Origin of the sequence: Nocardioides zeicaulis (assembly GCF_042432345.1) — a bacterium.
Lineage (GTDB): Bacteria > Actinomycetota > Actinomycetes > Propionibacteriales > Nocardioidaceae > Nocardioides > Nocardioides zeicaulis.
In genome coordinates, this window is sequence record NZ_JBHLXH010000005.1 from 10,604 (window position 1) to 54,748 (window position 44,145).

At 73.6% G+C, this 44,145-nt stretch carries 44 protein-coding genes and 1 tRNA gene; 31 read left to right on the forward strand and 14 right to left on the reverse strand.

Annotation, left to right across the window (positions count from 1 at the left end; all coding sequences use genetic code 11):
- Positions 1-2,376 (reverse strand): aminopeptidase N (gene pepN, locus ACFFJG_RS20395; protein WP_378520638.1); only part of this gene is annotated, 2,376 nt, incomplete at its 3' end.
- A 125-nt stretch (positions 2,377-2,501) separates the two neighbouring features.
- Here pepN and ACFFJG_RS20400 point away from each other — a divergent pair.
- The 4 genes from ACFFJG_RS20400 (at position 2,502) to ACFFJG_RS20415 (ending at position 8,431) form a co-directional block, all read left to right on the forward strand.
- Positions 2,502-3,134: an NUDIX domain-containing protein gene (locus ACFFJG_RS20400; RefSeq protein ID WP_378520639.1), complete on the forward strand. Its 633-nt coding sequence runs from the start codon at positions 2,502-2,504 to the stop codon at positions 3,132-3,134.
- Between the two features lie 78 nt (positions 3,135-3,212).
- Positions 3,213-4,328, forward strand: a complete 1,116-nt coding sequence (gene ald, locus ACFFJG_RS20405) for an alanine dehydrogenase (RefSeq protein ID WP_378520640.1) — start codon at positions 3,213-3,215, stop codon at positions 4,326-4,328.
- Between the two features lie 18 nt (positions 4,329-4,346).
- Positions 4,347-5,279, forward strand: a complete 933-nt coding sequence (xerD, locus tag ACFFJG_RS20410; RefSeq protein WP_378520641.1) for a site-specific tyrosine recombinase XerD — start codon at positions 4,347-4,349, stop codon at positions 5,277-5,279.
- Between the two features lie 26 nt (positions 5,280-5,305).
- Positions 5,306-8,431, forward strand: coding sequence for an ATP-binding protein (locus ACFFJG_RS20415; protein ID WP_378520642.1), 3,126 nt, complete (start codon positions 5,306-5,308; stop codon positions 8,429-8,431).
- On the opposite strand, the gene ACFFJG_RS20420 is transcribed toward ACFFJG_RS20415, so the two are convergent.
- Positions 8,415-9,266 (reverse strand): ABC transporter permease, encoded by an 852-nt coding sequence (locus ACFFJG_RS20420; RefSeq protein WP_378520643.1) that lies wholly within the window; start codon positions 9,264-9,266, stop codon positions 8,415-8,417. The genes ACFFJG_RS20415 and ACFFJG_RS20420 overlap by 17 nt on opposite strands.
- A complete protein-coding gene (locus ACFFJG_RS20425; RefSeq protein ID WP_378520644.1) occupies positions 9,263-10,321 on the reverse strand; it encodes an ATP-binding cassette domain-containing protein in 1,059 nt (352 codons plus the stop codon). Before ACFFJG_RS20425 ends, ACFFJG_RS20420 begins: the two co-directional genes overlap by 4 nt.
- Positions 10,322-10,403: 82 nt before the next feature.
- Here ACFFJG_RS20425 and ACFFJG_RS20430 point away from each other — a divergent pair, with 82 nt between their 5' ends.
- The 13 genes from ACFFJG_RS20430 (at position 10,404) to der (ending at position 22,818) form a co-directional block, all read left to right on the forward strand.
- Positions 10,404-13,007 carry a DEAD/DEAH box helicase gene (locus tag ACFFJG_RS20430; protein ID WP_378520645.1) on the forward strand — a complete coding sequence of 868 codons (2,604 nt, stop codon included), beginning with the start codon at positions 10,404-10,406 and terminating at the stop codon, positions 13,005-13,007.
- A gap of 279 nt (positions 13,008-13,286) precedes the next feature.
- Positions 13,287-14,183, forward strand: coding sequence for a ParA family protein (locus ACFFJG_RS20435; RefSeq protein WP_446686244.1), 897 nt, complete (start codon positions 13,287-13,289; stop codon positions 14,181-14,183).
- Entirely contained in the window at positions 14,168-14,536 is a 369-nt protein-coding gene (locus ACFFJG_RS20440) for a hypothetical protein (protein WP_378520646.1), read from the forward strand. The genes ACFFJG_RS20435 and ACFFJG_RS20440 overlap by 16 nt, the downstream gene beginning before the upstream one ends.
- Positions 14,533-15,423, forward strand: coding sequence for a segregation and condensation protein A (locus ACFFJG_RS20445; protein ID WP_378520647.1), 891 nt, complete (start codon positions 14,533-14,535; stop codon positions 15,421-15,423). Before ACFFJG_RS20440 ends, ACFFJG_RS20445 begins: the two co-directional genes overlap by 4 nt.
- Entirely contained in the window at positions 15,420-16,148 is a 729-nt protein-coding gene (scpB, locus tag ACFFJG_RS20450) for an SMC-Scp complex subunit ScpB (RefSeq protein WP_378520648.1), read from the forward strand. The genes ACFFJG_RS20445 and scpB overlap by 4 nt, the downstream gene beginning before the upstream one ends.
- A complete protein-coding gene (locus ACFFJG_RS20455) occupies positions 16,145-16,948 on the forward strand; it encodes a pseudouridine synthase (RefSeq protein ID WP_378520649.1) in 804 nt (267 codons plus the stop codon). The genes scpB and ACFFJG_RS20455 overlap by 4 nt, the downstream gene beginning before the upstream one ends.
- Positions 16,949-17,215: 267 nt before the next feature.
- Positions 17,216-18,034: a helix-turn-helix domain-containing protein gene (locus ACFFJG_RS20460; RefSeq protein WP_378520650.1), complete on the forward strand. Its 819-nt coding sequence runs from the start codon at positions 17,216-17,218 to the stop codon at positions 18,032-18,034.
- A gap of 27 nt (positions 18,035-18,061) precedes the next feature.
- Positions 18,062-18,454 (forward strand): VOC family protein, encoded by a 393-nt coding sequence (locus ACFFJG_RS20465; RefSeq protein ID WP_378520651.1) that lies wholly within the window; start codon positions 18,062-18,064, stop codon positions 18,452-18,454.
- 57 nt (positions 18,455-18,511) lie between these two features.
- Complete coding sequence (gene aroH, locus ACFFJG_RS20470) at positions 18,512-18,889, forward strand: chorismate mutase (RefSeq protein ID WP_378520652.1); 378 nt, start codon at positions 18,512-18,514, stop codon at positions 18,887-18,889.
- 31 nt (positions 18,890-18,920) lie between these two features.
- Positions 18,921-19,982 carry a prephenate dehydrogenase gene (locus tag ACFFJG_RS20475; RefSeq protein ID WP_378520653.1) on the forward strand — a complete coding sequence of 354 codons (1,062 nt, stop codon included), beginning with the start codon at positions 18,921-18,923 and terminating at the stop codon, positions 19,980-19,982.
- An 11-nt stretch (positions 19,983-19,993) separates the two neighbouring features.
- A complete protein-coding gene (gene cmk, locus ACFFJG_RS20480; protein WP_378520654.1) occupies positions 19,994-20,689 on the forward strand; it encodes a (d)CMP kinase in 696 nt (231 codons plus the stop codon).
- On the forward strand, positions 20,686-21,432 hold the full coding sequence (locus ACFFJG_RS20485; RefSeq protein ID WP_378520655.1) for a lysophospholipid acyltransferase family protein: 747 nt from the start codon (positions 20,686-20,688) through the stop codon (positions 21,430-21,432). The genes cmk and ACFFJG_RS20485 overlap by 4 nt, the downstream gene beginning before the upstream one ends.
- Positions 21,433-21,438: 6 nt before the next feature.
- Positions 21,439-22,818, forward strand: coding sequence for a ribosome biogenesis GTPase Der (gene der / locus ACFFJG_RS20490; protein WP_378520656.1), 1,380 nt, complete (start codon positions 21,439-21,441; stop codon positions 22,816-22,818).
- A 15-nt stretch (positions 22,819-22,833) separates the two neighbouring features.
- Here der and ACFFJG_RS20495 read toward each other — a convergent pair whose 3' ends face one another.
- Positions 22,834-23,505 carry a M23 family metallopeptidase gene (locus ACFFJG_RS20495; RefSeq protein WP_378520657.1) on the reverse strand — a complete coding sequence of 224 codons (672 nt, stop codon included), beginning with the start codon at positions 23,503-23,505 and terminating at the stop codon, positions 22,834-22,836.
- Between the two features lie 187 nt (positions 23,506-23,692).
- Between ACFFJG_RS20495 and ACFFJG_RS20500 the strand changes: the two genes are divergently transcribed.
- Positions 23,693-23,766 (forward strand) — tRNA-Pro (locus tag ACFFJG_RS20500).
- 89 nt (positions 23,767-23,855) lie between these two features.
- Complete coding sequence (locus ACFFJG_RS20505; RefSeq protein WP_378520658.1) at positions 23,856-24,368, forward strand: hypothetical protein; 513 nt, start codon at positions 23,856-23,858, stop codon at positions 24,366-24,368.
- A 57-nt stretch (positions 24,369-24,425) separates the two neighbouring features.
- Here ACFFJG_RS20505 and ACFFJG_RS20510 read toward each other — a convergent pair whose 3' ends face one another.
- The 7 genes from ACFFJG_RS20510 to ACFFJG_RS20540 all read right to left on the reverse strand — a co-directional run bounded on the left by ACFFJG_RS20510 (position 24,426) and on the right by ACFFJG_RS20540 (position 31,440).
- Positions 24,426-26,618: a glycoside hydrolase family 15 protein gene (locus tag ACFFJG_RS20510; protein WP_378520659.1), complete on the reverse strand. Its 2,193-nt coding sequence runs from the start codon at positions 26,616-26,618 to the stop codon at positions 24,426-24,428.
- Between the two features lie 98 nt (positions 26,619-26,716).
- The gene (locus tag ACFFJG_RS20515; protein WP_378520660.1) at positions 26,717-27,835 is read right to left on the reverse strand and encodes an amidohydrolase family protein; all 1,119 of its coding nucleotides are present in this window, start codon (positions 27,833-27,835) and stop codon (positions 26,717-26,719) included.
- A 4-nt stretch (positions 27,836-27,839) separates the two neighbouring features.
- Positions 27,840-28,934 carry a carboxylate-amine ligase gene (locus ACFFJG_RS20520; RefSeq protein ID WP_378520661.1) on the reverse strand — a complete coding sequence of 365 codons (1,095 nt, stop codon included), beginning with the start codon at positions 28,932-28,934 and terminating at the stop codon, positions 27,840-27,842.
- 53 nt (positions 28,935-28,987) lie between these two features.
- Complete coding sequence (locus ACFFJG_RS20525; protein WP_378520662.1) at positions 28,988-29,470, reverse strand: DUF421 domain-containing protein; 483 nt, start codon at positions 29,468-29,470, stop codon at positions 28,988-28,990.
- Positions 29,471-29,482: 12 nt separating this feature from the next.
- Positions 29,483-30,004 carry a hypothetical protein gene (locus ACFFJG_RS20530; protein WP_378520663.1) on the reverse strand — a complete coding sequence of 174 codons (522 nt, stop codon included), beginning with the start codon at positions 30,002-30,004 and terminating at the stop codon, positions 29,483-29,485.
- Positions 30,005-30,061: 57 nt separating this feature from the next.
- Positions 30,062-30,397, reverse strand: a complete 336-nt coding sequence (locus ACFFJG_RS20535) for a hypothetical protein (RefSeq protein WP_378520664.1) — start codon at positions 30,395-30,397, stop codon at positions 30,062-30,064.
- Between the two features lie 92 nt (positions 30,398-30,489).
- Positions 30,490-31,440 carry an ATP-grasp fold amidoligase family protein gene (locus ACFFJG_RS20540; RefSeq protein ID WP_378520665.1) on the reverse strand — a complete coding sequence of 317 codons (951 nt, stop codon included), beginning with the start codon at positions 31,438-31,440 and terminating at the stop codon, positions 30,490-30,492.
- A gap of 226 nt (positions 31,441-31,666) precedes the next feature.
- On the opposite strand from ACFFJG_RS20540, the gene ACFFJG_RS20545 reads away from it, so the two are divergent.
- Positions 31,667-32,080 carry a response regulator gene (locus ACFFJG_RS20545; protein WP_378520666.1) on the forward strand — a complete coding sequence of 138 codons (414 nt, stop codon included), beginning with the start codon at positions 31,667-31,669 and terminating at the stop codon, positions 32,078-32,080.
- Positions 32,081-32,134: 54 nt separating this feature from the next.
- Here the strand turns inward: ACFFJG_RS20545 and ACFFJG_RS20550 are convergent, their stop codons facing one another.
- Genes ACFFJG_RS20550 through ACFFJG_RS20560 form a run of 3 tightly spaced genes read right to left on the reverse strand, consistent with a single transcriptional unit; the run spans position 32,135 to position 35,726 of the window.
- Positions 32,135-33,082, reverse strand: coding sequence for a threonine/serine dehydratase (locus ACFFJG_RS20550; protein WP_378520667.1), 948 nt, complete (start codon positions 33,080-33,082; stop codon positions 32,135-32,137).
- A 26-nt stretch (positions 33,083-33,108) separates the two neighbouring features.
- Entirely contained in the window at positions 33,109-34,182 is a 1,074-nt protein-coding gene (locus ACFFJG_RS20555; RefSeq protein WP_378520668.1) for an ArsB/NhaD family transporter, read from the reverse strand.
- 5 nt (positions 34,183-34,187) lie between these two features.
- Positions 34,188-35,726 (reverse strand): sulfatase family protein, encoded by a 1,539-nt coding sequence (locus ACFFJG_RS20560; protein ID WP_378520669.1) that lies wholly within the window; start codon positions 35,724-35,726, stop codon positions 34,188-34,190.
- Between the two features lie 252 nt (positions 35,727-35,978).
- Between ACFFJG_RS20560 and ACFFJG_RS20565 the strand changes: the two genes are divergently transcribed.
- From ACFFJG_RS20565 to ACFFJG_RS20615, 11 genes are all read left to right on the forward strand, one after another.
- Entirely contained in the window at positions 35,979-37,334 is a 1,356-nt protein-coding gene (locus ACFFJG_RS20565) for a hemolysin family protein (RefSeq protein WP_378520670.1), read from the forward strand.
- Complete coding sequence (locus ACFFJG_RS20570) at positions 37,331-38,398, forward strand: hemolysin family protein (protein ID WP_378520671.1); 1,068 nt, start codon at positions 37,331-37,333, stop codon at positions 38,396-38,398. The genes ACFFJG_RS20565 and ACFFJG_RS20570 overlap by 4 nt, the downstream gene beginning before the upstream one ends.
- A 3-nt stretch (positions 38,399-38,401) precedes the next feature.
- Positions 38,402-39,019, forward strand: a complete 618-nt coding sequence (gene clsA, locus ACFFJG_RS20575; protein ID WP_378520687.1) for a cardiolipin synthase ClsA — start codon at positions 38,402-38,404, stop codon at positions 39,017-39,019.
- Positions 39,012-39,908 (forward strand): DUF881 domain-containing protein, encoded by an 897-nt coding sequence (locus ACFFJG_RS20580; protein ID WP_378520672.1) that lies wholly within the window; start codon positions 39,012-39,014, stop codon positions 39,906-39,908. Before clsA ends, ACFFJG_RS20580 begins: the two co-directional genes overlap by 8 nt.
- Positions 39,905-40,237, forward strand: a complete 333-nt coding sequence (locus ACFFJG_RS20585; protein ID WP_121142896.1) for a small basic family protein — start codon at positions 39,905-39,907, stop codon at positions 40,235-40,237. Before ACFFJG_RS20580 ends, ACFFJG_RS20585 begins: the two co-directional genes overlap by 4 nt.
- Positions 40,230-40,964 (forward strand): DUF881 domain-containing protein, encoded by a 735-nt coding sequence (locus ACFFJG_RS20590; protein WP_378520673.1) that lies wholly within the window; start codon positions 40,230-40,232, stop codon positions 40,962-40,964. Before ACFFJG_RS20585 ends, ACFFJG_RS20590 begins: the two co-directional genes overlap by 8 nt.
- Positions 40,965-41,018: 54 nt before the next feature.
- The gene (gene gcvH / locus ACFFJG_RS20595; RefSeq protein ID WP_378520674.1) at positions 41,019-41,405 is read left to right on the forward strand and encodes a glycine cleavage system protein GcvH; all 387 of its coding nucleotides are present in this window, start codon (positions 41,019-41,021) and stop codon (positions 41,403-41,405) included.
- 99 nt (positions 41,406-41,504) lie between these two features.
- Complete coding sequence (locus tag ACFFJG_RS20600; RefSeq protein ID WP_378520675.1) at positions 41,505-42,017, forward strand: zinc-ribbon and FHA domain-containing protein; 513 nt, start codon at positions 41,505-41,507, stop codon at positions 42,015-42,017.
- A 3-nt stretch (positions 42,018-42,020) separates the two neighbouring features.
- Complete coding sequence (gene ftsR / locus ACFFJG_RS20605; RefSeq protein ID WP_378520676.1) at positions 42,021-42,761, forward strand: transcriptional regulator FtsR; 741 nt, start codon at positions 42,021-42,023, stop codon at positions 42,759-42,761.
- Positions 42,762-42,826: 65 nt separating this feature from the next.
- On the forward strand, positions 42,827-43,294 hold the full coding sequence (locus ACFFJG_RS20610) for a bifunctional nuclease family protein (RefSeq protein ID WP_378520677.1): 468 nt from the start codon (positions 42,827-42,829) through the stop codon (positions 43,292-43,294).
- 200 nt (positions 43,295-43,494) lie between these two features.
- On the forward strand, positions 43,495-44,106 hold the full coding sequence (locus tag ACFFJG_RS20615) for a MerR family transcriptional regulator (RefSeq protein ID WP_378520678.1): 612 nt from the start codon (positions 43,495-43,497) through the stop codon (positions 44,104-44,106).
- Positions 44,107-44,145 lie beyond the last annotated feature (39 nt).

The following is a 44,145-nucleotide window of genomic DNA, read 5'->3' on the forward strand; positions in this document are numbered from 1 at the left end:
CATCAGGCGGGAGTCCTCGGCGGCGGCCTCGGCGGCCGCCAGGAACGTCTCGTCACCGGCGCCGAGCGGGAACATCGCGCGGATCGTGAGGCCCTGGTTGAGCAGGCCGCCCTTGAGCGTGTGCAGCTCCTCGAGGTACCGGTGGGTGAAGGGCGCGAGCAGCTCGGCCTGGCCGGGACGCCAGAACGTCGCGCCGAGCACGAGCGTCTCGCGGCTGGCCGGCACGGCGTAGTCGACGAAGAACGCGCGCCACACCTCCTCCTTCGCCTCGAGCGTCGGGTGCGCGGCCAGGACCGCGAGCCGGCGCATCCCGGCGTCGGGGTCGGGGTCGGCCTCGAGCAGCCGCGCGACACGGTCCTCGTCGAGGTCGCCGAGCTCGGAGCGCCGTACGGCGCAGCGCCACGCCAGGTCGAGGTCGGTCGCCTCCTCGACGGCGCGGTCGAGGACCGCCCAGTGCTCGTCGGTGGACGCCGACGCGGCGAGCGTGCGCAGCGCCGCCTGGCGGGCGTCGGGCACGTCGACGAGGCCCAGGACGGCGTCGGCGAGACGGTGCAGCAGCTCGGGCGACTCGTTGCCCGGGGCCCAGCGGTCCGCGACCAGCAACGCCTGGGCGAGGAAGGGCTCGACGAGCGCCGGGCTGGTCTCCACCGGCAGGGCCCGGGTGAGGGCACCGACCACGTCGCGGGGTGCGACGTCGCCGAGGAGCAGCAGCTGACCGGCCGTCGCGGCGACGAGCGAGCGGTCCAGGGGGTCCTCGAGGCGGTCGATGCGCTCGAGCATGAGGCGCAGCGAGCCGGCGTCGGGCTTCACGGCGGCGAAGGTGAGGTCGCCGGCGTTGAGCAGGCGCAGGTCACCCGCCGGAAGGTCTACGGGGGTGCGGGTCCCGTCGATCTCGACGGACGTCCGGCCGACGGGCGCCAGGCCGTCGCCGGAGGCGTCGAACACCGCCACGTCGAGGCGGTGGGGTCGCGGGTCCTGGTCGTCGGTCGTCTCCACGACCAGGGCGTCGCCGTCGAGCGAGATGACGTCGGTGCCGGCCTCGTCGAGCCAGGCCTTCGTCCAGGCGGACAGGTCGCGCCCGGCGGCGCGGGAGTAGCAGTCCATCAGGTCGTCGAGGCGGGTGTTGGTGAAGGCGTAGCGGGCGAAGTAGTCGCGCAGGCCCTCCACGAACGCCTCCTCGCCGATGTAGGCGACGAGCTGGTGGAGCACGCTCTGGCCCTTGACGTAGGTGATCGCGTCGAAGTTCGACATCGCGGCCGAGACGTCGGGCACCTCCCCGCGGATCGGGTGGCGCGCGGGGCTCATGTCCATCTCGTAGGCGGTGCGCTTGCCGGCAGCGAGGAAGGTGGCCCACTGGTCGGTGAACTCGCTGGCGCCCGCCATGCCCCAGTTCGCCGCCCACGACGCGAACGCCTCGTTGAGCCACAGGTCGTCCCACCACTGCATCGTGACCAGGTCGCCGAACCACATGTGGGCCATCTCGTGGAAGATGAACTCCGCCCGGACGCCGCGCTGGGCGTGGGTCGGGGGAGTGCGGAAGAGCTGGCCGTCGCCGTAGGTGACGCACCCCCAGTTCTCCATCGCCCCGCCGAGGTTGGGCACGAAGACCTGGTCGTAGCGCTCCTGCGGGAACGGGCAGGCGAAGCGCTCGCCGAAGAACGCGAGGCCCTGGCGGGTGAGGGTGACCAGCTCGTCGAGGTCGCGCTCGAGGACCGGTGCCAGCGACTGGCGGCAGTAGAAGCCGAGGTCGTGGCCGTCGTGCTGGCGGCGCACCTCGTGGAAGGGGCCGGCATTGACGACGACGACGTAGGTCGACAGCCGCGGGGTGTCCGGGTAGGTCCACACCCGCGCGTCACCGTCCTCGGCGTCCACGACCGACTCCGGGGCGCCGTTGGAGGTCACCAGCCACGAGGACGGGGCAGTGACGACGAACCGGTGCGGTGCCTTGAGGTCGGGCTGGTCGAAGCACGCCCAGACCCGGCGGGCCTCGTCGGGCTCGAGGCTGGTCCAGACGTAGACGAGCTTGTCGGTCGGGTCGACCGTGCGGAGGATGCCCTCGCCGGAGCCGGTGTTGGTGGTGCTGGCCTCGACCACCAGGACGTTGTCGGCGGCGAGGGCCGGGAGCGGGAGCCGACCGTCGGCGCAGGTGGACACGTCGAGGTCCTGGCCGTTGAGGGTGGCCCGCGCGACGTCCATGGCCACGTCGACGAAGGTGGTCGCGCCGGGCTCGGAGCAGGTGAAGGTGATGGTGCTGGTCGAGGCGAAGAGCTCGCCCTCCAGCAGGCCGGTCATGTCGACCGTGATGTCGTAGCGCTGCACGTCCAGCAGGGCGGATCGGGCGGCGGCTTCGTCCTTGGTCAGGCTCGAGAGGCTCATGCACGTGCTCGCTTCGCTCCGTGCGCGCATGAGGCGCGTGTCGCACTGCACCGGATGATTCGCTCGCTGCGCTCGCTCATGAGGGTGACGCTACTCACCGAGCAGGCCGCGCTAGCGTGCGGGGCATGGCTGACCCCACGACCGAACCGACCGCAGACGTCCCGCCGGAGCAGCTCGCCGACCGGCCGATGTCCTGGCCCGTGGTGTCCTCGCGCGACCTGCACCGCGACGACTGGGTGGTGGCGCTGCGCGAGGACGTGATCACCCGGCCCGGGCACGACGAGCACTTCAGCCGGATCACCCTGGAGCACCCCGGTGCGGTGGTCGTCCTGGCCGTCGACGACGACGAGCGGGTGATGTGCCTGCGGCAGTACCGCCACACCAACCTCCACGAGTTCGTCGAGCTCCCCGCCGGCCTGCGCGACGCCGGCGACGAGCCGCCCGTCGAGACGGCCAGGCGCGAGCTGCGCGAGGAGGTCGAGCTCGAGGCCACCCGCTGGCGACGGCTGCTCAGCACGTTCGCCAGTGCGGGGGTGAGCCAGGAGGTGCACGAGATCTTCCTCGCCCGCGGCCTGAGCCACGCGCCGCGGGGGGACTTCGCGATGGAGCACGAGGAGGCGGAGATGGAGCACTTCTGGGTGCCGTTCGACGACCTGCTCGAGGCGGCGCTCGCGGGGCGGGTGCGACAGGGTCCGCTGGTGCAGGCCGTGCTCGCCTACGAGGTCCTCCGGCAGCGCGGCACCCTCGACGACGACTGAGGCCCGCCGGGAGTAGTCTCGCTCCCGCTGTGAGGCGAGCCACACCCGTGGCCCCTCTTTCATCACGAGGAGCAAGGCATGAAGGTCGGCGTACCCAAGGAAGTCAAGAACCGCGAGTACCGCGTGGCCCTGACCCCCATCGGCGTGCACGAGCTGGTCCAGCACGGCCACGAGGTCGTCATCGAGAAGACCGCGGGCGAGGGCTCGCAGATCCCCGACGAGGAGTACGTCGCCGCGGGCGCCACGATGCTGGAGGCGGCCGACGACGTGTGGGGCACCGCCGACATGGTCCTCAAGGTCAAGGAGCCGGTCGCCGAGGAGTACGCGCGGATGCGCGAGGGCCAGACCCTGTTCACCTACCTGCACCTCGCCGCCGACAAGCCCCTCACCGAGGAGCTGATGAACCGCAAGGTCACCGGCATCGCCTACGAGACCGTCCAGCTGCCCTCAGGCGCGCTGCCGCTGCTCTACCCGATGTCCGAGGTCGCGGGCTGCCTGGCCCCGCAGGTCGGTGCGTACTCGCTGATGAAGGCCAACGGCGGTCGCGGCGTGCTGATGGGCGGCGTCGGCGGCGTCGCCAACGCCAAGGTCGTCATCATCGGTGCCGGCGTCTCGGGCCAGAACGCCGCCAACATCGCGCTCGGCATGGGCGCCGACGTCACGCTGCTCGACACCGACCTCGACAAGCTGCGGATGTCGTTCTGGCGCTACAACAACCGCGTCCACGGCCTCGCGTCCTCCAAGCTCGCCATCGAGCAGCAGGTGATGGAGGCCGACATGGTCATCGGCGCGGTCCTCATCCCCGGTGCCGCGGCGCCCAAGCTGGTCACCAACGACCTGGTCTCGCGGATGAAGCCCGGCTCGGTGCTCGTGGACATCGCCATCGACCAGGGCGGCTGCTTCGAGGACTCGCACGCCACGACCCACGACGACCCCACCTACGAGGTGCACGGCTCGGTGTTCTACTGCGTGGCCAACATGCCGGGCGCCGTGCCGAACACCTCGACCTACGCACTGACCAACGCCACGCTGCCCTACGCCGTCGCGCTGGCGGACAAGGGCTGGCAGCAGGCGCTGCGCGACGACCGCAGCCTGGCGCTGGGCCTCAACACCCACGACGGGCAGCTGACCAACGCGCCCGTCGGCGCGGCGGTCGGCATCGAGTCGGTGGGCCTGGACAGCGTCCTGGCATGACGCAGGGATGAACCCGGGGTGAGCACGGGGGCGACGCTGGGGCGCGCCGTCAGGACCTACCTCGACCACCTCACGGTGGAGCGGGGCCTGGCGGCCAACACCCTGAGCTCCTACCGTCGCGACCTCGACCGCTACCAGGAGTTCCTGGGCCAGCAGGGCGTGGACGACCTGGACGCCGTCACCGAGTCGACGGTGACGGCGTTCCTGGTGAGCCTGCGCGAGGGCAACCAGACGCACCCGCCGCTGAGCGTGACCTCGGCCGCACGGACGGTGGTCGCGGTGCGCGGGTTCCACCGTTTCGCGGTCTCCGACGGCCTCGCGGCGGCCGACCCGGCCGCCGCGGTCAAGCCGCCGTCGCCGGCCAAGCGGCTGCCCAAGGCGCTGCCGCTCTCGGACGTCGAGGCGATCCTCGAGGCGGCCGGGGCGCCCGACACCGTCCTGGCGCTGCGCGACCGGGCGCTGCTGGAGGTCCTCTACGGCACCGGCGCGCGCATCTCCGAGGCCGTGGGGCTCGACGTCGACGACCTCGACACGGTCGACGCGACCGTGCTGCTGCGCGGCAAGGGCGGCAAGGAGCGGCTGGTGCCGGTCGGCGCGTACGCGCGGGAGGCGGTCGGCGCCTACCTGGCCCGGGCGCGCCCCGAGCTGGTGGGCACCGGGCGCGGCGGACCGGCGATGTTCCTCAACTCCCGCGGCGGGCGCCTGTCCCGGCAGAGTGCGTGGGCGGTCCTGGTCAAGGCGGCCGAGCGCGCGGGCGTGACCGCGTCGGTGTCGCCCCACACGCTGCGGCACTCGTTCGCCACCCACCTGCTCGACGGCGGCGCGGACGTCCGCGTGGTCCAGGAGCTCCTCGGCCACGCGTCGGTGACCACCACGCAGGTCTACACCCTCGTGACGGTCGACAACCTGCGCGAGGTCTTCGCCACCGCGCACCCCCGGGCGCGCGAGTGACGGGCTCGCGAGCGACGGCCGCGCCGGTGCGGCTGCGCCTCCTCGACGGCGTGGTGTGGGAGGGCGTCGCGCTGCCCGGTGCGCGCGTCGGGGCGCTGGTCGCCGCGCTCGTGCTCGAGCCGCGTGGGCTGTCGGTCGCGCAGCTGGTCGCGCAGGTCTGGGAGGACGACCCGCCGGCCGCGCCCGGCAAGGCGCTCCAGGTGCTGGTGTCACGTCTCAGGTCGGCGACCGACGCCGGTGTCGTGCGCTCCACCGAGTCCGGCTACGGCCTGGGCCTCCCGCCGGAGGAGGTCGACGTGCTGGCCCTGGGACTGCAGGTCGCCGACGCACGCGAGGCGCTGCGGGCGGGCGACGCGCTGCGCGCCGCGGAGCTCGCCGAGGCGGCGCGCTCCTGGCCCGAGCCCGTCGACGACGACGTCTCCGGACCGCTGGGGCGGCTGCGCGAGCTGGCGGCGAGCACCCTCGAGGCGGCCGACGACCTCCTCGGCCGGGCGTTGGGCCACCAGGGTCGGCACGCGGAGGCACTGCCCCTGCTGGAGGCAGCCGCCGACCGGTGGACCGACGACACGGGTGTGCTCGTCGACCTGCTCCGCTCGACCGCGGCCGTGGCCGGGCCGGCGGTCGCGCTGGCACGCTACGAGTCCTACCGCGAGGACCTCGCCGCCCGCCTCGGGGTCGACCCGGCCCCGGAGCTCCAGCGGGTGCACCGCGAGCTGCTGTCCGCGGACCGGCCCGTGCGCACCGGCCTCGACCACGCCGTGGGTGACCTGCTGGGGCGGGAGGCCGACCTCGCCCGGATCCGCGCCGGTCTCGCCTCGGGCCGGCTGACGACGCTGGTCGGTCCGGGCGGCATCGGCAAGACCAGCGCCGCGCAGCTGGTCGCGCGGGAGTCGGCCACGGCTCGGGTCCACGTGGTCGAGCTGGTCGGCGTCGGCGCCGGCGACGACGTGGTGGCCGCGGTGGGCGCCGCCCTGGGGGTGCGCGGCTCGGTCGCCTCGCGCCTGACGCTCACGCCCGCGCAGCAGGCCGACGTCCGCGGACGGCTGGTCCAGGAGCTCGACCAGGCACCCACGCTCCTCGTGCTCGACAACTGCGAGCACGTCCTGGAGCCGGTCGCCTCGCTCGTGGCGTTCCTGCTGGCCTCCACCCGCGACCTCGTCGTGCTGGCGACCAGCCGCGCGCCGCTGCGCCTGGCGGCGGAACGGGTGGTGCCGTTGTCCCAGCTCGCGACTGACGACGCGGCGGAGCTGTTCGTGCGCCGGGCCCGGGCGGTGCGGCCCGGCGCCGTGCTCGACCCGGCGACGGTGCGCGCGGTGGTCGAGCGGCTCGACGGGCTGCCGCTGGCCGTCGAGCTCGCGGCGGCCCGGCTGCGCACCATGGGCCTGGCCGAGGTGGCCGGTGCCCTCGACGACCGGTTGACCGCCCTGCGCAGCCGCGAGCGCGGCACGCCCGACCGCCACCGCACCCTGGAGGCCGTCATCGCCTGGTCGTGGGACCTGCTCACCGCACCCGAGCAGCGGGCCCTGGCCTGGCTGTCGGTCTTCCAGGACGGCTTCGACCGGGCCAGCGCCACGGCGCTGCTCGGGCCGGGTGCGCCCGACCTCGTGGACGCACTGGTCGAGCAGTCGCTGCTCGTCCTCGTCGAGGACGACGGCGTGGTCCGGCTGCGGGCTCTGGAGACGATCCGGGAGTACGCGGCGGCGCGACTGGTCGAGCGGGGCGAGGCCGACCTCGCGGCGCAGGCCCAGCGGGAGTGGGCCTGCGCGCTGGCCGAGCGGTGCCGCGACCTGGTGGTGGCCGAGGACCAGGCGGCGCTGGTCGATGCGTTGGTGCGGGAGCAGAACAACCTCACCGACGTCCTGCGCCACGGGCTGGCGGCCGCCGACCGCGGGCTCGTCGCCCGCCTCGTCGGCCTCCTGGGCAGCCTCTGGACGGTCACCGGCGACCAGCCGCGTGTCTTCGCCGTCTGTGACGCCGCCGCGGACGTGCTGGCGGGGTGGGAGGTGCCCGAGCCCCTGTGGCGCGACGCGCAGGAGGCCGCCGGCGTGCTGATGGTCCACCTCAGCTGGATGCCCGGGGTCGACCTGGGTGGCCTGCGGGACTTGCTGGTCCAGGGAGGCCCGCCGACCGGCACCTGGGGCCTCATCGCGCACACCGTGCACGTCGACGAGGCTCCGGCGCCTGCCCGGCTGGCACAGGTGGCGGCGGGGCAGTCGCGCCCGGCGGTGGCCGGCGCCCTGCTGCTGTGGGCCGCGATCGTGGCCGAGAACGACGGCGACGTCGAGGTCGCGCGGCGGCACGCCGAGTCGGCCCTCGCGCACCCGCTGCCGCCCTACCTCCAGGCATCGGTGCACGCCGAGCTCAGCCAGCTCGCGATGGCGGTCGGCGACCACCACCGGGCCGCGCGGCACGCGGAGGTGGCCTGGCCGCTCCTCGAGCGGTTGCACTCGGTCACCGACGCGTACAGCCTCCAGGTCGCCACCGCGATCTCCCCGCTGCTCGACGGCCGGGTGGACGAGGCCGAGGCGATCCTCGACCGGGTCGGTCCGCCGGGTGGCGAGGCGGCACAGACCGGGGCGCGGATGACGTGGCACATCGCCCGCGCCGAGGTCGCGCTGGCCCGCGGCCAGGTCGCCGAGGCGCTCGGCGCGTACGACGCCGTGGTCGACATGGTCAGCGAGCCGGAGTCCGGCCCGGTCGCCTCGCCGTGGGTGGCCCTGGCCGCGTCGGCCGCGCTCGTCGCGCGTGCGCGCCACGGCAGCGACGACCTCGACACCCGCGCGGACGAGCTGCGCGACCTGGTGGTCGGTCCGGACGGCCGGAGGCAGCCGGGTGCGCTGTGGTTCACCGACCTGCCGCTCAACGGCCTGCTGCTCGCGGCCCTGGGCGCCTGGGTGCTCCGGTTCGGGGCAGCCGACCAGCACGAGGACGGGGTGCGGCTGCTCGCGCTGGCACACCGGTGGGCCTACAACCGCAGCATCCCCGTCATGGCGTGGGAGCCCCTGGCCGCGATGGCGGACGCCGCCGCGCCCGAGCTGGTCGGCCGGCTCGTCGCGGAGCTGGCCGACCGCCCGGGCCCGGGCCTGGTGCCGGAGGCGGCGGCGGTCGTCGACCGGCTGGCCGCCGCGTGGGGGCTCACATCCGGCGGTTGAACGCCCGCACCGACAGCGGGGCGAAGACCGCGATGACCGCTGCGCACCCCACCAGCGCCCAGCCGACATCGGCCGTGACGGCGCCGTCGTTGGCGAGGTCGCGGATCGCGGTGATGACCAGCGACACCGGGTTGACGTCGGCGAAGGCACGCAGCGGGGCCGGCATCGTCTGCGTCGGGACGAACGCGTTGGACAGGAACGTCAGCGGGAACATCACCAGCAGCGAGATGCCCTGCACGCCCTGGGCGTTGCGGCCCAGGATGCCGAACAGCGTGAAGATCCACGCGAGCGACCAGCCCGCGAGCATCGCCAGCAGGATCGCGCCGGCGACGCCGAGCACGCCGCCGCCGGGTCGGTAGCCGATCGCGATGCCCACCGCGAAGGTCAGCGTCGAGGCGATGAAGTAGCGCAGCAGGTCGGCCACCATCGGTCCGGCGAGCGGGGCGATGCGGGAGATCGGCAGCACCTTGAAGCGGTCGAAGACGCCGGTGTCCATGTCGGTGCGCAGCTGCACCCCGGTCGCCACGCACGCCGTGAGCACGGTCTGGCCGATCAGGCCGGGGATGATGAGCGGCAGGTAGGACCCGACGTCGCCGGAGATGGCGCCGCCGAAGATGTAGGCGAACATCGCGGTGAAGATGAGCGGCTGGATGGTCACGTCGAACATGACCTCCAGGCTCCGGCGCATCTTCATCGTGGCGCGCCAGGCGAGCGTCATGGTCTGGCTCAGCGTGTCGGCGAGGCTGACGCGATCGGCGCCCTCGGGCACCTGCGCGAGCCCGACCGGGTCGGTCGCGGGGGCCGTCGCGGGGTCGGTGGTGGGGACGGTGCTCATCGGGCTGCCTCCATCTGCAGGTCGTCGGTGCCGGCGTCGCTGCCCGCGTCGGTGCCGTCGGCGGGTGGTGTGTGGCTCGTGCCGTGACCGGTGAGGGCGAGGAAGACCTCGTCGAGGGAGGGCTTCTGCACGGTCACGGACTCGATGCCGACCCGGCGGTCGCGGAGCGCGACCAGCACGTCGACGGCCTGGTCGGTGCGGGTGAGGGGCACGTTGACCCGACGGGCCTCGGGGGAGGGGACGGCGTCCTCCCCGAGGAGGCGGCGCACCTCCTCGGCGACGACCGCGAGGTCGGCCTGGTCGGCGAGCTGGAGCTGGAGGGTGGACTGGCCGACCGACGACTTGAGCTCGTCGGCGGTGCCCTCGGCGACCTTGCGACCCTGGTCGATGACCGCGATCCGGTCGGCGAGCTGGTCGGCCTCGTCGAGGTACTGCGTGGTGAGCAGCACGGTGCACCCCGACCGCACGAGGTCGCGGATCGTGTCCCACATCTGACCGCGGGTGCGGGGGTCGAGGCCTGTGGTGGGCTCGTCGAGGAAGATCAGCGGTGGACGGGTGAGCAGGCTGGCTGCCAGGTCCAGGCGTCGCCGCATGCCGCCGCTGAACGCGGAGATCGGCTTGCTGGCGGCGTCGGTGAGGTCGAACTGCTCGAGCAGCTCGGCGCCGCGGCGGCGCGCCTCGGTGCGGGGCATGCCCTGCAGGCGGGCGAAGAGCCAGAGGTTCTCGGTGGCGGTGAGGTTCTCGTCGACCGAGGCGTACTGGCCCGTGACGCCGAGGAGGCGTCGTACGACGTGGGGCTCGGCGGCGACGTCGTGGCCGAAGATGCTCGCGCTGCCCCCGTCGATGCGCAGGAGGGTCGCGAGCATCCGGAGCATGGTGGTCTTGCCGGCGCCGTTGGGTCCCAGGACGCCGAAGACCTCGCCGCGACGGACCTCGAGGTCGATGCCGTCGACGGCGCGCTGGTCGCCGAACTGCTTGACGAGGCCCCGGGCGAGCACGGCGGGCTCGCCGGTCGGACCGCCGGGACCGGCGTGGGTGGGGTGGGTGGTGGTCATGCCGTCCATCGTGGTGCGGCCCGGTTTCACCGCGGTTGCACGGCGGCTTCGCGACCCGGGCGCCGGGTGGTTGGATCGACGCATGCCCGACCGCTCCCGCCTCGACACGCTCGTGCCGACGGGCGCCGACCCGGACGCCGTCTACGAGGCCTTCACCGGGTGGGCCGAGGCCCGCGGGTTGCCGCTCTACCCCCACCAGGACGAGGCGGTCATCGAGCTGCTCGCCGGCAACCACGTCGTCCTCGCGACGCCGACGGGCTCCGGCAAGTCGATGGTCGCCATCGGCGCGCACGCCGCCGCACTGGCCCGCGACGAGGTGAGCTTCTACACCGCACCGATCAAGGCGCTGGTGAGCGAGAAGTTCTTCGCGCTGATCGAGGTCTTCGGCGCCGACAACGTCGGCATGCTCACCGGCGACGCGGCCGTCAACCCCGACGCCCCGATCATCTGCTGCACCGCGGAGGTGCTGGCCAACATCGCGCTGCGCGAGGGCCGCGCCGCCGACGTGGGCCTCGTGGTGATGGACGAGTTCCACTTCTACGGCGAGGGCGACCGCGGGTGGGCCTGGCAGGTGCCGCTGCTGGAGCTCGTCGACGCGCAGTTCCTGCTGATGTCGGCGACCCTGGGCGACGTGTCGTTCCTCGTCGAGGACCTCCGGCGCCGCACCGGTCGCGACACCGCGGTCGTCGACGACGCCGAGCGGCCGGTGCCGCTGTCGTTCCGCTGGTCGATGGAGCCCCTCGACGACACCCTCGAGGAGCTCGTCTCCACCGGGCAGGACCCGGTCTACGTCGTCCACTTCACCCAGGCCGCCGCGGTCGAGCACGCCACCACGCTGCTCAAGCACCCGCCGAAGAAGGTGGACAAGGACGCCATCGCCGAGCGCATCGGCGCCTTCCGGTTCGGCGCCGGCTTCGGGAAGACCCTGTCGCGGCTCGTGCGCAACGGCATCGGCGTGCACCACGCCGGCATGCTCCCGAAGTACCGCCGTCTCGTGGAGACGCTGGCGCAGTCCGGCCTGCTCCGGGTCATCTGCGGCACCGACACCCTCGGCGTCGGGATCAACGTCCCGATCCGCACGGTGCTGTTCACCGGGCTGGCGAAGTTCGACGGCAACCGGCAGCGGGTGCTGCGCACCCGCGAGTTCCAGCAGATCGCCGGACGCGCCGGCCGGGCCGGCTACGACACGGCCGGCTACGTCGTGGTGCAGGCCCCCGAGCACGTCATCGAGAACGAGCAGGCCAAGGCCAAGGCGGCCGCCCGGGTGGCGGCCGGGAAGAAGAAGTCCAAGGCGCAGCTGAGGAAGCCGCCAGAGGGCACGGTCGTGTGGACCGAGCAGACCTTCGACAAGCTGGTGGCCGGCGTGCCCGAGCGGCTGACCAGCCGGATGAAGGTCGACAACGCCATGCTGGTCAACGTCCTGTCCCGCGAGGAGGACGCGTTCGGGGTGCTGCGGCGCCTCACCACCGACAACCACGAGGACGCCCGCGGGCGGGTGCGGCTCGCCCGCCGCGCGCTGCGGCTCGGCCGCTCCCTGGTGCGCACGGGCATCGTGGCCCGGCTCGACGAGCCCGACCAGCACGGGCGCCGCTACGTGATGACCGAGGCGCTGCCCGACGACTTCGCGCTCAACCAGCTGCTCGCGCACTTCGCGCTCGCCGCCTTCGACGTCCTCGACCCCGAGTCCGAGACCTACGGCCTCGACGTCGTGTCGGTGGTCGAGGCGGTGCTGGAGGCGCCCCGGCAGATCCTGATGGCGCAGCAGCACGCCGCGCGGGGCGAGGCCATCGGCGAGATGAAGGCCGACGGGCTCGACTACGACGAGCGGATGGCGCTGCTGGAGGAGGTCACCTGGCCGCAGCCGCTGCGCGAGCTCCTCGAGGCGCTCTACGAGACCTACCGGCAGACCCACCCGTGGCTCCCCGACGACGCGCTCGGCCCGAAGTCGGTCGTGCGGCAGATGTGGGAGGAGGGGATGGGATTCACCGACTTCGTCTCCCGCTACCAGCTCGCCCGCTCCGAGGGCCTGGTCCTGCGCTACCTCACCGACGCGTACCGCACCCTGCGGCAGACCGTCCCCGAGGCGCACCGCTCGCCGGAGGTCGAGGACGTCGTGGAGTGGCTGGGGGAGACCGTGCGGCAGACCGACTCCTCGCTGCTCGACGAGTGGGAGGCGCTGGCGGACCCCGACCACGCCTCGAGCGCGGTGGCGCACCACGAGCCGCCGCCCCCGCCGCGCCCGCTCTCACGCCAGGAGCGCCCGTTCCGGGTGATGGTGCGCAACGCGATGTGGGCCCGGGTCGACGCGATCTCTCGCGACGACCTCGACACGCTCGTACGCCTCGAGCGTGCGGCAGCCGATCGCACCGACCCGCCGCGCCAGGTCGTGGTGGGCCGGCCGGTGTGGGACGCCGCGCTCGAGGACTACTACGCCGAGCACGACCGCGTGCTGACCGACGGCGACGCCCGCGGCCCGGACCTGCTCGTCGTGGGGGAGGAGCGCACCGGTGAGCCCGTCGGCGCCGAAGACGGCACGACCGCGCGCCTGCGCGACGTGCGCCAGACGCTGCACGACCCCGAGGGCGACCACGACTGGGTGGTCGAGGCGGTCGTGGACTGCGACGCCACCGACGAGTCCGGCGAGCTGGTCCTGGCGACGGTGGCGGTGCGTCGGCTGGGTGGCTGACCCGACACCCGTCCGCCCGACCGGCCCGGTGTCGACCGCGCGCCGCGGTGGCCCTAGAGTCGCGCACGGCGTTCTAGGGTGTCGACGTGTCGACAAACTCCCGGGCGCCCGGCGTGGTCCAATCGGAGCAGTCGATGCGGAGGAGTGGACATGAGCGGTGCGGGATTCCCGGGTCCGGGGAACGTCGGGAGCAGCGCGGCCGAGGTGCCGCCCCTGGTCCGTCCGCCGCAGCCCACGACCTCCGCCCCACCAGGTCCTTCCCCCCGAGACGAGCACACCGTGACGCAGCCCCTCCCGTTCGAGCGCCCCCTCCGCGAGGAGACCGCCGCCGACGTGCCCCTCGGTCCCACCGGCCGGCCGATGCCGGTCTTCCCGGACCCGGCGCCGGTGCGCGAGCACGGCGGTGCCCGGGTGGTCTCGATGTGCAACCAGAAGGGCGGCGTCGGCAAGACCACGACGACCATCAACCTCGGCGCCTCGCTGGCCGAGCTCGGCCGCCGCGTCCTGCTCGTCGACTTCGACCCGCAGGGCTCGCTGTCGGTGGGGCTGGGGCTCAACCCCCACGAGATGGACCTCACCATCTACAACCTGCTGATGGACCGCGAGGTCACCCTCGACGAGGTCGTCGTGCCCTCAGGCATCGAGGGCATGGACCTGCTGCCCTCCAACATCGACCTGTCGGCCGCCGAGGTGCAGCTCGTGCACGAGGTGGCGCGGGAGCAGACCCTCCAGCGGGTGCTCGCCCCCGCCCTGGCGCACTACGACGTCATCCTCATCGACTGCCAGCCCTCGCTCGGCCTGCTGACCGTCAACGCGCTCACCGCCTCCGACGGCGTCATCGTGCCGCTCGAGTGCGAGTACTTCGCCCTGCGCGGCGTGGCCCTGCTCAAGACCACCATCGACAAGGTCCGCGAGCGCCTCAACCCCAAGCTGGAGATCGACGGCGTGCTCGGCACCATGTTCGACGGCCGCACGCTCCACAGCCGCGAGGTGATGGAGCGGCTCGTCTCGGCCTGGGGCGACAAGGTCTTCCACACCGTGATCCGGCGCACGGTGAAGTTCTCCGACGCCACGGTCGCCGGCGAGCCGATCACCTCCTACGCCTCGTCCTCCACCGGTGCCGACGCCTACCGCCAGCTCGCCAAGGAGGTGGTCACCCGATGGCCCGCCGAGTGAGCATGCCGGCCGCGGACGACCTGTTCCGGCCCACCTCGCCGCCGTCGACGGACGCCCCCGAGCCCGAGCAGGGACCCCGACGGGTCCGCGCGGTCGCCGAGCAGGCGGTCGAGGAGGCCGAGCCCGCTCCCCGCAGGCCCAGCGGTCGGGTCCGCCACGACGAGAAGATGACCGTCTACGTCACCGCCGACGAGCTGCTCGACATCGAGCACGCCCGCCTGGTGCTGCGCCGCGAGCACGGCCTCGCGGTCGACCGTGGCCGGCTGGTGCGCGAGGCGGTGGCGCTCGTGCTCGCCGACCTCGAGGCCCAGGGTGCCGACAGCGCCCTGGTCCGGCGACTGCTGGACGAGTGAGCGCCGCGGCCGACCTGTCCCCGGAGTCGCCCGCGTTCGCGGTCCGGCTGGACAACTTCGAGGGGCCGTTCGACCTGCTCCTCGGCCTGATCGCCAAGCACAAGCTCGACATCACCGAGGTCGCGCTGTCGCAGGTCACCGACGAGTTCATCGCCCACGTCAAGGCGCTCGGCGAGACCTGGGACCTCGAGCAGACCACGTCGTTCCTCCTCGTCGCCGCGACGCTCCTCGACCTCAAGGCCGCCCGGCTGCTGCCCCAGGGCGACGTCGAGGACGAGGAGGACCTCGCCCTGCTCGAGGCGCGCGACCTGCTCTTCGCGCGGCTCATGCAGTACCGCGCCTACAAGCAGGTGGCCTCGGTGCTGGAGGAGCGCCTGGCCGCCGAGTCGCTCCGCTTCCCGCGCGCGGTCGGACTCGAGGAGCGCTACGCCAGCCTGCTGCCCGAGGTGCTCATCGGCATCGGGCTCGAGCAGTTCGCCCAGCTCGCGGCCCGGGCGATGGAGCCCAAGCCGGTGCTGGAGGTCTCGCTGCAGCACATCCACGCCGCGAAGGTGAGCGTGCGCGAGCAGGCCCAGGTGGTCGTCGACCGCCTGCGCCGCGCCGGGACGATGACCTTCCGCGCGCTGTGCGGTGACTCCCCGGACCGCCTCACCACCGTGGCCCGGTTCCTCTCGCTGCTCGAGCTGTTCCGCGAGGGCGTGGTGTCGTTCGACCAGGTGACCCCGCTGGGGGAGCTCTCGGTGCGCTGGACCGGCACCGAGGACGACGACGTGGAGATCCACGACGAGTTCGACGGGGCACCGCCGACCGACGAGGATGGAGCCGGGGCGCCGACCGAGGTCCCCGAGACATCCGAGGCATCCGAGGCAACCGAGGAGGACGCGTGAGCGACCAGCGCGAGGCTGCTGCCGAGCCGGACACCCTCGAGGTCCCCCTCGTCGAGCTGCGTCCGGCCCTGGAGGCGATCTTGATGGTCGCCGACGAGCCGCTCGACCGGGTGCGGCTCGCCTCCGTGGTCGGCCACCCGGTGGCCGACGTCGAGGCGGCGCTGGTGGCGCTGTCCGCGGAGTACGCCGAGCAGGGCCGCGGGTTCGACCTGCGCGAGGTGGCCGGCGGCTGGCGGTTCTACTCGCGGCCCGAGCTGGCCTCGGTGGTCGAGACGTTCGTGCTCGACGGGCAGCAGGCGCGACTCACCCAGGCCGCGCTCGAGACCCTGTCGGTGGTGGCCTACCAGCAGCCCGTCTCGCGGGCCCGGGTCTCGGCGATCCGCGGCGTCAACGTCGACGGCGTGATGCGCACGCTCCTCTCGCGCGGGCTCGTCGAGGAGGCCGGGCAGGACGAGCACAGCGGCGCCCACCTCTACCGCACCACCTCCTACTTCCTCGAGCGCATCGGCGTCAGCTCGCTCGACGAGCTGCCCGAGCTCGCTCCGTACCTCCCCGACATGGAGGACCTCGAGGACGAGCTGGCCAGCGTGGCCGGACTCGACGCCGCGCCCGAGGCCCCTGCCGACGCACCGGCCGAGCCCGCACCGGAGCCCGGCCCCACCCCCCACCACTCCCCGCACTCCGGCTCCGGCACCGAGCCCGACGGCGGGACCGAGGTCTCATGAAGCCGCACGACGCACCCGACAACGACCAGCCCGCCTCGCAGCGCCCCGAGACCGACGAGGACGGCCTGATCCGGCTGCAGAAGCTGCTCGCGCAGTCCGGGGTGGCGAGCCGGCGCAAGTGCGAGGAGCTCATGCTCGACGGCCTCGTCGAGGTCGACGGCGAGGTCGTCACGCGGCTCGGCACCAAGGTCGACCCCCGCACCGCCGTGATCCGGGTGCAGGGCAAGCGCCTGCCCCCGATCAGCGACAAGGTCTACCTCGTCCTCAACAAGCCGCGCGGCGTCGTCTCGACGATGTCCGACCCGGAGGGTCGGCGCACGCTCGGCGACCTGGTGGCCGACCGGCCCGAGCGGCTGTTCCACGTCGGGCGCCTCGACACCGACACCGAGGGCCTGATCATCCTCACCAACGACGGTGACTTCGCCCAGCACCTCGCCCACCCCTCCCACGAGGTCGACAAGACCTACGTCGCCGAGGTCGAGGGCGAGGTGCACCTGCGCACGGTCCGCGAGCTGCTCGCCGGCGTGACCCTGGAGGACGGGCCCGTGACCGTCACCCGGGCCCGGGTGCTCGGCGGCGACCCGCGCCGCGAGGGCAGCCGTCGCTCGATCGTGGAGCTGACCATCCACGAGGGTCGCAACCGCATCGTGCGACGGCTGCTGGATCACGTCGGACACCCCGTCCGCCGCCTCACCCGCACCGAGATCGGCCCCGTCACGCTGGCCCGGTTGCGCTCGGGCGAGATGCGCGAGCTGACCGTCGCCGAGCTGGGCGAGCTGATGGATTCCGCCCAGCTCTGACCCGCACCCGCCCCGCGACTTAAGCATGATCCTGCCGGCACCTCGCCCGTGCGGGTGGGGGGGAGCCGGACGTCGAGGGCGATGGTGAGGGCACCCCGCTACACCGCGCGAGCCGACGCCCCCACGTGGCCGCGTGTGGGCCCGGCAACGCGGTCACCCCCACCGACCGCGGCCGGGCCCAGCTGGCGTCCGGCGCGACAACCCAGGATCCGCGTGCACCTCCGACGTCGTCGCCCGCTGGACGCCGGACGCGCGTACGGTGGCGGCATGGGCCCCGTGCACCCGGCGCTGGCGCCGTACGTCGCCTCCGTCACGGCGTACGACGTGGTCCACGACGCGCCCGCGGGCGTGCACATCGGGATGCCGTCGACCGAGCTGACGTTCGTGCTCCCGGTCGACGACCCGCTGGTGGTGTCCTGGGAGGGCGAGCCGGCGACGCGCACGACGTCGTGGGCGTCGGCGTCGGGGCTGCACACCCGGCCCGCCGCGATCCACCACGGCCCGCGTCAGCGCGGCATCCAGCTCGCGCTCACCGTGGCCGGCGCCCGCGCGCTGTGGGGCACGCCGGCGGCGGCGCTGTCGGGGCAGCTGCTCGACCTGCGCGACCTCGACCCCGGCTGGGCCGACCTGCCCGAGCGGCTCGCCGGCGCCGCGACCTGGGCCGAGCGGCTCACGCTCGTCGAGGCGGAGCTGCTGCGGGCGCTGCGTCGCCACCGCGGCCCGTCGCCGCGCCCGGAGGTCGCCCGGGCCATGGCCCTGCTCACCCGCGGCGCGCGGGTGGCCGACACCGCCGACGAGGTCGGCTACAGCCGGCGCCGCCTGTCCACCCTGGTGCGCGAGGAGGTCGGCGTGACGCCACAGGACCTGCAGCGGCTGGCCCGCTTCGCCGACGCACACCGGAGGTGGCGGGCCTGCCTGCTCGCCGGGACCGGGTCGCTGGCCTCAGTCGCCGCTGCCGCGGGCTACGCCGACCAGGCCCACCTCGCGCGGGAGTGGCGGGCCTTCGCCGGCTGCAGCCCGACCGGGTGGGCACGCCGGGAGTTCCCCTCCGTCCAAGCCACGGCGGTGCTCCCGGAGGGAGGCTGAGCACATCCGACGACCGAGGAGGACCTCGTGGACGACCTCTCCCGCACCACCTTGTGGCACACCTTCAGCGTGCGCGACGTGCGCCTGATGACCGGCTGGCTCGCCGCCGTCGGCTTCGTCGAGCACGCCACCTACCGCGACGAGGCCGACCCGGAGGTGGTCGTGCACGCGGAGTGGGTCTGGCCGGGCGGCGGCGGGATCATGTTCGGCTCCGAGCGACCCGGCTCGGCGATCGCGGGCACCGGCCCGGCGGCGGCGTACCTCGTCACGCCCGACCCCGACGCGGCGTTCGAGGCGGCCGTGGCCGCGGGTGCGACGGTGGTGCGCCCGATGGTCGACCAGGACTACGGCGGGCGTGGCGGCAGCGTGCTCGACCCGGAGGGCAACCACTGGTCGTTCGGGGACTACCAGCCCTCCTGAGCACGGCAGGCGAGACGCCCGCCGCCCCGGCCGCCGGCGCTGGCCTAGGGTTCAGCCATGGCAGTACGGGCAGTGCGAGGGGCCACCCAGCTCGACGAGGACACGCGCGAGCACATGCTCGACCGGGTCGCGGAGCTGGTGACCGACGTGATGAGCGCCAACGGCCTCGAGGTCGACGACTTCATCTCCATCATCTTCACCGCGACCAGCGACCTCACCAGCGAGTTCCCGGCCTACGCGGCACGCCAGCTCGGGTTCTCCGACGTCCCGCTCGTGTGCGCCCGCGAGCTGGAGATCGAGGGCTCGATGCCGCGCGTGGTGCGGCTGATGGCCCACGTCGAGACCGAGCTGCCGCGCGCGGACGTCACCCACGTCTACCTGCACGGTGCCGCGAACCTGCGCCGTGACCTCACCCGCACCACCAGTCATGACTGACCCGGACGGTCCGGGGGAGGCTCAGGGTCAGGTGGCGGGTCCCGTCCTCGTGGTCGGCGCCGGCCTGCTCGGCACCTCGGTGGCCCTGGCCTGCCGGCGCGCCGGCGTCGAGGTGCTGCTCGACGACGTCTCGCCGGAGCACCTGCGCACCGCGTCCGGCCTCGGCGCCGGGCGGCCGCTCTCGGAGGGCGACCTGCCGCGCCTGGTCGTCGTGGCCACCCCGCCCCAGCACCTCGCCACGAGCATCCGTGCGGCGCTCGACACGTGGCCCGACGCGGTCGTCACCGACGTGGGCAGCGTGAAGGAGGCTCCTCTGACGGCGCTGCGCGCCGGAGGCGACGACGACCTCGAGCGCTACGTCGGCGGCCACCCGATGGCGGGCAGCGAGCGGTCCGGCCCGCTGGCCGCGACGGCGGCGCTCTTCGACGGGCGGCCCTGGGCCGTCACGCCCCACGAGACCTCCACCCCGCAGGCCACCGACGTCGTCGAGGCGCTCGCGCTGCTGTGCGGTGCCGTGCCCACCCGGCTGGCACCGGCCGACCACGACCGCGCGGTGGCCCGCACGTCGCACCTGCCGCACCTCGCCGCGGTGCTCGTCGCGGGTCGCCTCGCCGACGCCCCGCCCGCCCACCTGGCGCTCTCGGGGCAGGGCGTGCGCGACGTCACGCGGGTGGCGGCCAGCGACCCCGCCCTGTGGCTGGAGATCCTCGGCGCGAACGCACCGGCGGTGCTCGACGTGCTGGGGGAGGTCCGCGCCGAGCTCGACGCGCTCATCGGCGCCGTGGCCCGCCCCGGCTCGCCCGACCTCACCACCATCCTGGCCCGCGGCAACGCGGGCACCGCGGCGATCCCCGGCAAGCACGGCGGGCCGGTGCGTCCCACCCGCTCGGTCTTCGTCTCCGTGCCCGACCACCCGGGGGAGCTGGCGCGGCTCTTCGGCGACGCCGGGGAGGTGGGGGTCAACATCGAGGACGTGCACATCGACCACGACCCGGGCCGTCCCGTCGGCCTCACCGAGCTGGTCGTGGAGGAGTCCCGCGCCGAGCACCTGCTGGCGGCTCTCGAATCCCGCGGCTGGACCACCCACCGGTAACCTTCTCGCCCGTGAGCAGCGCCGACACCGCACCGGTCCCCGGGTCCCTCGTCATCGCCGTCGACGGCACCTCGGGATCCGGCAAGTCGAGCACCTCGCGCGGCGTGGCCGCCCGCCTCGGCCTGCGCTACCTCGACACCGGGGCGATGTTCCGCGCGATCACGTGGTGGCTGCTGCGCGAGGGCGTCGACGTCCACGACGCCGCGGCGGTGGCCGCGGTCGCCGACCGCCCGCGCATCGCCTCCGGCACCGACCCGCTCGCCCCGACGATCACCGTCGACGGCACGGACGTCTCGGTCGAGGTCCGCAGCGACGAGGTCAACGCCGCCGTCAGCCCGGTCAGCGCCGTCCCGGCGGTGCGCAGCCGGCTGCTGGAGCTGCAGCGCGAGGTGATCGGCGCCGGCGGCATCGTGGTCGAGGGTCGCGACATCGGCTCGGTCGTGTGGCCGCAGGCCGAGGTGAAGGTCTACCTCAGCGCCGACCCCGACGCGCGCGCCGCGCGGCGTGCGGCCGAGGAGGGCGGCGCCGACGTCGCCGCCACCCAGCAGTCGCTGCTCGAGCGCGACCGGATCGACTCCGGACGCGCCACCGCGCCGCTGACGATGGCCGACGGCGCCGTCCACGTCGACAGCACGCACCTCACGCTCGACGAGGTGATCGACCGCATCGTGGGGCTGGCCTCGCAGGCCGCCCACGAGGACGCGTGAGCGCCGAGCTCCCGGCGAGCAGCACCGAGCACCCGCCGACCCGGGTGCTGCGCGGCCTCCGGCCGCTGGCGGCGTGGCTGGTCCGGCGGCGCTGGCAGGTCCGGGTGCACGGCACGGAGCAGGTGCCGACGCACGGAGGGGTGATCCTGGCCGCCAACCACGTCGGGGTGATCGACGGGCCGCTGCTCGCGGTCCTCGCGCCGCGCCCGGTGCACGCGCTGACCAAGCAGGAGATGTTCGCCGGACCGCTCGGCGCCTTCCTGCGCGCGGCCGGGCAGGTCCCGCTGGACCGCTTCCACCCGGACCCCGCGGCGATCCGCAGCTGCCTGCGGGTCCTGCGCGACGGGGGAGTGGTCGGCATCTTCCCCGAGGGCACCCGCGGCGCGGGCCGCCTCGAGCGGTTCCACCACGGCGCGGCCTACCTCGCCCTGGTCACCGGCGCCCCTGTGGTGCCGGTGACGATGATCGGCACCCGTCCGCCCGGAGGTGGCACCAACGCGCTCCCCCCACGCGGCGAGGCCCTCGACCTGGTCTTCGGGCAGGCGTGGCGCACGGCACAGCAGCCGTGGCCCCGCACCCGGGAACAGGTGGGTGCAGCGTCGGTGTTGCTCCGGGGACACATGCTGTCCGAGCTGGACGGCGCCCTCTCGCGGACGCGGCGATCCTTGCCCGGGCCCCTTCCTGCGGGACAATCCGAGGACGACCCCGACACCGGGCTCGTCGAGCACCCCAGAGAGCTGTGATCACGCATGAGTGAGTACGACGCCCCCAGCGTCGAGTCCGCCGACCCGACCGACGCCGGTGAGTCCACCGGGCCCACCCCGGTCCTCGCGGTCGTGGGCCGCCCCAACGTCGGCAAGTCGACCCTCGTCAACCGGATCATCGGCCGCCGCGAGGCCGTCGTGGAGGACCGCCCGGGCGTGACCCGCGACCGCGTCTCCTACGACGCCGACTGGAACGGGCGCGCCTTCACCGTCGTCGACACCGGCGGATGGGACCCCGACGCCCGCGGCCTGGCCGAGCGCATCGCCGGCCAGGCGGAGGTCGCGGTCTCGCTGGCCGACGCCGTGCTGTTCGTCGTCGACGCCACGGTCGGCATCACCGACGCCGACGAGGCCGTCGTACGGATCCTGCGGGCGTCGGGCAAGCCCGTGGTGCTCGCCGCCAACAAGGTCGACGACCAGCGCACCGAGGCTGAGGCCTACGGCCTGTGGAACCTCGGCCTGGGCGAGCCCTGGCCGGTGTCGGCCCTGCACGGTCGCGGCTCGGGCGACATGCTCGACGCGGTCCTGGCTGCGCTGCCCGAGACGCCGGCGCAGTCCTTCGAGGAGGTCGGCGGCCCGCGCCGGATCGCGATCGTCGGCAAGCCCAACGTCGGCAAGTCGTCGCTGCTCAACATGCTCGCCAAGGAGGACCGGGTCGTCGTCGACGACGCGTCCGGCACGACCGTCGACCCCGTCGACGAGCTGATCACCCTCGGCGACCGCACCTGGCGGTTCATCGACACCGCCGGCATCCGCAAGCGGGTCAACCAGGCCTCGGGCCACGAGTACTACGCGTCGCTGCGCACCACGACGGCGATCGACCGCGCCGAGGTGGCGGTGCTGGTGCTCGACGCCAGCCAGACCGTCTCGGAGCAGGACATGCGGATCATCCAGACGATCCGTGACGCCGGTCGCGCGATGGTGATCGCCTTCAACAAGTGGGACCTCGTCGACGAAGAACGGCGCTACTACCTCGAGCGCGAGATCGAGCGCGACCTCGTGCAGCTGAAGTGGGCCCCGCGGATCAACTTCACCGCGCGCACCGGCTGGCACGTCGACCGGCTCGTGCCGGCGATCGACAAGGCACTCGAGGGCTGGGAGACCCGCATCGGCACCGGCGCCCTCAACACGTTCCTCGGCCGTCTCGTCGCCGAGCACCCGCACCCGGTGCGCAGCGGCAAGCAGCCGAAGATCCTGTTCGCCACGCAGCCCTCGGTCGCGCCGCCGACGTTCGTGCTCTTCACCAGCGGCAAGCTCGACGCCGCCTACGAGCGCTTCGTGGAGCGTCGGCTGCGCGAGGAGTTCGGGTTCGTCGGCACGCCGATCGTCATCGAGCAGAAGCCGCGCGAGAAGCGCAAGCGCTGATCGGGTTCGCGGCGCTCACGGCGTGAGTCCCGCCCCGACCAGCCAGTCGTACGGGTCGACCGGGGCCCCGCCGTCGGGCCGTACCTCCAGGTGGAGGTGCGGCCCGGTGGTGTTGCCGGTGGAGCCGACCGTGCCGATCGGGTCCGCGACGTCCACGGCCTGCCCGGCCACCACCTCGGCGTCCGTCTGGTGGCAGTACCAGACCTCGGTGCCGTCCGGCAGCGTGACGACGGTCCGCAGGCCGTAGGGCCCGGCGTCACCCACGTCCGTGACGGTGCCCGCGGCGACGGCGACGACCTGCTCGCCGGCGGGTGCGCTGAAGTCCTGACCGCCGTGCTCGGCCTCCCAGAGCGGACCGGTCAGGCCGAAGCCGGCCGACAGCGTGTAGGACGCCAGCGGCAGGACCGCGGTCACCCGCTCGGGGTCGCCGGTCCAGCCGTAGGTCGCGAGGACGGCCCGCCGTCCCATGAGCGCCCGGTCGCGGGCATCGGCCTGGCGGTTGAGGGCGGCGAGGCTCCGCTGGCGCGCCCGGACCTGGCGGGCCAGGGCCAGCACCTCGGCCTGGTGGGGGTCCTGGCGCACGCTGACCTCGGGCGCCGCGTCGGCGCGGGGAGAGGGGAGCGCGAGCCCGGCAGTCGCGAGGAGGGCGACGAGCAGGAGGCTCGCGGGGCGGGGGACGGACAGCACGGGGGATCCTTCGGGAGCGGTCCTCCATCGTCGGACGGGCTGCCGGCCAGGTCCGCGGATCGGCGACAAATGGCCCGTCCGGACGCCTCCCGACGACCCGGACGGGTCATGTGCGGGTCGATGCGGCGACCGCGATGCTCCTGCGGTAGTGTTCCCCACGCTCCGCCGGGCTCGCGCCGGGAGCACTCGGGCTGTAGCGCAGCTTGGTAGCGCACCTGACTGGGGGTCAGGGGGTCGCAGGTTCAAATCCTGTCAGCCCGACCGAGTCGAAGCCCCTGACCTGCGGGTCAGGGGCTTCGTCGTCCATGAGCCCAGCGCCGTGCTGGTGCGTCACCGACGAAGGGGGCCCGATGAGCATCGTGGACGCACTGCGCCGGCACCGCCAGGCCCTGGAGCTCCACTTCCCGAACGCCTCCGTCGACCAGCTGCGGTCCGTCTGTCGCGAGCACCACCGGAGCTACAGGTACGGACGACTTCGGGCGGAGGTCACTCCTGGGGGCGAGCTCCACGCGCGGGTGCTGAGTGGTGGGCGCTTACGCACCGGGCCCTACTTCCGTGGTCGCGTCCGCAGCACCGGCGCCCGTGGGGTCGTGGTCCGCGGCTCCGTGCTGGAGAGCCGCAACGAGGTCTTCGCGACCCACGTGTTCGTGGCCCTCCCGCTGCTCTGCTGGCTCGGCGTCGTCGCTCTCGTGGTCGCCGGCGTGTTCGTCCACCCCGCCACCGTGATCGCCGTGATCGCCGCGGTGGCGTTCACCGTGATCGGGGTCCTCCTCGTCCGACAACGACTGGTCGACGACTGCTGGACCGAGGACGTGAAGGAGCTGACCTCCGCGCTGCGTCGAGAGCTGGGCGCCCGCCCGTAGCACGCAGTCCGTGGACGCCGGGCCGCGTCAGTCCTGGACTCCGCCCTCAGCCGTGCGTCACGGCAGGTAGCGCCGCGCGACCACGTCCTGCTGGTCGACGGGCGAGCCACGCTGGATCGTCCACGCCAGGCGCACCAGCCCGGCGTGCGACCAGGTCAGCGGCGTCGCAGCGCGCGTGCCCTTCCCTGCGGGGCAGCAGGCCTCGCCGGTCGGCGCACGCCCGTCCCAGACCTGCTCGGAGATCATGTCGCCGGCACCGGCGGCCGCCGCCATGGTCGCGAGGTAGGACGTCGCGTCCTGGCCGGCCGCGACGGCGTACTCGCCACGCTCGCCGGTGAGCAGGGGCCAGCCGCGGCCGAGGGTCGTGCCGGTGTCCTCCTCGGTGATCTCCCACTGCCCGCCGGTGCGGGTCTCGCCGTAGCCGTCGAAGGAGAAGCGGTGCCAGAACGGACCGTTGGGCGTGTCCACGCGCAGGTCCTGGTCGACGACCGGGAGGGTGGTGAGGACGGCGGGGTCGTCGGCGGGCAGCAGGCCGAGCCGGACCAGGTCGAGGAAGCTGGGGTCGACCACGCGCCGTTGGTCGACCGCCGACGGACCACCGTCGCCGATGCCGTACTCGGTCCCGGCGTCGGGTCGCCCGTCCTTGGTGAGACGGAGGAAGTAGGGGTCGTCGCTGAGCGGACCCGTCGTGGTCACGGTCCAGCGCTCGACGTTCGACTGCCAGCGGTCGGCGAGCCGCAGCCAGCGGCGTGCGGACGCACGGTCGCCGTTCCTCCGCGCGAGGTCGGCCGCGCAGACCAGGCCGGCGACCTGCGCTGCGATCGAGTGCGGGGCGTAGCCGGACTGGTTCTCCCACCGTTCCTGCGGTGAGTACGGCGCCCGGCGCCCGGTCTCCTCGTCGCGGAAGCCGGCCAGGAAGTCGGCCGCCTTCTTCACCCCCCGGTAGGTGCGCGGACCGTCGCGGCCGACGAGCCGCGCCAGCACGATCGGGAGGGCGACCTCGTCGAGCTGGAGCTCGGACCAGACCGGGGTGCCCTCGACGTCGGAGTTCTGCGGGAAGGAGCCGTCGGGCAGCTGCTGGACGCCGAAGAGCCAGTCCACCGTCCGCCGGGCCGCGGCGCGGTCGCCCATCGCCCAGAGCGCGGTGCCGAACTGGTAGGCGTCGCGCGACCACACCAGGTGGTAGGCCCCCGACGGCGACGAGAGGTCCTTCACCTCGTCGCCCCAGACCCACGGCGCGGAGGGGGACGCCACGAGCGCCCCGGGGTTCAGCTTGTCCTCGGCGGCGGCGAGCACCAGGGCCGAGGCGAGGTACTCCCGCCGGACGCCTGCCGCGCTCGCGGGCACCCGCCTCAGGCTCCTCAGGTAGCGGTGCCAGCCGCGGTCGTAGCGAGCGGCCACCGCCCGGCTGCTGGTCCGTGAGGTCGCCGTCGCGACGCGCACGGCACCGCGCGCGTCAGCGCCGAAGCCGAGCGTCAGCGTGGCGCGCTGGTCGCCCGGGAGCCCGGTCACGCCCGCGACCCGTCCGGCCTGGACGACGTTGCCCGGCCCGGCGGCCCGGTGGCGGCGGGAGAGCCGGTGGTCGGCCTCGAGGTCGCTCCACCCGTCGCCGTCCCCGAGCAGCGCGGTGCTGGTCCGGTCGAAGCGCGGACGCGAGACCAGCGCCGACGCGACGCGCTCGGAGCCGTCCGTGGCCACCAGCGCGCGACCCGGGGCGCGGCCCGAGTCGTCCATGCCGGAGTTGGCGAGGGCGGGGTCGTGCACGGCGTAGAGCTGGTATCGGCCACCGTCGAGCGACTCCAGCCGCACCCGGACCACCAGTGCGTCGCGGTGGGGGTCGGTGACGACGTCCTGGGTCAGCCTGTAGCGGCCCGACGTCGCCGTCGCCACCTGCCGGAACCGCAGGCTGCGCTCGTCGGGTCGCGTGGTGACGACCTCCATGTCGTCGGAGGCACGGTCGGTGAAGGTGCGACCGTCGGTGACCACCAGCTCGAGCACGCGGGTGCTGGGCGTCGACAGGTCGGGGTAGAACACCTCGCTGACGCGCCCGTCCTGGAGGGTGAACCACACGTTGCTGCCCCGGGTGCGGGCGGTCCCGAACCCGGCCTTGTCGGCCTCGGTCCACGTGCTCCTCGCGCCGCGAGGTGGTGCCGCGCGGTCCGCGTCCGCACCGGGCGCGGGCAGTGCCGGCGCCAGGGCCGTCACGACCAGGCCGAGGGTGGTCGGGGCGATGAGGGTGCGCAGTGCCATGGGGGCCTCCGAGGTCGACTCGGTCCCGGTCTACGCCTCGTCGCCGGGGGCAGCCACACCCCCGTGGGTGCCCCCGGCGGCAGGTCGCGATCCTCGCGTCACCCGAGTCGGGGGAGCGGGGCTGCCGGCGTCCGGGCGACCACTGCCGCAGCGGCGAGGAGGTCCCAGCCCGGACCGAAGCCGTTGCGACGTGGAAGGCGGGACCGGTGCTCCTCGTACGCGTCGAGCAGTGTCCGCACCGACGCCAGCACGGCGGCGTCGGGGTCGTCGTCGGGCACGTCGCACGCGTGCCGGGCCACGTCGAGCGGAACCCCGGGCTCGAGGCCGCGCTGCACGGCCTCGAGCGCGGCGAGCAGGTTCGAGGACGCCATCTCCAGGAACGGCCCCGGCCGCCGCACCTCCTCGGTCGGGGGCGGCCCGAGGTCGGTCGCGTCGAGCCCGGCGACCAGGCGGGCCGCCTGCCCGCCCAGGACCGAGGCCACCTGCTCCCGGCCGAGGCCCGCCTGCCACGCGCAGCGAGCCGTGGCCATCAGGTGGGAGACCGGGGTGCTGTACGGCAGGTCGCTGGCGGCGAGGACCCGGCCGGGCGGCACCAGCCGGAACAGGCCGAGGAGGTGGGCGGGGGTCCACCACGAGGTGTCGAAGAACAGGTTGGGGTGGTCCGGCACGTGGCGGTGGAGCCGGCCGAGCGCGGCGAGGCCGCAGTGGGCCAGCACCAGGCGAGCACCGGGCCACCGGGCGCTGGCGGCCAGGACCCGGTCGGCCAGGACGCCGACCTCGGGACCGGCGTGCACGACGACGGGCAGCCGTCGTTCGTCGGCGAGGGCCCACACCGGCGCCAGGCGGGGGTCGTCGAGGTCGACGCCGTCACCGGACAGGTGCAGCTTCAGCCCCGCCGCGCCCCGGTCGAGCAACCCCTCCACGGCGTCGGACTCGTCGGGCACGACCCGCACCAGGGCCGTCAGTCGGCCCTCGCTGGTGAGCGCCGCCTCCAGGCATGCCCGGTTGGCCGCCCGGTATCCGTCGGGCTCGGAGAGGGGGAAGACCAGCGCCCGGGCCCGTGCCGCGCCGAGGGCACCGAGCAGCTCCTCGACGCTCGCGGTGATGCCGCTCGGGTCCCGCTGGCCCACGTGGGTGTGCACGTCGAGGGGCTCGAGGGCCGGCAGGTCGTCCAGCAGCCGGTCGTACCACGGCTGCAGCAGGTGGTCGGCGTACACGCGATCAGCCGTCGAGGTCCGCGGTGCGGGCGGCGAGGTCGGCGAGGAGCGTGGGGAAGCCACCGGCCGCGACGACGTGACGCTGACGGTCGGCCTCGGTGGGTCCGGCCACCACCGGGTCCAGGCCCTCCAGCGCCGCGGGCCCGCCGGGCACCACCTCGCCCGCCTCCGCGACCACCCGCGCGGCGACCTCGCGCAGCGGGCGCAGCTCCTGGTCGACGTCGACGACCCGCGTGTCGAGGCCGTACCGGGCCGCGCGGTGGTCGTTGACGGCGAGCACGTCGTCGCTGAGGTCGTACGCGTCCGGGGACGTGACCGCGCGCAGCGCGATCCCCTGCACGAGGGCGGTCAGCGCGGCGACGACCGACAGCGACGGGACGGCGTCCATCACCCTGACCTCCAGCGTCCCCAGGAGCGGACGGGGACGCATCTCCCACCACACGTAGGTGTGGTCGGCGGCCTCGGCAGCGCGCAGCAGCGCCTCCGTGCGAGCGACGTAGTCCTCCCAGGAGCGGAGCAACGGCGGCATCGTCGTGCGCGGGTAGGACCGGATGAGGGCCGCCCGGGCAGACGCCTGCCCCGAGTCGAGGCCGTGCCAGTACGGCGATCCCGCCGCGAGGGCGCGCAGGAGCGGCAGCCGGTTGCGCAGGCCGCGGTAGGCCAGGATGGTCGCGTCCTCGTCGGGCAGGCCGACGTGCACCTGCAACGACGCCGTCGGGGTGCGGAGCAGCCCGGCGTACTCCTCCACGATGGCGGAGTAGCGCGGCGACGCGGCGACGTGGGCCACGCCCACGGGTGCCGTCGGGTGGACCGCTGACGCGAGCAGGTGTGCGCCCCTCTCACGCACGGCGCCCCGGAGGTCGCGCAGCGAGCGCCACACCTCCTCGGCCGTGCGGCAGACCGGGGTGTTCAGCTCCACCTGGTCGAGGTAGATCTCGCCCGTGACGACACCCGAGCCGCTCGGTCCGGAGAGGGCCGCGACCAGCTCGGCGCCCCGATCGCCCAGGAGCTCGGTGCGCTCGTCGACGAGCATCAGCTCCTCCTCGACGCCCACCGAGTAGTCGCCGCCCGGCACGTGGGCCGGTACACCGTCCGCCATGCGCAGAGGTGCCCCGGGAGGCGCGCCGTCATGCAGCCCGGGTGAGGACGGACCTAGCCCACCGGCGGCTTCTCCGGGGCGCCCTCGGTGGCGTCGTCGTCGTAGGTGAAGAAGGAGAGCCGGCCGTCGGCCTCCAGCACGGCGTACTCGATGTCGGAGGTCCGGCGGATGCCCTGCTCGCGGGCGGCGACGAGGAGGTCGGCCTCCGCCAGCCGCTGGGTCTTCATCGCGTCCTCGAGGACCTGGCCGCCCTTCACCACCAGCAGCGGGCGACCGGTCAGCACGGGGCGGGACCGGGGGAAGCGCCACTGGACCCACGACAGGGCGACGGTGAGCAGCGCGAACGTGCCGACCGCGAGGACCGCCGCGGTGACCGAGTAGTCCTGCTGCGTGACGCCCTGCTGGATCAGGTCGCCCATGGTGACGTAGAGCAGCAGCTCGAAGGTGCTCAGCTCACCCAGTGTCGAGCGACCCACGGCCCGGGTCACGAACCACAGGAAGGCGAACAGGACCAGGGCCCGGATGACGATCTCCACCGTGCGACCTCCTCAGGGGACCAGATGGGTGTCGATGTCGACCGACGCGAGCGGACGCAGGTCGGCGTCCACCACGGAGACGGTGGCCTCGCGGCCGACCTGGGCCGACGGCTGGATGTAGGCGTCGTAGGAGACCCGCAGGACGTCGCCGTCGGGTGCGTCGAACGTGAGGTAGAGCGTGTCGGCGTCGCGGACGCCGGACGACGGGTCCGGGGTGAACCCCTGGGTCTCGTAGATGTCGAAGTAGTCGCCGGTCACCGCCAGGACGACCTCCTTGCCGAAGCCGCCGGGGTGGGTGACGGTCACCTGCCACGGGACGTCGAGGCCGGCGCGGGCCACGGAGGCGTACGTGACGCTGAGGTCGTAGCCGTTCCCGCTCGCCGTGCTCGTGCCGGTGCGCACGCCCAGCAGCCCGGTCACCCCCGCCAGGACGAGTGCGAGCAGCGCGCAGAGCCCCGTCCTGCGGACCCAGAGCGCCCCGCGCTCCTGGCGGCCGGTGTCCAGACCCGTCAGCGTGGATTCCGGGAGTCGCATGGACCCGGTCTAGCACCGGCGCCCCGTGATCGCTCCCGGACACGCCGGATTCCGGGATCAGCGGGTGTGGCCCACCAGCGCGAGCGCGACGGCCAGGAGGGTGACCACGGCGACGAACGCCAGCCAGCGGCCGACCACCGTCCATCCGTCGGCCGTGCCGGGAGCCGCCGCCTGTGCCGTGGGGCCCGGTCTCGGAACGTCGCCGAGCAGGTGCGTGCCGTGCCCCTCGTAGCGTGCGGCCGCCTCACGGACCAGCGCCTGCAGGCGCACGTCCTGCACGACCGGGTGGACCTCGAGGTGGAGGATCCGGACCGCTGGCTGCGGGGTGGGCGGCACCGGGTGACGGACCGCCGGCACGCGCGGCGATGCGCTGGTCTCGACCGTCATCGGCATGGCTCGACGGTAGGCGCCGGGCGCGGTCCTCCCGTGTGCCGCGACCCCGAGCTACCCCCGATTGATGACGTGGACGCAGGCGTCGACGCGCATCACCGGTAGCGGCGGGGCGGCGTCCAGTGGCTGCCGAACACCTCGTCGAAGGACGCGGGCTCGAACGGGCTGTCGCCGCCGGCGGGGAAGCTCGACAGCTCGCCGAAGACGATGCGGCCGTCGACGGCGTACAGGTCGACCCGCACGAAGTCGGTGCCCTGGCCGAGCCGCTCGGCCAGGGCGAGCATCTCGTCGAGCCGCTCGGGGCGGGGAGGGGGCGGGGACGCCCACGGGTGGCCGCCGCTGAGGGGCACGTGCGTCCAGTCGGGGGTGAAGAAGTCCTGGGTGCGGTCGTCGAAACGGCCGCGGTCCACCTGGACGTAGTGGCAGGTCCCGTGGAAGACGAAGAACTTGTGGTCGTCCGGCACGGAGCCGTCGGCTCCGCCGAGGAACTCCTCGACGAGCACCCGCCGGGGGACGTGCCCGTAGGCCCACTCGTGGTTGGGTCCGCGGCCGTAGAGCTGGGCGACCCACCTCCGCGCCATCGCCACGAGGTGGTCCACGGGCACGTGCTCGGGACGCACGTGGCTGTAGACCCACCCGTGCTCGGCCGGTGGGAGGCACGCGTCGTCGGGCGCGGTCGAGGAGACGACGACGGCCACGCCGCTGCCGTGGCTCGGCTTGACGACGTAGGCCGCGGGCAGCTCGACGCGCGCGAGGTCGGCAGGGTCGTCGAGCACGTGGAGCACGCGGGGGAGCACGTCCGGCCCGACGAGGGCCGCCACGTGGTCGCGGACGGCGACCTTGTCGACGAAGGTGACCATCAGCGGCCGGTGGTCGCGCAGCATCTTGTAGCGCACCTTCTCGGTGAAGCTGCGCGGTGAGCGGGTCCGCCACAGGCGCCACCACCGGACCAGCCGGCTGCGCTGGCGCCACGCCACCTGCGAGGGCTGTGTCGGGGCCGCACGCAACGGCGCCCGGGACGACGTACGGGCGGGGGAGACGCTCACGACCGCATCCTCTCCGGTATCCCGCCGCGGTCGTCGGGCGGGCCATCGGGACCACCCGCGGGACCCGTCCGCACTAGTCCGATCGGGCCGATCCGTGCGACGTGCGCCTCGTTTGTGCCGAACCGCCCACACGCGCCTCCCCGGTCACCTAGTGTCAGCGGTGTTCTCAGGGGTCCCAGGACGTGCGGGGCTGCACAACCACAAGACCGAGCGATATCGGGGTGACATGGCAGAGGTGTTGGTCGTCGACGACGAGGACGACATCCGTGAGCTGGTCGCGATGTGCGTCCAGAGGGCGGGCCACGTGGCGCGGACCTTCGACAGTCCGCGCGCGGCCCTGGCCTACGCCACCAAGGGCCACGTCGACCTGGCGCTCCTCGACTGGAGCATGCCCGTGATGGACGGCGGCGAGCTGTGCGCCCGCATGCGCGCCGTCCCGCACCTGGCCGAGATCCCGATCCTGGTGGTCACCGCCTACACCGACGAGGCCACCCGCGCCCGCGCCAACGAGGCCGGTGCGACCGGCTTCATCGCCAAGCCCTTCAGCCTGCAGGTCCTGATGCAGTACGTCGCCGCCGCGCTCGCGGACCCCGGCGCGGACCTCCAGGCGCCGGACCAGCTGCCCACGCCCCAGTCCTGAGCCGGGCCCCGCAAGGCTCGGACCCCGCCGGGGCGACGGGGGAGCGGCCCTGACCTACAGCGTCGCGGGGTCGGTGTTGGCGCCGCAGACGACGACGGCGACCCGCTCACCGGGCGCGGGCACGTAGGCGCCCGACAGCAGCGCCGCCCACGCGGTCGCGGCGCCGTGCTCGGAGGCGACGCGGTGCTCGCGCCACAGGTGGGCGCGCGCGGCCACGATGGCGTCGTCGTCCACCAACACCGACACCGGGGCCTCGGCCACGGCCGCGGCGTGGGCGAGGTCGCCCGCGCGGCGCGCACCGAGGGAGTCCGCGGCGACCCCCGAGACCTCGACGTCGACCGGGTGGCCCGCCGCGATGGCGCGGTGCAGCGTGGGGATGGTGACCGGCTCGACCGCCACGACCCGTGCCCTGCCCCGCGCCGCGGCCGCGACCCCGGCGTAGAGCCCACCACCGCCCACGGCGACCACGAGCGTGTCGATGCCCGGCTCGTCGTCGAGGACCTCCTCGGCCAGCGTGCCCGCGCCGGCGACGACGGCGGGCTGGTCGTAGGCGTGCGCGAAGGTCGCCCCCGTGGCGGCGGCGTGCTCGACGGCGGCCGCCCAGGCCTCGGCGTACTCCCGGCCCACGCGCCGCACCTCGGCCCCCTCGGCCTCGATCCGCGCGACCTTCACCGCGGGTGCCGCCTGCGGGACGAAGACCGTGGCGCGCACGCCGAGCCGGCGCGCGACGTGGGCCTGCGCCAGGCCGGCGTTGCCGCCCGAGGCGACCACGACCCCCGCGTCGCCGAGCTCACCGCGCTCGAGCGCGGCCAGCTGGCGGTTGAACGCGCCGCGGGTCTTGAACACCCCGCACAGCTGGAGGTGCTCCAGCTTGAGCCACACCCGGTCGTCGCCGAGCGGGGCGAGGAGCGGCGTGTGCCGGACCCGGCCGGCGATGCGCTCGCGGGCCTCGAGCACGTCGTCGCGCGTGACGAGGGACGGGACGGCAGGCGAGGTGGTCACCCGGCCCAGTATCGGGGTGCGGGCCCTCAGCGGATCGCGAGGGTGGCGGCGGTGACGCACACGGTGGCGCACAGCAGGCCCCAGCCGGCCAGGCGCAGCAGCGGCACCTCCAGCCCCGCCGAGCGGCACCGCTGCAGCCACAGCAGCGTGGCGAGCGACGCCCACGGCGTCACCAGCGCGCCGGCGTTGACGCCGACCAGGGTGGCCACCAGGCGGCGCACGTCGTCGGCGGTGGCGGGCTCGACGACGAGGTAGGCGGGCAGGTTGTTGACCACGTTGGCCGTCAGCGCCGCCGACCCGGAGACGTGCAGCAGGTCGAGGGGACCGGTGCCCGCGCCGACGAGGGAGGCGACCCAGTCGAGCAGGCCCTCGGCCTGTGCGAGGCGCAGCAGTGCCGAGACGAGCACGAACACGCCGGCCATCAGCCACGGCGGGCGCACCTCGCGCACCAGCGCGGGCGCGCGCCACAGCGCCACCGCCAGCAGCACCGCCGCGGAGCACAGCGCCACGGCTGCCGGCTCGAGACCGGCCGCGAAGAGCGGGCCGATGGCCAGGCACACGACGGCGCCCACGACCAGCAGGACCCGGTCGTGGGGCTCCGGCGGGGGTTCGACGTCGTACGTCCCGCGCAGCGCGCGACGCTGGAGGCACGCGACCAGGACGAGGGTGGCCACGATCGCGGTCACGGCCGGCAGGGCGGCGGTGCGGACGTAGTCGCCGTGCGAGGCCCCGAGCTCCTCGAACCGGTGGACCGCGAGCAGGTTCGTGAGGTTCGAGACCGGCAGCAGGAGCGAGCCGGTGTTGGCGATCCAGAGCGTCGTGAGCGCGAACGGCATCGGCGCGATGCCGGTCTGCCGCGCGACGGCGAGCCCGACCGGGGTGAGCAGGACCGCCGTGGTGTCGAGGCTCAGCACGATCGTGCACCCGACCGCGAGGAGCGCGAAGAGCAGCCACAGCAGCACGACGCGGTGACGGGCGCGGCGGGCGAGGCCGTGCGCAGCCACGTCGAAGACACCGGCGAGCTGGGCGACCTCGGCCGTCACGGTGATCGCGACCAGGAAGACCGCGACCGGCAGCACCTGGTGGAGGACCTCGTCCACGGGGCTCAGGAGGGCGGTCGCTGCGCGCCGCCGCGACGCCGCTCGAGGAGCGGGTCGGTGGGGAGCGTGTCGGGGACCGGCCCGAAGGCCTGGTTGCAGGTCCACCCGGCGCAGTCGACGAGCTCGCTGCGGCGCAGCTCCAGCGCGTCGCGCACCGCGGCGTAGCGCGGGTCGTCGATGAGGTTGACCATCTCGTCGGGGTCGGTGGCGTGGTCGTAGAGGAACCCGCCGACGCCGTCGGTGCCGTAGAGGTAGCGGTCGGTGCGGACCCCGCGGTGGGACCAGCCGTCTCCCAGGGTGCGACCGGTCTGGACGAGGGTGGTGTCGCGGAAGGGCTGCGTGCGGCCGTGGAGGGTCGGCTCGAGCGACGCGCCGTCGACCTGCCACTGGGGTGAGACGCCGGCGAGTGCCGCGAGCGTCGCGGGGACGTCGACGAGGGTCACCGGGAGGTCGGAGGTGCTGCCGGGGGCGATGCCGGGGCCGCGCACCAGCAGCGGCACCTGCATCGCCTCGTCGGTGAGCACGTCCTTGCCGACGTAGCGGTGCTCGCCGAGGGAGTAGCCGTTGTCGGAGGAGAAGACGATGTAGGTGTCGTCGAGCACGCCCTCCTCGTCGAGGGTGCGCACCAGCGACCCGACCGCCCGGTCCACGGCCTGCAGCGCCTCGAGGCGGGCCGAGTTCTCCGCCTGCACCTCGCCGGTGTCGGCGAGGGGGAGGTTGCGGAGGTAGGGGGGCTGGTCGGAGACGTCGGCCTCGTTGAACGACGGGGCGTCGAACGACGTGGGCCGCGCGTCGCGGTAGAGGCCGCGGTCCTGCGGCATCGGGGGCGGGAGGCTGCGCCCGCCCTCGGGCGTGATCCGGTAGTGCGGCGCGAGGTGCCAGGCGTAGACCACGAACGGGTCACCGCTGCGGGCGAAGTCGCGGACGTCGGCGTTGGCGCGGTCCTCGACCACCGAGGTGATGTAGCTGTCGGTGTAGCGCACCGGGTCGCCGTCGCCGGTCATGGAGAAGTCGGTGTAGTCGTAGACGCCGCGGGTCAGGGCGTCCCAGCGCGTCCACCCCGACGGGCGCACGTCGTGGGGGCCGTAGCCGTTGAGGAACTTGCCGACGAAGCCGGTGCGGTAGCCGGCGTCGCGGAACCAGGTGCTGGCCTCCTCGGTCGGGTCGAGCGCCTGGAACCCGCCGTGCACCCCGCGGTTGTGCTGCACCCCGTTGTTCTGCGCGTACTGGCCCGTGGACAGCTCGGCGCGCGCCGGGCAGCACAGCGGGTGCGGCGAGATGGCGTCGGTGAACTCCATGCCCTGGTCGGCGATCAGCCGTCGCGTGATCGGCATCGCGGCCAGGTCGTCGTCGCGCATGTCGTCGGTGAGGACGAAGACGATGTTGGGGCGGTCGGAGGAGCGGACCGCGGGGGAGCGGGTGCCCTGCACCATGGTCACGGAGTCGGGCCCGTCGCCCGAGCCGTCGGTCAGGGAGACCGTCGCGAGGGTCGCCACGAGCACCACCAGCAGTGCAGCCGTGATCGACTGCGCCCACGCTCGCATCTACCTGGTCCTCGCCCGAGCCCGAGGGCCCTTGGTGTCTCGCCCCCGAAGCGCAGCCCCGAAGTCATCTCCGTACGTCGGCGCAAGGGTAGGACGCCTGCGGGCCCGTTCCCAAGGCGACACGTCGACTGGGGACAACCCCGTGCCAGCCGGTAGTCTGGCGCCCTCCTGACACCGAGAACGAGGACCCCCAGCACCCGCCATGGAGAGTCAAAGTCCCCGCACGACCGCCCCGTCCACCGGGAGCGTGTCGTGACCCCCGTCGTGCTGCTGCTCGTCTCGCTGGCGCTGGTCGCCGCGTGCGGGCTGTTCGTGGCCGCGGAGTTCTCCTTCGTGACCGTCGACCGTGCCACCGTCGACCGCGCTGCCGCCGACGGTGACGAGGGCGCCCGCGGCGTCCAGATCGCGCTCCGGTCGCTGTCGACCCAGCTCTCGGGAGCCCAGGTCGGCATCACGGTGACCAACCTGGCCATCGGCTTCCTCGCCGAGCCGGCGATCTCCGACCTCATCGACGGGCCGCTCACCTCGCTCGGGATGCCGGAGGGCGTGGTGACCCCGCTGTCGCTCGGCCTCGGCCTGGCGCTCGGCACCGTGCTGACGATGATCTTCGGCGAGATGGTGCCCAAGAACATCGCCATCGCCCGGCCGCTGGAGACCGCCCGGACGACCCAGGGCTTCATGCGCGCCTTCACCGCGCTGACCAAGGGCCCGATCCGGGCGCTCAACGGCTCGGCCAACGCGATCGTGCGACGCCTCGGCATCGAGCCGCAGGAGGAGCTGCGCTCGGCCCGCAGCTCCCAGGAGCTCGCCTCCCTCGTGCAGCGCTCGGCCGACCAGGGCACCCTGGACGCCGAGACCGCGGAGCTCGTCGAGCGCTCGGTCGAGTTCGGCACCCGCACGGCGGGCGAGATCATGACCCCGCGGGTGCGCACCACGACCGTCGAGGACGGCGACCGCGTGTCGGCGGTCATCGAGCTGGCCCGCCACACCGGCCACTCCCGGTTCCCGGTGCTCGACGCGGAGGACACCGTCGTCGGCACGGTGCACGTCAAGCACGCCGTGGCCGTTCCGGTCCACGAGCGGGCCACCACCCGCATCAAGCACGTGATGGTCAAGCCGGTCGTCGTGCCCGACAGCCTGCGCCTCGACCCGCTGCTCGCGCTGCTGCGCCAGGACGGCTTCCAGATGGCGATCGTCCTCGACGAGTACGGCGGCCACGCCGGCATCGTCACCCTCGAGGACGTCGTGGAGGAGATCGTCGGCGACATCTCCGACGAGCACGACCGACTCGGCGCGCGGATCCGCCAGCGTCGCGACGGCAGCTGGACGCTCAGCGGCCTGCTGCGTCCCGACGAGGTGGAGGACGCGACCGAGGTCGAGCTGCCCGACCACGAGGACTACGACACCGTCGCCGGCCTGGTGATGCGCGAGCTCGGCAAGATCCCGGCGCCGGGCGACCGCGTCGAGGTGGCCGTTCCCGACCGCACCGACCCCCACGAGCCGCGCGAGCGGCTGGTCACCCTCACCGTCGAGCGGATGGACGGCCTGCGCATCGACCGCCTCGAGCTGCGCGTGCTGGCCGCCTCGACCGAGGGGAGCCCGGCATGAACGGCGACCTGTTCGGCGTCCTGCTCGCCGTCGTGCTCCTGGCGCTCAACGCCTTCTTCGTGGGCGCAGAGTTCGCGCTGCTGTCGGCGCGGCGCAGCCAGGTCGAGCCGCTGGCCCAGGAGGGCTCGCGGGCCGCGCGCACCACGCTCTGGGCGATGGAGCACGTCTCCCTCGTCATGGCCGGCGCCCAGCTCGGCATCACGGTGTGCTCGCTCGGTCTCGGTGCGATCGGCGAGCCCGCCGTCGCCCACCTCCTCGAGCCGGTCTTCCACCAGCTGCACCTCCCCGACGACCTCCTCCACCCGGTGTCGTTCGTCGTCGCGATGTCGATCGTGGTCTACCTCCACGTCGTGCTCGGTGAGATGGTGCCCAAGAACATCGCCCTCGCGGGCCCCGACCGCGCAGCGCTCGTGCTGAGCCCGCCGATGCTGGCCGTCGTCACGGTGCTCCGCCCGGTGATCGCGGTGATGAACATGGTCGCCAACGGCGTCCTGCGGCTGCTGCGCATCGAGCCCAAGGACGAGGTGAGCTCGAGCTACACCCGCGAGGAGGTCGCCGCGCTCGTCGAGGAGTCCCGCGGCGAGGGGATGATCGAGGCGGAGGAGTACGACCGCCTCGCCGGCGCCCTCGGGTTCACCGAGAAGTCGGTGGCCTCGATCGTGATGACCCCCGAGACGCTGGCCACCGTCGCGCCGGGCTCCACCGTGGCCGACGTCGAGCAGCTGTGCGCCACGACGGGCTACAGCCGCTTCCCGGTCGCCTCGCCCGACGGCTCGCTGCAGGGCTACCTCCACATCAAGGACGTCCTGGAGACCGACGACGACAAGCGCTCGCGGGTCGTGGAGGACAAGTGGGTGCGCCCGTTCGCCTCGGTGCACCCCGACGACCTGCTGCACGACGCGCTGGAGAGCCTGCAGGTCAAGGGCGCCCACATGGCGCGCGTCGTCGAGCGCGACGGACGCGTGATCGGGCTGGTGACGCTCGAGGACGTCCTGGAGGAGCTCGTCGGCGAGATCCGCGACGCCGCGCACCACCACGACGTGTCCACCGCCGACGCGGGATGAGCGCTGGATAGGGTCGGGGCCGTGTCCGAGGAAGCCACCCGCATCTGGACCGTGCCGAACGTCATCAGTCTGGTGCGGCTGGCCGGCGTCCCCCTCTTCCTGTGGCTGGTGCTCGGACCCGAGCAGGACGCCGTCGCGCTCGCGGTGCTGATGGTCGCGGGGTTCACCGACTTCCTCGACGGCTGGCTCGCCCGGCGCCTGGGCCAGTTCTCCCAGCTCGGCGAGATCCTCGACCCCGTCGCCGACCGGCTCTACATCCTCGCCGTCGTCGTCGGGCTGTTCCTGCGCGACATCATCCCGTGGTGGGTCGCGCTGGCGCTCCCGCTGCGCGACCTGTGCCTGTGGGGGCTGGTGCCGATCCTGCGCACCCGCGGCTTCTCCGCGCTGCCGGTGCACTTCCTCGGCAAGGCCGCCACCTTCAACCTGCTCTACGCCTTCCCGCTGCTCCTGCTCGGCGAGGGCGACGGCGTGGTCGCCACCCTCGCCCGCAACTTCGGCTGGGCGTTCGCGTGGTGGGGCATCGGCCTCTACTGGTGGGCGGGCGTGCTCTACGCCTGGCAGGTGCGCACGCTCCTGCGCGACACACCCCGGCGCACGTCGCCGGCCGCCGACCATGGCTGAGCCGACCGTGACGGCCGGGAAGGCGGGTGCCCGCCCGGACCTGCCGGCCCACGTCACCACGCCGCTGCTCACCCTCATCACCGCCCGCTCCATGGACGAGGACTACGCCCACGTCGCGCGGCAGCGCGCGGCGACCGGGGAGCAGGCCCCGGACCGCAGGCGACCGCACTGGACGAGCCTCGGGGCGATCGCCCTGCTCGGCGTCATGGCGGCCGTGGTGGCGGCGCAGACCGACCGCGAGGCGGCGGTCACCGAGCTGAGCCGCGCGGCGCTGATCGACCAGATCGACACCCGCCACGACCAGCTCGCGGGGCTGCAGGAGAAGGTGGCCGACCTGACCCGGTCCAACGCCGCCGCCACCACGTCGAGCGCGCGCCTCCAGGACCAGCTCGACGACATCGACGGCCGGGTCAGCCGCGCGGAGCTGCTGACCGGGTTCTCGGTCGTCCACGGACCCGGCGTGCGGATCACCGTGGACAACAAGCCCGGTGTCGACGTCAACAGCGAGATCCGCGACGAGGACCTCGCGATCCTCGTCGACGGCCTCTTCGAGGCCGGGGCCGAGGCCATCGCGATCAACGACCAGCGGATCAACGCCCTGGGCGGCATCCGCAACACGAGCCGGGCCATCCACGTCAACGGCCGCCCGGTCAACGCCCCCTACGTCGTCGACGCCATCGGCGACCCGAGGACGCTGCAGGCCGACCTGCTGCGCACGTCGGAGGGGCAGGAGTGGTTCGCGCTGGTCAACGGCCTCGGATTCGTCTACGAGCCGGAGAATGTCGACGACATGAGGCTGCCGGCTGCGCCCGAGCGGCCGCTGCGTGATGTGATCGAGGACAACGCCGACCCCGACGGCACACCTGGAGGAGGGGGGAACGCCCCATGATCGCCGCTCTCGGCCTGCTGATCGGCATCATCGCCGGGCTCGTCTTCGCACCCGACGTGCCGCTCGCGCTGCAGAACTACCTGCCGATCGCCGTGGTGGCCGCGCTCGACGCCGTCTTCGGTGGCCTGCGGGCCTACCTCGACGGCATCTTCGACGACAAGGTCTTCGTCGTCTCCTTCGTCAGCAACGTGGTCATCGCGGCCGCGATCGTCTACCTCGGCGACCAGCTCGGCGTCGGTGCCCAGCTGACCACCGGTGTGGTGGTCGTGCTCGGCATCCGGATCTTCTCCAACGTCGCCGCCATCCGGAGGCACCTGTTCCATGCCTGAGGAGCCACCCGAGCGACCGCGCCCGCGCGGGCTGTCCGCGCGTCCCTCGCGCCGCCAGCTCGTCGTCGCGGTGCTGCTCGCGGTGCTCGGCTTCGCCTTCGTCGTGCAGGTGCGCGACACCAAGGCCAACGACACCTACGCCGGCGTCCGCGAGGGCGAGCTGATCCAGGTCCTCGACGGCCTGACCGGCACCGCCGAGCGCGCCCGCCGCGAGGTCGACCGGCTCGAGTCGCGTCGCGACGAGCTCCAGGACGAGAACCAGGCCCGCTCGGCGGCGCTCGACGAGGCCGAGCAGCGGGTCCGCACGCTCAACATCATCGCCGGCCTGGTGCCGGTCTCCGGGCCGGGACTGCGCATCACCATCACCGAGTCCACCAGCCGGGTCAGCGTCGGCTCGCTGCTCGACACCGTCCAGGAGCTCCGCACGGCCGGTGCGGAGGCGATGGAGTTCAACGACACCATCCGGCTCGGCGCCGACAGCTCCTTCCAGAACGCCGTCGGCGGGATCGAGCTCGACGACCAGCTCCTCGAGCCGCCCTACGTCATCGACGTGATCGGCGACTCCCACGTCCTCAGGACCGCCCTCACGTTCTCGACCGGCCCGGTGGAGACGTTGCAGACCCTCGACGGTGCCACGGTCCAGATCGAGGAGCTCGACTCCGTCGACATCAACAGTGTCCGTGCGGCCGCCCGACCCGGGTATGCGGAGCCGGGCCCGGGCCAGTAGCCTCCCACCCACGTCCCCACCGATGTCCCGCCGATGTCCCCCCGAGGAGACCACGTGTATCCGGAGAACCTGAAGTACACCACCGAGCACGAGTGGGTCCGCACCCCCGGTGACGCCGAGGGCTCGGTCCGGGTGGGCATCACCGACTTCGCCCAGGACGCCCTCGGCGACATCGTCTACGTCTCCCTGCCGCAGGTCGGCGACGCCGTCACCGCCGGGGAGACGTGCGGCGAGCTGGAGTCGACCAAGTCGGTCAGCGACATCTACGCACCCGTCACCGGCGAGGTCGTGGCCACCAACGCGGCGCTCGACACGACCCCCGAGCTGGTCAACAGCGACCCCTACGAGGCGGGCTGGCTGTTCGAGGTCTCGGTCGCCGACGCCTCCGAGGTCGAGGGCCTCCTCGACGCCGGTGCCTACCAGGCCGGCCTCGAGGGCTGATCCGGCCGACACCCCGACCTGTCGACTGGTAGGTTCGGGACAACCGTCAACCTCAACTCTCGGCTGAGGGTTGGGGGTCGATCCGCCGAGGAGTACTCCATGCCGTTCTGCACCGCCTGTGGCAAGCAGAACCCCGACGACGCCCGCTTCTGTGCCCAGTGCGGCACCAAGCTGGTCGCCGGGGAGGACGCCGGGCCGAGCCCGGTCGAGACCACTGCGACCATCACGTTCGGGGTGCCGGACCAGCGCGAGTCGTCCGACCGGCAGCTGAGCCCGGTCGACGCCGCCGCCGTCGACGCGCTGCCGGAGGGCCACGCCCTCCTGGTGGTGCAGCGCGGTCCGAGCGCGGGCAGCCGTTTTCTCCTCGACGTCGACGTCGTGGGCGCCGGCCGGCACCCCGACAGCGAGATCTTCCTCGACGACGTCACGGTGTCGCGCCGGCACGCGGAGTTCCGCCGCGCCGGCTCCGGCTACACCGTCAGCGACGTCGGCAGCCTCAACGGCACCTACGTCAACCGCGACCGCATCGACTCGGTGGAGCTCAACGACGGCGACGAGGTCCAGATCGGGAAGTACCGACTGGTCTTCTTCTCCTCCCACCCGGACAGCTGATCCGTGGGGGCCTCGACGTCCGCGAGCCCGGGCCGCGGCGCTCGCTTCAACATCGGGCAGGTGCTCGACCAGCTGCGCCCCGACTTCCCGGGCGTGACGATCCCCAAGATCCGGTTCCTGGAGGACAAGGGGCTGGTGAAGCCGGAGCGCACCGCCGCGGGCTACCGGAAGTTCTCGGGCGAGGACGTGGCGCGGCTGCGCTACATCCTGCTGATGCAGCGCGACCACTACCTCCCGCTCAAGGTGATCGGCGACCACCTCGACGCGATCGACCGCGGCCTCGAGCCGCCGCCGATCGAGTCGGTCGTGCCGACCGTGCCGAAGGTCGCGCTGGCCGCCGACGGCCTGCCGAGCCCGGAGTCGTTCCGCCGCACCAGCGACCTGCGTCTCTCGCGCCGCGAGCTGCTCAAGGTCGCCGACATCACCGAGGAGCTGCTCGACCAGCTCGAGCAGTACGGGCTCCTCAGCGCCCGCACCGGCACCGGTCACTTCGACAGCGACGCCCTGGTCGTCGCGCAGACCGCGCGCGAGCTGGCCGACTACGGGTTCGAGCCGCGGCACCTCCGGGCGTTCAAGACCGCCGCGGACCGCGAGGTCGGCCTGGTCCAGCAGGTCGTCGCACCGATGGCGCGCGGCCGCGACGCCGCCGCGCGCGGGCGCGCCGAGGACGCCACCTCCGAGATCGCCGCCCTCTCGGTGCGGCTGCACGCGACGCTGGTCAAGGTCGGGCTCGACCGCGGCTGACGACCCTCCCGCCCGTCGCCCCGACGGGTGGCGGCGCGCTCGGGTGCGGTGAGTAGGGTGGTCGCATGCGGGAAATGGACGTCGTCGGAGTCCGGGTCGAGATGCCCTCGAACCAGCCCATCGTGCTGCTGCGCGAGGTGACGGGCGAGCGCTACCTCCCGATCTGGATCGGGGCCGTGGAGGCGACGGCCATCGCCTTCGCCCAGCAGGGCGTCACGCCCCCGCGTCCCCTCACGCACGACCTGATGCGCGACGTGCTCGCCGCGACCGGCCAGCGCCTCGACGAGGTGCGCATCGTCGACATGCAGGACGGCATCTTCTACGCCCAGCTCGCCTTCGACGGCGGCGCCGAGGTCGGTGCCCGCCCGTCCGACTCGATCGCCCTGGCGCTGCGCACCGGGTCGCGGATCGTGTGCGCGGAGTCGGTGCTCGACGAGGCCGGTCTCGCCGTGCCGGCCGAGCAGGAGGACGAGGTCGAGCGGTTCCGCGAGTTCCTCGACCACGTCTCGCCCGACGACTTCGAGGCGCCCTGACCCACGTCGCCGTACCCTCACCCTCAAGTTGAGGTTGAGGGTTGCGACACGCCGCCCCGTGGATGGACAAGCCTCATCCGCGGGCTTACCGTGAACTGTCTTCGTTGTAACTCCACCGGTGTGGTCAGCCTGACGCCGATCACCCCGGACCCTTCCCCCAGGAGTTGCTGCACGCGAAGGATCGGACCTGGAGGGTCGCAGTGGGTAGCAACGAGAACGAACAGGGCGCGGACGTCGCCGGTGCGAAGGCTGCCGCCGAGGCGGCCGAGCTCGCCCAGGAGCAGGGCCTGCTCTTCGACGACGACGTGTCGCCGCTGCCCAGCGACACCGGCTACCGCGGCCCCACGGCCTGCAACGCCGCCGGCATCACGTACCGCCAGCTCGACTACTGGGCCCGCACCGGCCTTGTCGAGCCGAGCGTGCGCGGGGCCGCCGGCTCCGGCTCGCAGCGCCTCTACTCCTTCCGCGACATCCTGATCCTCAAGGTCGTCAAGCGGCTCCTCGACGCCGGCATCTCGCTGCAGCAGATCCGCACGGCGACCGCCCACCTGCGCGAGCGCGGCACCGACGACCTCACCCGCGTCACCTTGATGAGCGACGGCGCCTCGGTCTACGAGTGCACCAGCAACGACGAGGTCATCGACCTCCTCCAGGGTGGCCAGGGCGTCTTCGGCATCGCCATCGGTGGCGTGTGGCGCGAGATCGAGGGCACGCTCGCCGAGCTGCCCAGCGAGCGTGCCGCCGCCGAGCCGGCCGGCCCGGTCGCCGGTGACGAGCTCGCCGCCCGCCGCGCTGCCCGGCAGACCGGCTGACGCCACCCGCTCCACCACCCGCATCCTTCGACGAGGGCC

Bases quoted from the DNA above. Each gene is read 5' to 3' on its own strand.
- ACFFJG_RS20590 (WP_378520673.1), top strand. From the start codon at position 40,230: ATGCCTGAGGAGCCACCCGAGCGACCGCGCCCGCGCGGGCTGTCCGCG.
- ACFFJG_RS20425 (WP_378520644.1), bottom strand. From the start codon at position 10,321: ATGACCACCACCCACCCCACCCACGCCGGTCCCGGCGGTCCGACCGGC.
- ACFFJG_RS20505 (WP_378520658.1), top strand. From the start codon at position 23,856: ATGAGCATCGTGGACGCACTGCGCCGGCACCGCCAGGCCCTGGAGCTC.
- der (WP_378520656.1), top strand. From the start codon at position 21,439: ATGAGTGAGTACGACGCCCCCAGCGTCGAGTCCGCCGACCCGACCGAC.
- ACFFJG_RS20460 (WP_378520650.1), top strand. From the start codon at position 17,216: ATGGGCCCCGTGCACCCGGCGCTGGCGCCGTACGTCGCCTCCGTCACG.
- ACFFJG_RS20570 (WP_378520671.1), top strand. From the start codon at position 37,331: ATGAACGGCGACCTGTTCGGCGTCCTGCTCGCCGTCGTGCTCCTGGCG.
- ACFFJG_RS20400 (WP_378520639.1), top strand. From the start codon at position 2,502: ATGGCTGACCCCACGACCGAACCGACCGCAGACGTCCCGCCGGAGCAG.
- ACFFJG_RS20440 (WP_378520646.1), top strand. From the start codon at position 14,168: ATGGCCCGCCGAGTGAGCATGCCGGCCGCGGACGACCTGTTCCGGCCC.
- ACFFJG_RS20535 (WP_378520664.1), bottom strand. From the start codon at position 30,397: ATGCCGATGACGGTCGAGACCAGCGCATCGCCGCGCGTGCCGGCGGTC.
- ACFFJG_RS20560 (WP_378520669.1), bottom strand. From the start codon at position 35,726: ATGCGAGCGTGGGCGCAGTCGATCACGGCTGCACTGCTGGTGGTGCTC.
- ACFFJG_RS20545 (WP_378520666.1), top strand. From the start codon at position 31,667: ATGGCAGAGGTGTTGGTCGTCGACGACGAGGACGACATCCGTGAGCTG.
- ald (WP_378520640.1), top strand. From the start codon at position 3,213: ATGAAGGTCGGCGTACCCAAGGAAGTCAAGAACCGCGAGTACCGCGTG.
- ACFFJG_RS20530 (WP_378520663.1), bottom strand. From the start codon at position 30,004: ATGCGACTCCCGGAATCCACGCTGACGGGTCTGGACACCGGCCGCCAG.
- ACFFJG_RS20610 (WP_378520677.1), top strand. From the start codon at position 42,827: ATGCGGGAAATGGACGTCGTCGGAGTCCGGGTCGAGATGCCCTCGAAC.
- ACFFJG_RS20510 (WP_378520659.1), bottom strand. From the start codon at position 26,618: ATGGCACTGCGCACCCTCATCGCCCCGACCACCCTCGGCCTGGTCGTG.
- ACFFJG_RS20520 (WP_378520661.1), bottom strand. From the start codon at position 28,934: ATGGCGGACGGTGTACCGGCCCACGTGCCGGGCGGCGACTACTCGGTG.
- ACFFJG_RS20455 (WP_378520649.1), top strand. From the start codon at position 16,145: ATGAAGCCGCACGACGCACCCGACAACGACCAGCCCGCCTCGCAGCGC.
- ACFFJG_RS20600 (WP_378520675.1), top strand. From the start codon at position 41,505: ATGCCGTTCTGCACCGCCTGTGGCAAGCAGAACCCCGACGACGCCCGC.
- ACFFJG_RS20580 (WP_378520672.1), top strand. From the start codon at position 39,012: ATGGCTGAGCCGACCGTGACGGCCGGGAAGGCGGGTGCCCGCCCGGAC.
- aroH (WP_378520652.1), top strand. From the start codon at position 18,512: ATGGCAGTACGGGCAGTGCGAGGGGCCACCCAGCTCGACGAGGACACG.
- ACFFJG_RS20420 (WP_378520643.1), bottom strand. From the start codon at position 9,266: ATGAGCACCGTCCCCACCACCGACCCCGCGACGGCCCCCGCGACCGAC.
- ACFFJG_RS20430 (WP_378520645.1), top strand. From the start codon at position 10,404: ATGCCCGACCGCTCCCGCCTCGACACGCTCGTGCCGACGGGCGCCGAC.
- ACFFJG_RS20585 (WP_121142896.1), top strand. From the start codon at position 39,905: ATGATCGCCGCTCTCGGCCTGCTGATCGGCATCATCGCCGGGCTCGTC.